The organism is [Limnothrix rosea] IAM M-220, assembly GCF_001904615.1.
Lineage (GTDB): Bacteria > Cyanobacteriota > Cyanobacteriia > Cyanobacteriales > MRBY01 > MRBY01.
In genome coordinates, this window is sequence record NZ_MRBY01000001.1 from 57,672 (window position 1) to 115,342 (window position 57,671).

Annotated in this window: 54 protein-coding genes and 1 pseudogene (1 of these 55 only partly in view); 30 read left to right on the forward strand and 25 right to left on the reverse strand. The window is 45.2% G+C overall.

Annotated elements, in window-relative coordinates; all coding sequences use genetic code 11:
• Nucleotides 1-201 precede the first annotated feature (201 nt).
• The 8 genes from NIES208_RS00765 to NIES208_RS00800 all read left to right on the forward strand — a co-directional run bounded on the left by NIES208_RS00765 (nt 202) and on the right by NIES208_RS00800 (nt 8,948).
• Entirely contained in the window at nt 202-774 is a 573-nt protein-coding gene (locus NIES208_RS00765; RefSeq protein ID WP_075888719.1) for a putative pterin-binding protein, read from the forward strand.
• Nucleotides 775-802: 28 nt separating this feature from the next.
• The gene (locus NIES208_RS00770; protein WP_075888721.1) at nt 803-2,377 is read left to right on the forward strand and encodes a sensor domain-containing diguanylate cyclase; all 1,575 of its coding nucleotides are present in this window, start codon (nt 803-805) and stop codon (nt 2,375-2,377) included.
• Between the two features lie 424 nt (nt 2,378-2,801).
• Nucleotides 2,802-3,302: a DUF2231 domain-containing protein gene (locus tag NIES208_RS00775; RefSeq protein ID WP_075888723.1), complete on the forward strand. Its 501-nt coding sequence runs from the start codon at nt 2,802-2,804 to the stop codon at nt 3,300-3,302.
• Between the two features lie 56 nt (nt 3,303-3,358).
• Nucleotides 3,359-3,958 carry a DUF2231 domain-containing protein gene (locus tag NIES208_RS00780; protein ID WP_075888725.1) on the forward strand — a complete coding sequence of 200 codons (600 nt, stop codon included), beginning with the start codon at nt 3,359-3,361 and terminating at the stop codon, nt 3,956-3,958.
• A gap of 15 nt (nt 3,959-3,973) precedes the next feature.
• Nucleotides 3,974-4,864: a cytochrome c oxidase subunit II gene (locus tag NIES208_RS00785; protein ID WP_075888727.1), complete on the forward strand. Its 891-nt coding sequence runs from the start codon at nt 3,974-3,976 to the stop codon at nt 4,862-4,864.
• A gap of 81 nt (nt 4,865-4,945) precedes the next feature.
• Nucleotides 4,946-6,601, forward strand: coding sequence for a cytochrome c oxidase subunit I (gene ctaD / locus NIES208_RS00790; protein ID WP_075888729.1), 1,656 nt, complete (start codon nt 4,946-4,948; stop codon nt 6,599-6,601).
• A gap of 212 nt (nt 6,602-6,813) precedes the next feature.
• A complete protein-coding gene (locus NIES208_RS00795) occupies nt 6,814-7,401 on the forward strand; it encodes a cytochrome c oxidase subunit 3 (RefSeq protein ID WP_075888731.1) in 588 nt (195 codons plus the stop codon).
• Nucleotides 7,402-7,454: 53 nt separating this feature from the next.
• A complete protein-coding gene (locus tag NIES208_RS00800) occupies nt 7,455-8,948 on the forward strand; it encodes a GMC oxidoreductase (protein WP_075888733.1) in 1,494 nt (497 codons plus the stop codon).
• 11 nt (nt 8,949-8,959) lie between these two features.
• Here NIES208_RS00800 and NIES208_RS00805 read toward each other — a convergent pair whose 3' ends face one another.
• The 5 genes and pseudogenes from NIES208_RS00805 to NIES208_RS00830 all read right to left on the reverse strand — a co-directional run bounded on the left by NIES208_RS00805 (nt 8,960) and on the right by NIES208_RS00830 (nt 15,845).
• On the reverse strand, nt 8,960-9,772 hold the full coding sequence (locus NIES208_RS00805) for a HEPN domain-containing protein (RefSeq protein WP_075888735.1): 813 nt from the start codon (nt 9,770-9,772) through the stop codon (nt 8,960-8,962).
• A gap of 291 nt (nt 9,773-10,063) precedes the next feature.
• A complete protein-coding gene (gene gyrB, locus NIES208_RS00815) occupies nt 10,064-11,986 on the reverse strand; it encodes a DNA topoisomerase (ATP-hydrolyzing) subunit B (RefSeq protein WP_075888739.1) in 1,923 nt (640 codons plus the stop codon).
• A gap of 235 nt (nt 11,987-12,221) precedes the next feature.
• Nucleotides 12,222-14,165, reverse strand: coding sequence for a DNA primase (dnaG, locus tag NIES208_RS00820; RefSeq protein WP_075888741.1), 1,944 nt, complete (start codon nt 14,163-14,165; stop codon nt 12,222-12,224).
• A 78-nt stretch (nt 14,166-14,243) separates the two neighbouring features.
• Nucleotides 14,244-14,819, reverse strand: a pseudogene (locus tag NIES208_RS00825) (Uma2 family endonuclease).
• Between the two features lie 57 nt (nt 14,820-14,876).
• Complete coding sequence (locus NIES208_RS00830) at nt 14,877-15,845, reverse strand: DMT family transporter (protein WP_225875217.1); 969 nt, start codon at nt 15,843-15,845, stop codon at nt 14,877-14,879.
• Between NIES208_RS00830 and NIES208_RS00835 the strand changes: the two genes are divergently transcribed.
• From NIES208_RS00835 to NIES208_RS00850, 4 genes are all read left to right on the forward strand, one after another.
• On the forward strand, nt 15,837-16,259 hold the full coding sequence (locus NIES208_RS00835; protein WP_075888742.1) for a YraN family protein: 423 nt from the start codon (nt 15,837-15,839) through the stop codon (nt 16,257-16,259). The two genes, NIES208_RS00830 and NIES208_RS00835, sit on opposite strands and share 9 nt — an antisense overlap.
• Nucleotides 16,260-16,358: 99 nt before the next feature.
• Nucleotides 16,359-17,849: a BCD family MFS transporter gene (locus NIES208_RS00840; protein ID WP_075888744.1), complete on the forward strand. Its 1,491-nt coding sequence runs from the start codon at nt 16,359-16,361 to the stop codon at nt 17,847-17,849.
• Nucleotides 17,850-17,917: 68 nt separating this feature from the next.
• Nucleotides 17,918-18,850 (forward strand): UDP-glucuronic acid decarboxylase family protein, encoded by a 933-nt coding sequence (locus NIES208_RS00845; RefSeq protein ID WP_075888745.1) that lies wholly within the window; start codon nt 17,918-17,920, stop codon nt 18,848-18,850.
• Between the two features lie 96 nt (nt 18,851-18,946).
• Nucleotides 18,947-20,299 (forward strand): UDP-glucose dehydrogenase family protein, encoded by a 1,353-nt coding sequence (locus NIES208_RS00850; protein WP_075888747.1) that lies wholly within the window; start codon nt 18,947-18,949, stop codon nt 20,297-20,299.
• Nucleotides 20,300-20,399: 100 nt separating this feature from the next.
• On the opposite strand, the gene ftsH4 is transcribed toward NIES208_RS00850, so the two are convergent.
• Nucleotides 20,400-22,280, reverse strand: a complete 1,881-nt coding sequence (gene ftsH4 / locus NIES208_RS00855) for an ATP-dependent zinc metalloprotease FtsH4 (protein ID WP_075888749.1) — start codon at nt 22,278-22,280, stop codon at nt 20,400-20,402.
• A gap of 521 nt (nt 22,281-22,801) precedes the next feature.
• Between ftsH4 and NIES208_RS00860 the strand changes: the two genes are divergently transcribed.
• Nucleotides 22,802-22,999, forward strand: coding sequence for a hypothetical protein (locus tag NIES208_RS00860; protein WP_075888751.1), 198 nt, complete (start codon nt 22,802-22,804; stop codon nt 22,997-22,999).
• A gap of 182 nt (nt 23,000-23,181) precedes the next feature.
• Here the strand turns inward: NIES208_RS00860 and trmB are convergent, their stop codons facing one another.
• Entirely contained in the window at nt 23,182-23,832 is a 651-nt protein-coding gene (gene trmB / locus NIES208_RS00865) for a tRNA (guanosine(46)-N7)-methyltransferase TrmB (protein WP_075888753.1), read from the reverse strand.
• A 140-nt stretch (nt 23,833-23,972) separates the two neighbouring features.
• Between trmB and NIES208_RS00870 the strand changes: the two genes are divergently transcribed.
• The 4 genes from NIES208_RS00870 (at nt 23,973) to NIES208_RS00885 (ending at nt 28,491) form a co-directional block, all read left to right on the forward strand.
• Nucleotides 23,973-24,404, forward strand: coding sequence for a DUF2996 domain-containing protein (locus NIES208_RS00870; protein ID WP_075888755.1), 432 nt, complete (start codon nt 23,973-23,975; stop codon nt 24,402-24,404).
• A 39-nt stretch (nt 24,405-24,443) separates the two neighbouring features.
• The gene (larB, locus tag NIES208_RS00875; RefSeq protein WP_075888757.1) at nt 24,444-25,214 is read left to right on the forward strand and encodes a nickel pincer cofactor biosynthesis protein LarB; all 771 of its coding nucleotides are present in this window, start codon (nt 24,444-24,446) and stop codon (nt 25,212-25,214) included.
• 730 nt (nt 25,215-25,944) lie between these two features.
• Entirely contained in the window at nt 25,945-26,742 is a 798-nt protein-coding gene (locus tag NIES208_RS00880) for a tetratricopeptide repeat protein (RefSeq protein WP_075888759.1), read from the forward strand.
• 141 nt (nt 26,743-26,883) lie between these two features.
• Complete coding sequence (locus NIES208_RS00885) at nt 26,884-28,491, forward strand: B12-binding domain-containing radical SAM protein (protein ID WP_075888761.1); 1,608 nt, start codon at nt 26,884-26,886, stop codon at nt 28,489-28,491.
• 222 nt (nt 28,492-28,713) lie between these two features.
• On the opposite strand, the gene trpC is transcribed toward NIES208_RS00885, so the two are convergent.
• Together trpC and NIES208_RS00895 are read right to left on the reverse strand one after the other, a co-directional pair.
• Nucleotides 28,714-29,604, reverse strand: a complete 891-nt coding sequence (trpC, locus tag NIES208_RS00890) for an indole-3-glycerol phosphate synthase TrpC (RefSeq protein WP_075888763.1) — start codon at nt 29,602-29,604, stop codon at nt 28,714-28,716.
• A 121-nt stretch (nt 29,605-29,725) separates the two neighbouring features.
• Nucleotides 29,726-29,842: a photosystem II protein Y gene (locus NIES208_RS00895; RefSeq protein ID WP_075888765.1), complete on the reverse strand. Its 117-nt coding sequence runs from the start codon at nt 29,840-29,842 to the stop codon at nt 29,726-29,728.
• Between the two features lie 207 nt (nt 29,843-30,049).
• Here NIES208_RS00895 and NIES208_RS00900 point away from each other — a divergent pair, with 207 nt between their 5' ends.
• Nucleotides 30,050-30,997 carry a permease gene (locus NIES208_RS00900; protein ID WP_075888767.1) on the forward strand — a complete coding sequence of 316 codons (948 nt, stop codon included), beginning with the start codon at nt 30,050-30,052 and terminating at the stop codon, nt 30,995-30,997.
• A 166-nt stretch (nt 30,998-31,163) separates the two neighbouring features.
• Here the strand turns inward: NIES208_RS00900 and NIES208_RS00905 are convergent, their stop codons facing one another.
• From NIES208_RS00905 to NIES208_RS00925, 5 genes are all read right to left on the reverse strand, one after another.
• Entirely contained in the window at nt 31,164-31,643 is a 480-nt protein-coding gene (locus tag NIES208_RS00905) for a Dps family protein (RefSeq protein WP_075888769.1), read from the reverse strand.
• A gap of 248 nt (nt 31,644-31,891) precedes the next feature.
• On the reverse strand, nt 31,892-32,926 hold the full coding sequence (gene csaB / locus NIES208_RS00910; RefSeq protein WP_075888771.1) for a polysaccharide pyruvyl transferase CsaB: 1,035 nt from the start codon (nt 32,924-32,926) through the stop codon (nt 31,892-31,894).
• 3 nt (nt 32,927-32,929) lie between these two features.
• Nucleotides 32,930-33,154 (reverse strand): toxin-antitoxin system HicB family antitoxin, encoded by a 225-nt coding sequence (locus NIES208_RS00915; protein ID WP_075888773.1) that lies wholly within the window; start codon nt 33,152-33,154, stop codon nt 32,930-32,932.
• Between the two features lie 213 nt (nt 33,155-33,367).
• Nucleotides 33,368-34,225, reverse strand: coding sequence for an OST-HTH/LOTUS domain-containing protein (locus NIES208_RS00920; RefSeq protein ID WP_075888775.1), 858 nt, complete (start codon nt 34,223-34,225; stop codon nt 33,368-33,370).
• A 21-nt stretch (nt 34,226-34,246) separates the two neighbouring features.
• A complete protein-coding gene (locus tag NIES208_RS00925; RefSeq protein WP_075888777.1) occupies nt 34,247-35,305 on the reverse strand; it encodes a glycerate kinase in 1,059 nt (352 codons plus the stop codon).
• Between the two features lie 174 nt (nt 35,306-35,479).
• Between NIES208_RS00925 and NIES208_RS00930 the strand changes: the two genes are divergently transcribed.
• The 3 genes from NIES208_RS00930 to NIES208_RS00940 all read left to right on the forward strand — a co-directional run bounded on the left by NIES208_RS00930 (nt 35,480) and on the right by NIES208_RS00940 (nt 37,420).
• Nucleotides 35,480-36,514: a cysteine hydrolase family protein gene (locus tag NIES208_RS00930; protein WP_075888779.1), complete on the forward strand. Its 1,035-nt coding sequence runs from the start codon at nt 35,480-35,482 to the stop codon at nt 36,512-36,514.
• 103 nt (nt 36,515-36,617) lie between these two features.
• Nucleotides 36,618-36,890 carry a photosynthetic electron transport-dependent transcriptional regulator PedR gene (gene pedR / locus NIES208_RS00935; RefSeq protein ID WP_075888781.1) on the forward strand — a complete coding sequence of 91 codons (273 nt, stop codon included), beginning with the start codon at nt 36,618-36,620 and terminating at the stop codon, nt 36,888-36,890.
• 14 nt (nt 36,891-36,904) lie between these two features.
• Nucleotides 36,905-37,420 (forward strand): TolB family protein, encoded by a 516-nt coding sequence (locus NIES208_RS00940; protein ID WP_075888783.1) that lies wholly within the window; start codon nt 36,905-36,907, stop codon nt 37,418-37,420.
• 256 nt (nt 37,421-37,676) lie between these two features.
• Here the strand turns inward: NIES208_RS00940 and NIES208_RS00945 are convergent, their stop codons facing one another.
• The 5 genes from NIES208_RS00945 to NIES208_RS00965 all read right to left on the reverse strand — a co-directional run bounded on the left by NIES208_RS00945 (nt 37,677) and on the right by NIES208_RS00965 (nt 41,981).
• A complete protein-coding gene (locus NIES208_RS00945) occupies nt 37,677-37,934 on the reverse strand; it encodes a hypothetical protein (RefSeq protein ID WP_075888785.1) in 258 nt (85 codons plus the stop codon).
• 126 nt (nt 37,935-38,060) lie between these two features.
• On the reverse strand, nt 38,061-38,360 hold the full coding sequence (locus NIES208_RS00950; protein ID WP_075888787.1) for a hypothetical protein: 300 nt from the start codon (nt 38,358-38,360) through the stop codon (nt 38,061-38,063).
• Nucleotides 38,361-38,502: 142 nt separating this feature from the next.
• Nucleotides 38,503-39,489, reverse strand: a complete 987-nt coding sequence (locus NIES208_RS00955) for a pentapeptide repeat-containing protein (protein WP_075888789.1) — start codon at nt 39,487-39,489, stop codon at nt 38,503-38,505.
• A gap of 191 nt (nt 39,490-39,680) precedes the next feature.
• Nucleotides 39,681-41,012: a TIGR03279 family radical SAM protein gene (locus NIES208_RS00960; protein ID WP_075888791.1), complete on the reverse strand. Its 1,332-nt coding sequence runs from the start codon at nt 41,010-41,012 to the stop codon at nt 39,681-39,683.
• Between the two features lie 6 nt (nt 41,013-41,018).
• Nucleotides 41,019-41,981 (reverse strand): undecaprenyl-diphosphate phosphatase, encoded by a 963-nt coding sequence (locus NIES208_RS00965; protein ID WP_075888793.1) that lies wholly within the window; start codon nt 41,979-41,981, stop codon nt 41,019-41,021.
• Nucleotides 41,982-42,484: 503 nt separating this feature from the next.
• Here NIES208_RS00965 and NIES208_RS00970 point away from each other — a divergent pair.
• Together NIES208_RS00970 and NIES208_RS00975 are read left to right on the forward strand one after the other, a co-directional pair.
• Nucleotides 42,485-43,126 (forward strand): DUF3120 domain-containing protein, encoded by a 642-nt coding sequence (locus NIES208_RS00970; RefSeq protein ID WP_315861608.1) that lies wholly within the window; start codon nt 42,485-42,487, stop codon nt 43,124-43,126.
• Nucleotides 43,127-43,341: 215 nt separating this feature from the next.
• Nucleotides 43,342-44,412: an adenylate/guanylate cyclase domain-containing protein gene (locus NIES208_RS00975; protein WP_225875219.1), complete on the forward strand. Its 1,071-nt coding sequence runs from the start codon at nt 43,342-43,344 to the stop codon at nt 44,410-44,412.
• 98 nt (nt 44,413-44,510) lie between these two features.
• Here the strand turns inward: NIES208_RS00975 and lipB are convergent, their stop codons facing one another.
• A complete protein-coding gene (lipB, locus tag NIES208_RS00980) occupies nt 44,511-45,185 on the reverse strand; it encodes a lipoyl(octanoyl) transferase LipB (protein WP_084176480.1) in 675 nt (224 codons plus the stop codon).
• Between the two features lie 541 nt (nt 45,186-45,726).
• On the opposite strand from lipB, the gene hpf reads away from it, so the two are divergent.
• The gene (gene hpf, locus NIES208_RS00985; protein ID WP_075888797.1) at nt 45,727-46,308 is read left to right on the forward strand and encodes a ribosome hibernation-promoting factor, HPF/YfiA family; all 582 of its coding nucleotides are present in this window, start codon (nt 45,727-45,729) and stop codon (nt 46,306-46,308) included.
• Between the two features lie 74 nt (nt 46,309-46,382).
• Here hpf and NIES208_RS00990 read toward each other — a convergent pair whose 3' ends face one another.
• The gene (locus tag NIES208_RS00990) at nt 46,383-47,186 is read right to left on the reverse strand and encodes an SAM hydrolase/SAM-dependent halogenase family protein (RefSeq protein ID WP_084176487.1); all 804 of its coding nucleotides are present in this window, start codon (nt 47,184-47,186) and stop codon (nt 46,383-46,385) included.
• 88 nt (nt 47,187-47,274) lie between these two features.
• On the opposite strand from NIES208_RS00990, the gene pirA reads away from it, so the two are divergent.
• Nucleotides 47,275-47,439: an arginine synthesis PII-interacting regulator PirA gene (gene pirA, locus NIES208_RS18770; RefSeq protein WP_171971682.1), complete on the forward strand. Its 165-nt coding sequence runs from the start codon at nt 47,275-47,277 to the stop codon at nt 47,437-47,439.
• A gap of 458 nt (nt 47,440-47,897) precedes the next feature.
• Here the strand turns inward: pirA and NIES208_RS00995 are convergent, their stop codons facing one another.
• Nucleotides 47,898-49,061: a GuaB3 family IMP dehydrogenase-related protein gene (locus tag NIES208_RS00995; protein ID WP_075888801.1), complete on the reverse strand. Its 1,164-nt coding sequence runs from the start codon at nt 49,059-49,061 to the stop codon at nt 47,898-47,900.
• A 397-nt stretch (nt 49,062-49,458) separates the two neighbouring features.
• Nucleotides 49,459-49,698: a replication restart DNA helicase PriA gene (locus tag NIES208_RS01000; protein WP_235641321.1), complete on the reverse strand. Its 240-nt coding sequence runs from the start codon at nt 49,696-49,698 to the stop codon at nt 49,459-49,461.
• A 280-nt stretch (nt 49,699-49,978) separates the two neighbouring features.
• On the opposite strand from NIES208_RS01000, the gene menB reads away from it, so the two are divergent.
• The 3 genes from menB (at nt 49,979) to NIES208_RS01015 (ending at nt 53,550) form a co-directional block, all read left to right on the forward strand.
• On the forward strand, nt 49,979-50,815 hold the full coding sequence (gene menB, locus NIES208_RS01005; protein WP_075888803.1) for a 1,4-dihydroxy-2-naphthoyl-CoA synthase: 837 nt from the start codon (nt 49,979-49,981) through the stop codon (nt 50,813-50,815).
• A 212-nt stretch (nt 50,816-51,027) separates the two neighbouring features.
• Entirely contained in the window at nt 51,028-51,867 is an 840-nt protein-coding gene (psbO, locus tag NIES208_RS01010) for a photosystem II manganese-stabilizing polypeptide (protein WP_075888805.1), read from the forward strand.
• A gap of 204 nt (nt 51,868-52,071) precedes the next feature.
• Nucleotides 52,072-53,550, forward strand: coding sequence for an adenylate/guanylate cyclase domain-containing protein (locus tag NIES208_RS01015; RefSeq protein WP_075888807.1), 1,479 nt, complete (start codon nt 52,072-52,074; stop codon nt 53,548-53,550).
• Nucleotides 53,551-53,634: 84 nt separating this feature from the next.
• On the opposite strand, the gene sigC is transcribed toward NIES208_RS01015, so the two are convergent.
• The gene (gene sigC / locus NIES208_RS01020; protein ID WP_075888809.1) at nt 53,635-54,825 is read right to left on the reverse strand and encodes an RNA polymerase sigma factor SigC; all 1,191 of its coding nucleotides are present in this window, start codon (nt 54,823-54,825) and stop codon (nt 53,635-53,637) included.
• A 254-nt stretch (nt 54,826-55,079) separates the two neighbouring features.
• Entirely contained in the window at nt 55,080-55,232 is a 153-nt protein-coding gene (locus NIES208_RS18775; RefSeq protein WP_171971683.1) for a hypothetical protein, read from the reverse strand.
• A 61-nt stretch (nt 55,233-55,293) separates the two neighbouring features.
• Between NIES208_RS18775 and argZ the strand changes: the two genes are divergently transcribed.
• A complete protein-coding gene (argZ, locus tag NIES208_RS01025; protein WP_075888811.1) occupies nt 55,294-57,405 on the forward strand; it encodes a bifunctional arginine dihydrolase/ornithine cyclodeaminase in 2,112 nt (703 codons plus the stop codon).
• A 121-nt stretch (nt 57,406-57,526) separates the two neighbouring features.
• Nucleotides 57,527-57,671, forward strand: the 5' end (the start) of a protein-coding gene (locus NIES208_RS01030; protein ID WP_075888813.1) for a DNA cytosine methyltransferase. It continues 1,121 nt past the right edge of the window; 145 of the gene's 1,266 nt are visible here — the first part of the coding sequence; it begins with the start codon at nt 57,527-57,529; the stop codon falls past the right edge of the window.

A 57,671-nucleotide genomic window follows, 5' to 3' on the forward strand; every position in this document is an offset into this window, starting at 1 on the left:
AGATTTTGTAAGGTCTTTGAGCTACTTAAGTTCTGTATAAAAGTCGTAGTACCCCGATTGAAAATCGACTTTTTGCTTTACAGAGACCTCACTGCTTTGTTTTCTGTCAAGCCATAAAATTTAACGTAAGTACCTATGCCATTGAAACTATATTTCAAGTTTCTATTTTGCTTGGCATTATTGGATTTAGTTTGATTTTTTATGACTCTTTCTCACAAAATTATCGCTGTGGCGATCGCCTTTTTTCTACTCATTGGTTGTACACCCCAGCCCCAAGAAAAACAGCCTATTATCACAATCCTGCGATCAGCAGAGTTGACCCTAGAAAAGCCATTACCTATTCCCAAAGAAGAGCCAATATTGACCGTAACTGGCAAGATTCAGGCCGTAAATCAAGGAGATCAGCTACAGTTTGATCGGCCAACGATTGAAAAATTGCAGCTCATTCAATACGAAATTTTTGATTTATTCGAACGAAAGAATGTTACTTTTGAAGGCGTTCTATTAAATGATTTGATGGATCTCTGGCAAATTAAACCAGATGCTACATCTTTAGAAATTACAGCCCTAAACGATTACACTATTACTGTGCCCATTCAAACAACTCGCGAAATTCCGATCTTATTTGCACTAAAGCAAAACGGTGTTTATCTCGAAAGGAACTATCGAGGCCCTGCCATGTTGATTGTGCCGCCCTTCAACGAAAAACCAGAAATAAAAATACCAAGGCAGGATTTTTGGATATGGCAGATCGAGTCAGTTTCGGTCTACTAAGGTAAATTCCTATGCTTTTGTTCTGTCCATGGCTCTCGACACACCTGTGAAAACATGGATTTTTCAAACTAAAAATATCGGCAAGGTGCTCATTGGGATCTTGGGCTTGGCGACTTCTATCTCTGCTCTAGTGCTCACCGTCCTGTTTCGGGAGATAGATAAGAATAACCCCTTTGACGATTTTGTTCTCAGTGAGACCGTGCACTCTATTGGTCAGTTGGGGCGTGAAACCTTACGACTACAAGTTTTACTGGTCTCTCTTTCTGAACAAAGTGAAGTGAGTCTGCTGCAACAACAATTTGATATCCTCGAAAGCCGTGTACGTATTGTCACTATTCAATCTGACTATTATTCCCTCTCGCCATCAGCCCGTTTAGAGCTACAAATCTATATAGACAATTTAGACTTTGTGTTGTCCCACAAACCGGACATCCTTGCTAAATCTATTACTCCCCAAAAATTAGAGTCGATTACAACACTGTTAGCGGAGATGGAAAAAACTGCTCATGGGATCTCAATTGAAAATCAAAGGTATATTCAAAGGCAGCAAAAGTCATCTGCTCTTTTAAAAAAAAGACTATTTGTTTTATTAGTTGTCACCTATTTTTCTTTGCTATTTCTTGTGATCACCTTCTTTGCTTTTATGATCAAATTTGTTAAGGAACGGCAAAAGACTTTGGCAATTTTAAATTCAAGTGAAGAGCGTTATCAAAAGATTGTTGAAAATGCGGAGGAAGGAATTTGGGTCTTAGATCCATCGAAGAATATTGTTTTTTTAAATTCAAAGCTAGCGCGTCAGTTTCAGACAAAAAATGGTGAACTTTTAAATAAAAATGCCCTTGATTTATGTGCATCTGAGGAATTTAAGGTGCTTTTTAAGGAGAAGATTTTAGAGCTTACGGTGGCTGGTGCAGTAAGTTTTGATATTTGTCTAAAAGATCGTGAAAATAATCGGTTATGGTTTTATGTCAATAATACTTTTATTGATTTTTATGGTGATGGCGAACAGTATATTTTGGGCTTGCTCACGGATATTACTAAGCGAAAAAAAATTGAAGAGGAGCTTAAAATGCTCAATAAACGATTAACTCACCAGGCCAATGTTGATGAGTTAACGCAAATTGCGAATCGTCGGTATTTTAATCTTTATGCTATTCGGATGTGGGAGCAGGCTATCCGTGAGAAAAAAGCTTTATCTTTAGCTTTGGTCGATATTGACTTTTTTAAAAAATATAATGATTACTATGGGCATTTGCAGGGAGATATTTGTTTGTTTCAAGTGGCGCAGGTGATTAGTGGGGCTGCTCAACGTGGAGATGATCTTGCTGCTCGCTATGGGGGGGAAGAGTTTGTGCTTTTATTGCCTGGGACGGATCAGCAACAGGCGATCGCCATCGTGACAGAAATGCAGGATAAATTAGCGGCTTTAAAGTTAAAGCATCAGTGGCGTGATCTTCAAGGAACTGTGACTCTGAGTATTGGTCTGGTATCGGGTATTCCACAGGAAGCGGTGTCTCTGGAGAAGGCTTTAAGTTTAGCGGATAAAGCGTTATATCAGGCGAAACATGATGGACGGAACTGCTACTCTGCTTTGCAATTTTAAAGTCTTGAAACGTAATTTTTCGATGGGTTGAAAGGTGAGTGGGGTTAGCTTGTAAAGAAAAATCTAGTGGCGATCGCCTTTGCATTTAATGGGCTATCGGTCTAATTGATTGGACTCTTGATCAACAGTAATGGGAGACTCAAGGGGCTACCAAACTCTCGTTTATCGTTCACCTTTCTTTAGGTATATTTTTGATTGTTCTAGATTCATTTCTAGGGAAATAATTGCCTTTTTTTGACAACATAAACTTGAGCTATGAGCTAGCATGTATAGAGGCTGCGATAGTGAAGGGGCAATCGTTACCCCGATCGGTTGCTAATTCTCTAAACCTTAAAAATACACTCTACAAATAGACAGCAAAGTTAAGAAAATATAAAACTAGCTGATTTAGGACATCTCTACTTTATCTATTGATATCTAATGTATGTTTGACAATCTACTGCCCCCTTTAAATGAGCATAATTTACCCTATCCCGACACCATTCATCCGATTGTGGTGCATTTTGTGATTGCGATGGTTTTATTCGCATTTTTTTGTGATGTGGTTGGTTATTTCACTGGTAACAAAAAGCTATACGAAGTGAGCTGGTGGAATATGTGTGTGGCGACGGTTTCGATCTTCATTGCTATTCTCTTCGGGCAAATTGAAGCGGGTTTGGCGATCGCCTACGATGCAGTTGCACCAATTTTAAATATCCACACTATTATTGGCTGGTCGCTATCGGGAATTATCGCAGCGATTACCGGGTGGCGATACGTGATTCGCTCCAAAACGCCGGACTCTTTACCCTCAGCATATCTCGGTATCAGCTTATTGCTCGTTTGCCTTGTCTTTTATCAAGTTATTCTTGGTGACAATTTAGTGTGGGTTTACGGCTTGCACACCACAGAAGTTGTCCAAGCAGCCAAAGATGGGCTGCTGTGATGTTTCTGGATTTTCTGCATCGCACTAATTTTGCATCGCACTAATTTACTGAAGCTATGTATTCTGACGCTATTCAACAATTAAACCTTGGAGCAAACGGTCTGCCCTACAGTTTGCCGCTCCATCCTAATCTGGTGCATCTCACCCTCGGACTGTTTATTATCGGCATTGCCTTTGATATTGTCGGTGTTTTTTATACCTTTGAACGACCTATTTTTAAGTACCTTGCGATCCCGGCAACTCGGTCAAATTTCTTTGATGTGGGTTGGTACAACATGGTGGCGGCTGCCATTATCACCTTTCCGACAGTAGCCGCTGGCTTCTATGAAATTTTGTTGGTCGATTCACCGCCGGAGATTAAAAGTGCTTGGAATCTTAGTGCGATTGACACAATGCTTTGGCATGGTGTGGGGGGGGTGTTGCTATTAACTCTAATCGTTGCCATGACGGTTTGGCGAGGCTTTCAGCGGTATGTGTGGCGTAATGACATGAGTCGTCAGGTGCAATGGTGGTATTTACTAGCGGGTCTGGTGATTATATTTATGATGTATGTCCACGGAACCTTAGGGGCACATCTTGCTGGTGAGTTTGGCGTTCACAATACGGCGGGTCATTTGCTGCGTCTTGGTGAAGATCCCAATGTGGTGTTGCGCTAGGAGGCAAGAAAGATTATGAAACCTAAAACAGTTATTTCCCTCGGTATTATGGCGATCGCCCTCGCGGTTTTGAGTTATTTCGTTGGGCAATGGTCGTATAGTTGGTTGCCGCCCCAAGCGTCAGCGGAATCGATTTTAGTCGATAAATTATTTAGTACTTTAGTGGCGATCGGGACATTTATTTTACTTGGTGTGACAGGGGTCATTACCTTTTCGATTTTGTTCCACCGGGCAGGACGCTACGATACCAGCGACGGCCCTCCCATTGAAGGCAATACCACCGTTGAAATTGTATGGACAGTAATTCCTTTTTTGACGGTGATTTATCTGGCGTATTTCAGCTATCAAACCTACCAAGCCATGAATATTCAAGCGCCGGGACATATGCACGGCGCGATTGATCCTGTGGAAAAAATGGCCGATACGAGCGCCACAACCCCCATGACCAATATCGAAGTGGAAGGGAAACAGTGGGCATGGACATTTCGTTATCCCGAAAAGAATGTCACTAGCACTGAACTGCATCTCCCAGTGGATCAACGGGCGCATTTTGTGCTGCGATCGCCGGATGTGATCCATGGCTTTTATATTCCAGCCTTTCGGGTGAAACAAGACATTATTCCCTTTGAAGATACAGATTTTGAATTTACACCGATCCGCGAAGGAAAATATCGGTTGCGGGATTCAATGTTTAGCGGCACATACTTTGCGGCAATGCAGGCCGATGTCGTGGTGGAATCCCAAGAGGAATTTCAGGATTGGTTGAACAACGCCGCTCGCCAAACCCCCACCCCTGCCCCCAACCAAGCCGCCAGTGAATATGCCCGTCGTCAACAAAAAGATGAACAGTTTGGCTGGAAAACAGTTCCGCCAGCACCAGCACCGATGGTGAATTTTCATTCGTGACCCCTTTTATTTGTAGAGGTTGACCATGGTCACCCCTACCAGATTCTCTTTTAAAAACCACTTTTATTTCGTTTCTAAACCATGACCCAAGCCTCACCTGAAGCCCTGCGAGACAGGGAATATCCCTTAACTTCCCTGCCCAACTGGCGCACATTTTTTAGCTTTAGCACCGACCACAAAGTGATTGGCATTCAGTACATCGTTACCGCTTTTTTCTTTTTTGTGGTGGCGGGAATTTTTGCCATGATCATGCGCGGCGAACTGATTACCCCAGAGCCGGATCTTGTTGACCGCACGGTTTATAACGCTCTGTTTACGATGCATGGCACGATTATGCTGTTCGGCTGGACTTTTCCAGTTTTGGCCGGCTTTGCAAATTACCTTGTGCCGCTGATGATTGGGGCGCGAGATATGGCCTTTCCTCGCCTGAATGCGGTGGCGTTTTGGATGGTTCCAGTGTTCGGCATTCTCTTTATTTTGAGTTTTCTCGCTCCCGGTGGCCCCGCTCAATCGGGTTGGTGGTCGTACCCGCCTGTGAGTGTCCAGAATCCTTCTGGGGTTTTGCTCAACGGCGAATTTCTCTGGCTGGTTGCTGTGGCTCTGTCGGGCGTGTCATCCATTATGGGAGCGGTAAATATTGTTACGACTATTGTGCGGATGCGTTGTGAGGGTATGGGCTGGTTTAAGACTCCAGCTTTCGTTTGGACGGTGATGGCGGCGCAAATTATTCAACTGTTTGGTTTGCCTGCGTTGACGGCGGGGGCGGTAATGTTGCTGTTTGACCTCAGTTTTGGCACAACATTTTTTGATCCTAGCCAAGGCGGTAGCCCAGTTCTTTATCAGCACTTTTTCTGGTTCTATTCCCACCCGGCGGTTTACGTGATGATTTTGCCCGTGTTTGGCATTTTCTCGGAAGTATTTCCGGTCTACGCCCGGAAGCCGCTCTTTGGTTATAAAGTAGTCGTCATTTCCTCGATGATTATTGTTGCCCTGAGTGCGGTGGTGTGGGTTCACCATATGTTTGCCAGTGGTACGCCGCCATGGATGCGGATGTTGTTTATGTTCTCGACGATGCTTATTTCTGTGCCGACGGGGATCAAGGTTTTTGCTTGGGTGGCAACGATTTGGGGCGGAAAGTTACGGCTGGATACGTCAATGCTCTTTGCGCTAGGCGGCTTGGTAAATTTCGTTTTTGCGGGTATTACAGGCATTATGCTCGCTTCTGTTCCCGTCGATATTCACGTGAATAATACCTATTTTGTGGTGGGGCATTTTCACTATGTGATTTATGGGGCGATCGTTTTTGGGATTTATTCTGGGGTTTATCACTGGTTCCCGAAAATGACGGGCAAGATGTATTACGAAGGTCTTGGCAAGCTACATTTTTGGCTGACGATGCTCGGTACAACCCTCAATTTTTTGCCGATGCACCCAGTGGGTTTAATGGGGATGCCCCGCCGCGTTGCATCTTATGATCCGGAGTTTGCTTTTTGGAATGTCTTAGCGAGTATTGGTGGTTTTATTTTGGGGATGTCCACGATTCCGTTTTTGCTTAATATGATTGGTTCTTGGATTAATGGTGAACAGGCTCCGGCTAATCCTTGGCGGGCGATCGGGTTGGAGTGGCTTGTACCTTCTCCGCCTGAACATGAAAACTTTGAGGAATTGCCTGTTGTCGTTGCTGAACCTTACGGCTACGGTAAATCTGAACCTCTTACAGAAAATTTGGGAGGTTAGGGAAAGATAGGGGCGATCGCCTCAATCTAAAAATTCAAGCCCTCTGGCTTCGCCATCTCCCAACAAATATTACTTGCTCCTAAAATCCTTCCTTGGGGAAAGTGCCCGAAGGGCGGAAGGGGTTTCGACAACTTACGCAATCCACGAAGAACCCTCCCCCAGTCCCTCCTAAGAGGGGAACTTTTAATTCTTAGATTCACGCAACTATTGTTATGACTGCCATTAACGAATCTCCAGTAACAACCAGCCACGAGCACGAAGAAGATAACCGCATGTTTGGGTTTATCGTCTTTTTGTTGTCGGAAAGTGTGATTTTTATTAGCTTTTTTGTCGGCTATATCGTCTACAAAACCACGGCAACAGATTGGCTTCCCGCTGGCGTGACAGGCTTAGAAATCCGCGAACCCGCCATCAATACCGTAATTTTGGTGTCTAGTAGTCTCGTGATTTACGTCGCCGAACGCTTTCTCCACAAAGAAAATCTCTGGGGATTTCGGATATTTTGGCTACTAACCATGGCGATGGGAAGTTACTTCCTATACGGTCAAGCAGTGGAGTGGCAAGGACTAGAGTTTGGTTTCACGTCAGGAGTTTACGGCGGCATTTTCTATTTGCTGACGGGCTTTCACGGATTGCACGTTTTCACTGGCGTGTTGTTGCAGGGCATTATGCTGGGGCGTTCTTTCTTGCCGAATAATTATGTTGGCGGGCAATTTGGCGTAGAGGCAACCTCTTGGTTTTGGCATTTTGTCGATGTGATTTGGATTATTTTATTTGGCCTAATTTATCTCTGGCAGTAGTTTAAAGCCGCTTTTCTTTTGCAAAAAAACTTTGAATGTGTGGTGTGTGAGTCATGATTATCGATGATCAAATTTATGACGTAATCGTTGTGGGTACTGGCGCTGGTGGCGGAACCATTGCCCGAAAACTGGCGGAGGCTGGCAAAAAGGTTTTGGTGTTAGAGCAGGGAGAATTTACGGAAAAGGAAAGCTCTGAACTGACGGAAGTTGAGGTTTTCAAAAAAGAGCAATATCACGCGCCGGAACAGTGGTACGACAAAGATGGTGAGCCATTTCATCCCCAAACTAGCTACTGCGTGGGCGGTAACACCAAGATTTATAGCGGTGTGTTGATGCGGCTACGGGAGCGGGATTTTGAAGCGGTCGAACATAAGGACGGCATTTCGCCAGCATGGGGTTTGAGCTACAACGATTTTGAACCCTATTACGCGGAAGCAGAAAAGCTCTATCAGGTTCACGGTAAAGTTGATGATGATGCAACGGAACCCAGCCACAGCAATGATTATGATTTTCCGCCCGTAGAACGGTTACCGCAATTAGATGCCATTAACCAGCGGTTTAAAGATTATGGTTTGCACCCCAATTATTTACCCATTGGCACTGGACAGGAAGGACGTACTGACTCGGAAGATACAGGGGTTAGTCCAGCGATACGGGCAGAAAACTCGAATCTCACTTTAAAAACTGGTGCAACGGTCACCTCCATCCACACGAATCCCTCTGGCAAAGTGGTAAAAGGAGTTCAGGCAGTTATCGGCGGCCAAGCTTTTTTATTTGCGGCGGATATTGTGGTGTTGGCCTGTGGTGCGATTAATTCGGCAGTGCTTCTCCTTAAATCTGCCAATGCGAAACATGAAAACGGCCTAGGCAATAGCTCTGGGTTGGTCGGTCGTAATCTGATGAAGCAATTGATGACGGTCATTGTAGAACAGGAACCGACCCTCGAAGACGGATTATTTCAGCGATCGCTCTACGTGAATGATTTTTATTGGGGCGATAAAGATTTTCCTTATCCCATGGGTCATGTGCAGGATTCGGGCGGGATTTTGCAGGATGTAATTTTCTCGGAATCACCGCCATTACTTTCTGTTGCGGCAAAGTTTTTACCAAAATTTGGACTCAAACAAATCGCGCGGCGATCGCTGGGCTGGTGGTTACAAACGGAAGATTTACCCGACAGTGATAACCGAGTCCTCATCAAAAAGGGCAAAACTCATCTCCACTACAAGGAAAATAACCTCGAAGCCCACGATCGCCTCCTGTACAAATGGCAGCAATTATTAAAGGCAGTAGATAAAGAATTTAAAGGAACCCACCCCTATGCGCGGATGCCAATTTCAGTGGTTGCGCACCAATGTGGAACCTGTCGTTTTGGCGAAGATCCGGCCAGCTCTGTCCTCGATCTCCACTGCAAAATGCACGACCTCGATAATCTTTACGTCGTTGACAGCAGCTTTTTCCCATCTAGCAGCGCCACTAGCCCAATGCTTACTGTCGTTGCCAATGCTCTCCGGGTCGGCGATCGCCTCCTTGAACGGCTGTCATAAAAATTAAATATTTAAAACTCATCAAGACCAATTTTCCTCATCAAGAGATCGGACACTAAACAATCAAGTTGAGAGGAAAGTATATTTAAGTCTGTTTTGTCACTATGACAGCCATTGTGAACCAGCTGGCTTCGTACACCATAGCAATGTGAAAGAAACTTTCGTGCTGGTATCCCTCCATACTCTTTATCGGACAGAAAGGTATCTGATAATCTTTTTAATCCTTGACCTATAGATTCTTTACGAAGCCATTTTAGAGTTCCTCGAATGGAGTTTTTTTCATGTTTGCAGATTTCTGAATCATGAACTATTTGTTGTAGCTGATCAACTAATTTTTGAACATCATCTTGCCTGTCTTTCAATTCAAGCAAACTTTCTATAGAGAGAACTAAAGTCAAGAATTTAGAGCGCATTGATTTTTCATAATGCGACGAACCATAAAGCTCGAAAGCCAACCTATCTTTTTGGTTCAAATTTGGAGACTGATTAAGTAGAGAAAGTATTTCTTCTCCAAAATCCTGACTTGTCTTCGGGTCAACTACACCTGATGCACTTATGGTCATAGCAGTAGATGGCAAGTCATCGGGAATAACACATAAACCGTGAACATTATCTACTAGTCTTAAGTTGAATTTCTCAGCCATCATCTGCTTGAGGCTATCTGCCCAAGTACCACTTGCAATATCGTGACCAACATCGATTCCTAAACGCCATTTTGCACCAAGAACTAAGAGACAATTTTTGAGAGACTGACCAAGTTCTAAAGCTTCTTGCTCGGATTCGAAGCCACCAGCAGAAAAAATAAATTCAGTAGCATTACTCATTGATTCTTCGTTTGGCGAGACCAATAGCAAAGGCCGCTGTTGTGGTAGAAAAAATTCTAATCGATGCGATTCATGTTGAATTTTGCCGGGGAAATGCGTAAAAAAACGAAGCCGAAATCTGTACATGGTTATGTAAAAAACCTATGTGAAAAGTATTTCTTCGTTGATCGTAGCGAAGCTACTACCCATCAATTCGTTGGTGTGATCGCCTCCTTGAACGACCTGAATAACATAAAAAAGGAGTGACTAAAATTCAGCCACCCCTGAGGATTGTTTTTATTGATCGTTTTTCTAGATATCGAGATCGAGCATGTTGAGCTTCGGTGCGTTGGTCTCAATAAACTCACGCCGAGGAGCCACGCGATCGCCCATCAGAACCGTAAACATGCGATCCGCTTCGGCCGCGTCTTCGATTTCCACACGCTTGAGAGTACGGCTTTCAGGGTTCATCGTAGTATCCCAGAGCTGCTGGGGCATCATCTCACCCAGACCCTTAAAACGCTGAATATTGTATTTTGCATTGCTGGGTAGCTCGTTAATTTGCTCTTGCAACTCGCGATCGCTATAGCAATAAACATGATTTTTCCCACGCTCCAACTTATACAGAGGAGGACAAGCAATATAGATGTAACCTTGATCAACAAGATCCCGCTGATAGCGATAGAAAAAAGTTAACAACAACGTCCGGATGTGTGCACCGTCAACGTCCGCGTCAGTCATGATGACAACGCGGTGATAACGTAACTTTTCCGCATCAAATTCTTCCCCTTTAATGCCTAACCCCAGCGCTGTGATCAGAGATTGAATCTCATTATTTTTATAAATTTTTGCGTCGTCAGTTTTTTCGATGTTGAGGATTTTGCCTCGCAATGGCAGAATCGCTTGGAAGGCGCGATCGCGCCCTTGTTTTGCACTACCACCCGCAGAATCACCCTCTACGAGATAAATCTCAGACTTTGCCGCATCCCGCTCACTACAATCTGCCAACTTACCCGGCAGGAGAGAAGACTCAAGGACAGACTTACGACGAACCAGTTCCCGTGCTCGACGGGCTGCCTCTGCCGCTTTAAACGCTTGAATTGCCTTTTCGAGGATACTGTCAACAACACCAAGATTAAATTCAAAATATTCGTTTAGCACCTCACCCACAAAGGAATCCACAATACCGCGCACTTCGGAGTTGCCGAGTTTAGTTTTTGTTTGACCCTCAAATTCCGGTTCCGGCACTTTTACCGAAATAACCGCCGTTAAACCTTCGCGAATATTCTCCCCCGCCAAATTCGACTCATTATCCTTAATCTTGTTGCGTTTTCGGGCAACACTATTCATGGTGCGTGTCAGGACACTCTTTAGACCTTCAAGGTGTGTACCACCATCAATGGTGCGGATATTGTTGGCAAAACCAAGCAGGTTATCACTGTAGGCATCAATACACCATTGCAAGGCCACTTCTACCTGTACCCCATTTTTCTCGCCAGAAACGTAAATGATCTCTTCGTGGAGGGCTGATTTATCACGGTTCATGAAGGCGACATATTCTTTGATACCGCCTTCATAAAAATAGGTCGTACTGAAGGGTTCTGCCGGTCGATGGTCAGTAAAAACAATTTTGACACCGGCATTTAGATAAGCCAATTCTCGCAAACGACCTGCGAGGGTGTTGTAATCAAAAACTGTCGTTTCCGTAAAAATCTGTGCGTCAGGTAAAAAGTGAACGGAAGTCCCTGTTTTGTGGCCTGTGGCGACGGCTTCTTCCAAGTCGCCCTTGGCAATACCGCGCTCATAACGTTGTTTGTACTCGGTTTCTTGTCGCCAAACGGTTACTTCTACCCATTCGGACAGGGCATTAACGACGGAGACACCGACACCGTGCAGACCACCGGATACTTTGTAGCCCCCATCGCCAAACTTACCGCCAGCGTGGAGGACGGTCATCACTGTTTCTAATGCAGACTTACCAGTGGTGGGGTGGATATCGGTAGGAATACCGCGACCATTATCGGTAACGCGGACAGAGCCATCTTCTAAAATCTCAACGTTAATCTCGTCACAAAAGCCCGCTAATGCTTCGTCAACGGAGTTGTCAACGACTTCATAGACTAGGTGATGTAAGCCTCGCGGTCCAGTGGTTCCAATATACATACCCGGACGCTTCCGGACTGGTTCTAAACCCTCAAGAACTTGAATCTGTTGGGCACCGTAATTACTGGACATGGACAAACTCCGAAATAGGGCGTGAAACTTCTTTGCCTGTTTTTCTGGCTAAATCAGACAGAAATTATAGCATGAAAGGTTTGTAGGCGAAATACTCTGCAAATGGAAGCGCTTTTAGTGCTGGGGTGCAGTTCCCTGAAATGATGTTGTGAAAAACTACATTGCTCAAATATTTCGATGTAGTACGTTTATTTTACCTTAACCTTCTGGATCTGAGCGGTTTTGTTGCGGGTTCTTAGGAGTCGTATTTAATCACTTCGAGATTGCTGAAATTACGTTTTTTGTTGGTCTCGATTAGATCTTGCTTGAGGCGGCAAAATTCTTGCATGTAATACAAATAATCGTTGTGGCTGGGGTCGAGGTTTTCGTATTTTTCGCGGCAATATTCGTAGTGCTTTTTCGTGTTGACGTATTCCATGGTGGCGATCGCCGCCCGGATTTGTAGGGGCACACGGTGGATATCGATCTCGGTTTTTTCGTTGAGATAGAGGAGGTTGCCGAGGGGCTGCATTTTTTCGGGGTGATTGGTGAGGATGTCGAGAATTCTACCGAGGAGTTGGTTGTGGGCAAGGTTTTGCTTGATTTCTGGGGGGATATGGGCGATTTCTTGCCAAAGCCAGCGATTGTGGGAAATACCAAACATTAATTCGCTTTCGCTGAGCTGGGTCTCGATCTGACGACGGAAGGCTGTGCAATGCAGATATAGCCTTAATAGGTGTTCTTCTGCCTGTACTAGTTGCATTGAGGCTGTGGCGACGGGAATATCGTCAACGGGAGTGGGTTCTTGGTGCTCTGGTTCTGGGTTTTTTTGCCGCTGGGATTTAATTAGCCGTTTAATTTGATAGTAAAAATTTTCTTGCAGCTGCTGGTAATGTTGGCGATCGCCTTTGCTGATGGATTGGGCGAAATTTGAAATATAGTGGCTACGGAGGGTTTGGTCTTTGATCTTGGCGAGGATCCGTAAACCTTGGCGACCAATTTGCTGAATTTGATCCGCTTCTCCGAGATCTTTACCGAGTAATAACTGATCGAGTTGCCAATCTATCCACAGGGGCGCATCTCGCAGTGCTTCTTTATATTGGGTAACGCCGCTGGGCATTAATAAAAATTCGTCGGCATCTTTCCCGCCGGGCAAATTTAAAACTCTTGCCTGCATTTGTCCCGAATAAATCAGTGGTTCGATTTCGGTGAGGGCGCGTTGGGTAGCTTTTACGCCTGCTTTATCTGCGTCGAAATTTAAAACAATTTGTTTCGAGTCGGTGTAGCGCAATAACTGGCGTACCTGTCCCTGAGTAAAGGCGGTTCCTAAAGAAGCCACCGCATTTTCAAAACCCGCTGTGTGCAAGGCAATGGCATCAAAATAACCTTCTACCACAATCGCTTGGTCGGCTTTGGCGATCGCCCCTTTTGCTTTATCGAGGGCAAAGAGCGTATTACTTTTATCGAATAAAGGCGTTTCGGGAGAGTTGAGATATTTGGGTTCTTCGCCTGTGAGTGTTCGACTACCAAAGCCAATGGCGCGACCTTGACTGTCATAAATCGGAATCATTAGGCGATCGCGGAACTGATCGTAATGACCATTGCCCGACTGACGTGGTTTGATTAAGCCCGCTTGTTCCACCAACGCAATCGGATAGCGTTTTTGCTCTACCAAATATCGATAAAGGGTTTCCCAACCGCCGGGCGCGTAGCCAATGCCAAAGTTTTGGATGGTCGCTTCTGATAATTTTCGTTCTTCCCGCACATATTGCAGTGCTGTTTCCCCTTGGGGCTGCTTGAGGGCGTACTGGTAGAAACTGGCGGCGATCGCCACAATTTCGTAGAGCTGTTCTTTGAGCGATAGTTGCCGTTGAATTTCTTGCCGCTGTTCTGGCTCTAGGGTTTTGAGGGGAATCTGGTACCGTCGCGTCAGATCTAGCACCACCTCCGCAAAGGAACTTTTATTAATTTCCATCAAAAATTTGATGGCATTGCCGCCTGCCCCACAACCAAAACAGTGATAAAACTGCTTCGATGGACTCACCGTAAAACTGGGCGTTTTCTCATCGTGGAACGGACAAAGACCCAGCAGATCCTTCCCCCGTTTCTTTAGCACCACATAGTCCGATACCACTTCGCTGATATCGACCCGCTGCCGGACATCTTCAATTGTGTCGGGATGAATGGCTGGGATTGCCATGGTGCTAATGCCGAGAACGAAACGTCTTTAAATTTTACTCACCCCAGAGGAGTTGTGGTGATGAAGATTGGCGATCGCCTACCAAATTTTCGAAAGATTTAATTCAAAATTCACTAAAACATCTTCACCACTTAGTTGCTCTGGAGCATCGAGAGCTTCAACATCTTGACTTGGCCTGTAAACTTCAACTTGCTTGGTTTTTCGGTTAATGAGCCAACCCAAACGAGTGCCATTTTCGATATATTCATGCAACTTTGCTTGGGTAACATCTAGCCGTTCATGAGTAGCAAGTAATTCCCTAACAAAATCCAAACTTAGTGGCGCGAATTTCTCTTGTTCAGATTGGGATAATGACCGCCATTTCTCCGTTGGAATCCATGCGGCATCTGGTGATCGAACAGCGCCATTTGGCAAGGTGAAACCTGTCGAGGAACCAAAGCCAATACCTGATTTTGTTTGGCGGTTTCAAAGAGATAATTGATACGTCAAGTTTGCGTTACGGTTACTGGTTTTTCCGTCTGCTAATGGCATGATGATGAGTTGATTGGTAGCACTGCGCTCAAACTGCCAGATTTCATTACATTGGCAAAGCTGGAAAAATTGTTTTTTACTCAAATCACAACCGTCGAGATTAAGCTCAATTGGGAAAATCATGTCTATGTGGCGATCGCCCACTGTTTGGTGTGACTACTTTTGATTATAGGAGCTTGTCTAAAGCTTCTGTGGCACTTTCAGAACGGCGATCGCCACACCGCTTAAAATTACGAATCCCCCGAAAATGATAGAAAGACTGGGGATTTCCTTAAGAATAAAAAAGCTGAGAATACTGGCAATAATCGGTTCACACAAAATACAGAGCGTAACAGTGACAGAAGGCAACCAACGCAATGCCCAATTAAAACTCGTGTGACCAATTAACTGGGCAATAATCGTCATTGCAAGAATATAAGCATAAACCTCTAGACTGTGGCCACCATAGCTTTCGCCCCACAATATTGGCATGGGTAATAGGGCGATCGCCGCGACAGTATAGGCAATAGTGGCGTAACTTTGGGTCGGTAAACCCTGTCGTTGAGCTTCCTGACCAAAGACCAAATAAAAGCTCGCAGCAATGGAACCGGATAAGGCCAAAATTGTGCCAAGAACTGGAGCAGAATTAATCGCCATCTCCGTCGGTTTACTCCAGGTGATCATAAAACTGCCGGCGATCGCCAAGAAAATTCCGATAATCGTACGCCTTGATAACGTTTTCCTTTGCCATATCCAGCCGATTAAGGCCACCCAAATCGGATTAGTAGTCACCAAACTTGTGGAAACTGCCACCGAGACAAAAGACAACGAACTAATCCACAAACTAAAATGCAAGGCCAGAGCCAGACCAGCGGCGATCCCGTAGCCCATCGAGGTTTTAGTGGGTTTGGCTTTGGTAACGTTTTGCCACGTGGGCATCAATGCAATAGAGGCAAAAATTAAGCGAGACGCAGCCAAAAATAAACTAAAAGCAATACCTTGTTTATCCGCAGCCGCCATCGCCAATCGAATAAAAATGGAGGATGTTGAAACCCCAACAGCCCCAATGATGAGTACGCTCCAAATTAAAATATTGGTCGGCGATCGCCCCAGATCTGTCATGCTTGACCCCAGTAAAGATGTTTCAAAATCATAGGCGAGATGTCTCAATCGAAACCCAAAACCACCCATAAAATCATTGGCGATCGCGGCGAAAAATTTATTTGCGATTACCTAGCACAAAACCAATGGGAAATTATCGTAACCCAATGGCATTGTCGCTATGGTGAGCTAGATATTGTGGCATTTCAGCCGAGCCAAAAAATTGTGGCTTTTGTGGAAGTAAAAACACGGCGTTCCCAAGGCCTAGATGCCCAAGGACTTTTTGCCATTACGTCAGCGAAGCAACGAAAAACCATTAAAGCGGCTCTGCAATTTCTTGCCGAATCTCCCCAATACGAAAAATATGGCTGTCGATTTGATGTGGCTCTGGTTTCATATTGCGGCAACTCATCAGACACTTATCAGTGCAAATTAGAACAATATCTCGATGCTGCCTTTGAAGCCACCGACTTTTTTGATTAAAAACCTTGGTTATTGGGACAATTTCCTGCCGACGATGACCCACAAACTTTAAAATACAAACATTTCAATACCGCTTTTATAAATCTGGCGATCGCCACTATGACAATTTCTGACCTTCCCCAATCTCTACCCGACCAATTGCCCTCTGTGGGGCCTTTGACAATGATGCGTCTGGGTCTTTTCAATATGGGTCTGGGTTTAATGGCCGTACTCACCCTTGCCGTCCTCAACCGCGTGATGATCAGTGAGCTGGATATTCCGGCGACCGTTACCGCCGGCGCACTGGCTGTACCGCAATTTATGGCACCAGCGCGGGTCTTTTTTGGGCAACTCTCTGACCGTAAAAAAATCTTTGGGCTACACCGCAGTGGCTATGTCTGGATCGGCACAATTTTATTTGGTTCAGCCGTTTTGGTAGCGGTGCAAATTGTCTGGAAATTAGCCGAACTCGTTCAGGCAAATGGCAGTTGGGTCTGGTCTGGCGAAATGACGTTTTGGGCGATCGCCTTGGGTGCTGTTTTAGGATTTTATGGCTTAGCCCTAAGTTCTAGTTCTACCCCTTTCACCGCGTTGCTCGTTGATATTTCAGAAGAGAAAACCCGTTCTAAAATTGTCGCAATAGTTTGGTCAATGCTCCTAGTGGGTGTGGTGATTGGCGGTATTAGCGGTAGTATTTTCCTCGGAAAAATTCAGCAATCCGGTATCATTCTGGGCGCTAATGTTGGGTCAATGCTCAGCCAAGGTGAAAAACTGCTCAATACCCCCATTGATAGTTTGCGTGGCCCGATCAATTCTTTATTTATCATCGCCCCGGCGATCGCCTTCGGTTTAGGCTTGCTGGGCACAATTGGTGTCGAACGCAAATATTCCCGGTTTCAGCGGCGCAACGCTGCGACAAAACGAGAAGATCAAATTACCTTTACAGAATCTTTAAAAATTGTCACCAGCAGTCGTCAAACCGCAATTTTCTTTAGCTTTTTAGTGGTTTTTACCATTAGTTTGTTCATGCAAGAAGCCGTTCTTGAACCCTATGGCGGCGAAGTCTTTGGCATGTCCATCGGCGAAAGTACCCTGCTAAATTCCTATTGGGGCATGGGAGTTTTAGTCGGTTATAGTGCCACGGGATTTCTCGTTGTCCCAAGGATCGGGAAAAAAAATACCGCGCGTTTAGGTTGTGTATTAGTGGCCGTTTGCTTTGGCCTCATGATCCTTGCAGGCGTTACTCAAAAACCGGAAATACTCAAATATGCATTGGTGCTATTCGGTGCTGCGACGGGCATTGGCACCATTGGTGCCATTAGTTTAATGCTCGACTTGACCGCCGCTGAAACTGCCGGAACTTTTATTGGTACATGGGCTTTAGCTCAGGCTATGTCCCGGGCGATCGCCACCCTTTTAGGGGGAGTTGTGCTGGATATTGGCCGGGCAATTTTTGGTGTGCCTTTACTCGCCTATGGTTCAGTTTTTGTCTTACAGGCGATCGGCATGATCTGTGCTCTCATTGTCCTAGAGCGAGTGAATGTGCGCGAATTTAAAGAAAATACAAAGCAGGCGATCGCCACCATCCTAGAAGGGGAATTAGACGGGTAGACAGAAACCGGATCCCTCGGTACTTTTAGTGAAGATCCCTTTAACGTTTTAACCCCCAAAATACTGGTATGAGAATTCTTGTTACGGGCGGAGCTGGTTTCCTTGGCTCGCACCTCATTGATCGCCTCATGGAAGCTGGCCACGAAGTTATCTGCCTCGATAACTTTTACACCGGGCGCAAACAAAATGTGTTGAAGTGGATGGGCAACCCCTACTTTGAACTGATTCGCCACGATATTACCGAGCCGATCCGCCTTGAAGTTGACCAGATTTATCACCTCGCTTGTCCCGCTTCCCCCGTCCATTACCAGTACAACGCCATTAAAACCGTTAAAACAAATGTGATGGGTACGCTCAATATGTTGGGCTTAGCCAAACGGGTTAAAGCTAGATTTTTCCTCGCGTCAACCTCGGAAGTGTATGGAGATCCCGATGTCCATCCCCAGCCTGAAACCTATTGGGGCAATGTGAATACCATTGGCATTCGTTCCTGCTATGACGAGGGCAAACGTATGGCGGAAACCCTCACCTTCGATTATCACCGTTCCAATGGCGTTGATATTCGTGTTGTGCGCATCTTTAATACCTACGGCCCCCGCATGCTACCCAATGATGGTCGTGTGGTGAGTAATTTTATTGTGCAGGCATTACAGGGTAAGCCTTTAACGGTTTATGGAGATGGCTCCCAAACCCGCAGTTTTTGTTATGTGAGCGATCTTGTTGAAGGATTTATTCGGCTAATGGAAGGAGACTTTATTGGTCCAGTTAATCTTGGCAATCCCGGTGAATATACGATTTTGCAACTGGCTGAGACGATCCAAAGAATGGTGAATCCCGATGCTGAGTTGACCTTTGAGCCTCTCCCTCAAGATGATCCAAAACAAAGACAGCCGGATATTACCAGAGCGAAAACGTATTTAAATAATTGGCAACCGACCGTACAACTGGAGGAGGGTCTAGAAAAAACCATTGCCTATTTCCGCGATCGCCTAAATGAGTAATTTAGGACGAAAGATTACATCGATGATCACCAAGTTGACCTTGTCATTGTCAACAATTTTTATTACTAAAAGTTTCTTTTCACAGTCATAATTGCCATGAAAGTTTGCGTTATCGGAACAGGATATGTTGGTCTCGTTACGGGTGTTTGTCTCTCCCATGTGGGTCATGAGGTTATTTGCATCGACAACAATGAACAAAAGGTTAAGTTGATGCAGTCTGGGCGATCGCCCATTTACGAACCGGGTTTATCGGAGTTGATGCAGTCCTCGATGGATTCTGGCCGGTTACAGTTTTCGACGGATCTGGGCATGGGAGTAAACCATGGCGAAATTATGTTTATCGCTGTGGGAACACCGGCATTACCCAATGGCGAGAGTGATACCCGCTATGTAGAAGCTGTGGCGCGGGGTATCGGTGAACATCTTCCCACGGATGTTTATAAGGTAATCGTCAACAAGTCGACTGTGCCCATTGGGTCTGGTGACTGGGTGCGGATGATCGTGCTCGATGGCGTTAAGGAAAAGGGGGGTGATCCAACCTCTGTGCAGTTTGATGTGGTCAGTAATCCTGAGTTTTTGCGGGAAGGTTCGGCCATCAAAGACACGTTTAATACAGACCGCATTGTCCTCGGCAGCAGTAACGACAAGGCGATCGCCCTGATGAAGCAGCTCTACGAACCCCTTGTGAGCGGCAAATTTAGCGACGAAGGTACGCCTACTCCCATTCCGGTTGTTGAAACAGACCTCAACTCCGCTGAAATGATTAAATATGCAGCCAATGCTTTTCTCGCCACAAAAATTAGTTTTATTAATGAAGTGGCCAATGTCTGCGATCGCGTTGGTGCTGACGTGTTACAAGTTGCCAAGGGGATTGGTTTAGATAGCCGCATTGGCAATAAATTTTTGCAAGCAGGTTTAGGCTGGGGCGGATCTTGTTTTCCGAAGGATGTTTCTGCCCTCATTCACACAGCGGAAGACTACGGCTACCACACCCAGATTTTAGAAGCAGCAGTAGAAGTCAATAAGCGTCAAAAACTGATCGTCCTTGAAAAACTACAACAGGAACTAAAAATCCTGAAAGGCAAAACCATTGGTTTATTGGGACTCACCTTTAAACCCGATACTGACGATATGCGCGATGCTCCGTCTCTTAAACTCATCGCTGAGCTAAATCGCCTTGGTGCGCGAGTAAAGGCCTATGATCCGATTGTTTCTCCCAATGGTATTAGTCATGGATTGACGGGGGTTTTGATTGAGTCTAGTCCGGAGATGCTCGCCGATGATTGTGATGCCCTTGTCCTCGTCACTGACTGGGCAGAGTTTCTTGAGCTCGACTACAGCGCATTAGGCGATCGCCTCCAAAATCGTTTAATGATTGATGGCCGCAATTTCCTTGACAAAGATAATTTGGCAGAGTGTGGCTTCCGCTACGTTGGTGTCGGTCACTAAGTTTTACTCGTTCCAACTCTCTCGTTAGAACCATAAGAAAAAGTCCGAGGCAAAGCATTAACTGCTAAACTTCGGACTCTTTTGTGTGTGAGGAAAAAATTTAGGCGATCGCCTCGACAGGCTCAACCGACGCAGGAGTTTTTACATTAGCCAACAGTTCTTGCAGCAAATCCCCTTCGATTACCTCAGTATCCAAAATCTTTTGGGAGATAGTTTCGAGTAGGTCGTGATTTTCCTTCAAAATTGCCAGCGCCTGCTGATGTGCCGACTCCACAATCTCTTTCACTTCCGCATCAATAGCCTTCGCCGTTTCATCACTGACCATACGACGGGGATTCATCATGCCCTCACCAAGGAAGTTATTTTGTTGACCCTTTTCATAGGCAAGGGGCCCAAGCACTTTACTCATGCCATAGGTCGTGACCATCCGTTCCGCAAGATCCGTTGCCCGTTGTAAATCATTAGCCGCGCCCGTGGTAATCGAACCGAAAATAATTTCCTCCGCCGATCGCCCACCCAGTAGAGTCGCAATCTGATCACGCATTTCCCGCTCATCCATCAAGAAACGATCTTCCGTCGGCATTTGCAAAGTATAACCAAGCGCCGCCATCCCACGGGGCACAATCGAAATTTTTGCCACCTTACCACCACCGGGCAGTAGCGCACCAACTAGAGCATGACCCACTTCGTGATAAGCAACAATTTTCTTCTCCTTATCCGACAGCACACGACTCTTTTTCTCAAGACCCGCCACAACCCGTTCAATCGCTTCCGCAAAATCTGCCTGAGCAACCGTCTCACGGTGGTTTCGAGCTGCAAGTAGCGCCGCTTCATTCACAAGGTTGGCCAAATCAGCACCCGCAAAACCCGGCGTTCTCGTCGCAATTTCCTTGAGATTAACCTCATCATTTAATTTAACCTTGCTCGCATAGATTTCAAGAATCTTCAGGCGACCCCCAAGATCAGGACGATCAACAAGAACCTGACGGTCAAAACGACCCGGACGTAGCAATGCTGGGTCTAAAGTTTCAGGACGGTTAGTCGCAGCGAGCACAATGACCGTCGCATCACCTGCCGCAAAACCATCCATTTCAGTCAGCAACTGATTAAGAGTTTGTTCCCGCTCATCATTGCCACCCATCACACCATTAGAAGCACGGGATTTACCAATCGCATCCAGCTCGTCAATAAAAATAATACAAGGCGCTTTCTTCTTCGCTTGCTCAAACAAGTCGCGGACACGCGCAGCACCAGCACCAACAAACAACTCCACAAATTCAGAACCGGAGATGGAGAAGAAAGGGACACCAGCTTCACCAGCAACAGCCTTAGCCATCAGAGTCTTACCCGTTCCGGGGGGGCCGACAAGCAAAACACCTTTGGGAATCTTTGCACCGATCGCCGTATAACGTTGGGGCGTTTTCAGAAAATCAACAATTTCCGTCAACTCAGTCTTTGCCTCGTCCACCCCCGCAACATCGTCAAAGGTGATTTTAGTGGAATCTTCCTCTACGTAAACCTTAGCCTTACTGCGGGTAAAGGATAAAGCGCCACCAGCACCACCGCCAGCATTACGCCCAATAAAAAATTGCCAAATGGCAACGAAAATAATCGGTGGAATGACCCAGCCAAGAATATTACCAAAGAAATTGTTACTTGGCGGAGGCGCTGCAAATTCGACACCATTTGCTTCAAGACGTTTCGGAAGATCAAGATCAAAAATTGGGGTTGTGCGGAGAATTGTCGCCTCTTGATCGACTGCTTCATTAAGCTGATAGCGAATTTCCTTATCACCGACGGAGGCTTTTACGACTTGGCCATCTTCAACTTGGCTAATAAAAAGACTATAGGGAACTTGAGGCGTGGGATTCCCGAAAAACGTTGGGAAAAAGGCATTAAATAAAAAGAATAATCCGGTTACCCAAAGGAGGATAGAACCGATTTGCCTAGCTCGTGATGGAGGCTTGTCTTTAATGCTCATGGCAGATATCCCGCAGAAAGCGTTTACAAGTTTAATTGTAAGAAAAGCTACATTTCGTAAACAACGCGGGTAACCGAACAAAGCGTTCGGCTGAGACATCCGTGTTTTTACCAGCTAGAATTTGGTGTAAAGCTTGGAGTGACAGGCTGATCAGGGTTAAGAGTCTTTATTTACGGCTTTGTTAGTTTGTAAACAAATGTTGCGGATTGTTCGGTATTTAGGCATTTAGAGGGAACCATAACTAATTTAGTTGATTACAATCTCTATAAAATGTCCTAGAATAGTCTTTAAGAAAGAAATTGTTGTCGAAAGTCTCTGGTCTCCGTTTATTCGGAGGTCAGACTTTTTTTTGATGGTATCGTAATTTGTCCTGATCTCTGTTTTGCTTCTGTGTTTAAGGAAACAGGACAGGCGATCGCCGTGGGGACACATCACAAATAGATTAAGTTTAGATCACACGACGAGACCGTCTAACAAGTCACAATTACGGCAATTCACGAATAACATTTTTTCTTAATACTATGGACTATTTTTCTGACACCACAAGCCCTTCTTCCTCCGGTTTAGGCTCTGCTGTGTCAGAAGATGCAGCACAATCGAATGGCGTTGACGTTGATACAGATGCCATAGAAAGCGACACCAAAAAATCCCAATCAAGCTATAAGTTGACCTGGAAAGTGGAAGATGGGCAGCTAGTGCGTCACTGGGTTGAAGTTTAGTTTTTCAATAAATCCAGTATTTTTAAATTTTCAATAATTTGAGTTTTCCTCTTGTGTCTGTAGTCGGCAAGATTCACTCAGAACTTAACCTGTTAACCCCTATAGCAAAAGGCTTTAAAGTCAACAGCTGCCTGAGCTCCAATGGCTTTGACGAGATAGAGTGAGAAAGGCAGATCAATCGCTCATAATGACGCTTGCTGCGATTTTTGTAAAAGTACGCGATAGACTGGTTCACCTTTGTTTTGGGTCGCCACTTCCCGCTCAGTTGGTACAGGAAAAATATTTTCGGCTAACCAAAAATCTTGGTGTGTCGTTTCAAACCAGTCATGGTCAAGAAATTTTTCGCGCATCTCAAGGGCAACTTCTTCTACATCTGATTGCAAAAAGAAAATAGTTTCTGCTGGGGTATGACGTGCCAAAATATCAACTAAATCCGGTTGGACAACGCGGCGTTTGTGATGGCGTTTCTTAAACCAAGGGTCGGGAAACTGGATCGTTACCCAGCGAAGACTGGCTGTGGGTAGCGAACCTAGTAAAGCTTGCAAAGAGGTGTTGATATTGGCAAATAGGTAATGCAAATTTGTGAGTTGTTGGCGATCGCGGATCTCATTGGCATCTTGAACTAGGGGATCACGAATCTCAATACCAAGAAAATTGCGTTCCGGATAACGCTGTGCCATTTCTAAAATGAACCGTCCGCGCCCACAGCCAATATCAAGATGAAGCGGCGCTGTGAGATCGGTGTAAATCCTTGCCCACTCAGGCATTGTAAACTCTTGTTGATACTTATCTGTTAACGGATTAACATGCTGTCTGACCCGCGATCGCCCCACTGAACAAACCCCTAAATACTCGATATAAAAATTGCTTTACTATTGTGCCACGCGCAGTAAGCCAAACTTCGATATGCTTAAATATATAGGAGCAAAATTGCTTTGCCCTTTGTGACATTCTTTTAGACTTTTGGCAGAACATGGCAGAAACTACTGATCCTAAATCCAAAGCAGCGGCGAAAAAAAAAGAAAAGCCTCCGAAGATCGAAGATAAGCCTTTCAAAGAATTTATCGAGGCGCACTTTTTACCTGAGGTTCAGACTGCCCTAAACGATAACGGCATTACAGACATGAGTCTAAAATTTGTCGAAACAAATATTCCGATTAAAGGGCTAGAATCTACCACTTGTTGGCAAATTCAAGGCAGTTGGATGAATAACCAACGGCAGTTCATTTTGTACTTTGTTGACGCGGATATTAAGGGTCAAAAAGCTTGGTCTTTTGCGACCGATGGTTCACCCCACAGTACCCTTGAGTCTTTTATGATTGATGAGCGCCGTGTCAATCTGCCCCTCCTCGTTGGTTATGTACTTCAGCGTCTTGATGCTCAGAAATGGCTAGCTTTAAATTAGTGCCTGTACATCTCCGGGACGAATAAACCCTAGTTTTTTATGAATGAGCAGGATGCCCTCCGGCATTTACTAGAGTCTGTTGCCCAAGGGCGTGTGAGTCCAGAAGCTGCTTTTACAGACCTCAAACATTTATCCTTTGAGTCTGTTGACGATTTTGCAAAAATTGATAATCATCGTGGGCTGCGTACGGGTTTTCCTGAGGTGATTTGGGGGCCGGGTAAAACACCTGAGCAGATTGCCAAGATTATGAATGCCATGGGCGATCGCCACCCCATAGTGATGGCCACACGCATTGACGTTGAGACCTACCACTACCTCCAGCCTAAAGTTAACCAACTCACCTACTACCCCGAAGCTCGTATTTGCGCTCGTATCCAGACTTTTCCAGAAGTCAAACATCGTGGTGCAATTTCCATTATCACTGCCGGAACCGCTGACCTGCCCGTTGCAGAAGAAGCTGCCATTACCGCCGAACTATCCGGTTTTGCCGTCAAGCGCTTGTGGGATGTGGGAGTCGCAGGTATTCACCGACTCCTAAGTCACCGCCATATCATTGATGAAGCCGATGTGTTGATCACCGTCGCAGGTATGGAAGGAGCCTTACCTAGTGTCGTTGCTGGACTAGCCGACTGTCCCGTCATTGCTGTACCAACCAGTATTGGCTACGGCGTTAGCTTTGGTGGCGTAGCACCCTTGCTCACAATGCTAAATTCTTGTTCTGCCGGTATTGGAGTCATGAATATCGATAATGGCTTTGGAGCGGCGATCCTTGCGGGACAAATTCTCCGCACCGCTGCGAGATTACGCTAATTAATCTAGGTTTGGGGTTAAACGGAGTCTGTCATAATGCCATGGCAAAGGGAAGATGGGCAGTGTCCCTCAACTCATAAATTTTGGTGAGGACTTGCCGAGAATAATGCCAATATGACTGCTTCCCCTTATTTTAAGGTTTCCCTTTTTCTGAAAATTTTAGATGGAATTTTTAATCAAAACTGACATTTATAAAATTAGTCAACCTAGGTCAAGATACAATTTTGCGGTGAATCTTTTTAGACCATTTGTTATCAATGGGATTTGACCAGGCTTTTTCAACTCCATACGCCATAAATTATAAACAATGACTAGATATTTATCCGTTGAAGTGGAGCTATCACTGTGTTTTTATGAATTCCGACGAATAGCGATGTAGTTGCTACTTAATGCGGATAATTTAATTTTTCTGTATAAAGTAATGGGGTTACGTGATTTCACTGGATCGCGTCCCTCAAACAAGCTATTTTTCAACTTGAATCAAACTAGTTTTCACTGGTTTTTTTTGTGCTATCCGGAAAGAAAAGTGAGTTCTTATCCAAAGCTTTATCTGGAAGATATTGAATTGAAGATTGGATGAATATTATGAGTTAGCGCTACAGAAGTTATCAAAATCAAGATACGCTTAGTAAGTGGGAGAGAACATAATATTTAGATTTCCACTGTCGTTCTGATATCTCCTTAATGGTTTGTTCAGGTGTGCATTTACAGTCTTCATTAGGGTTAAGAAATGTCGTCGTCAGTCGTTCCAACGCAACATCAGCAGATTCAGCGCAATATTAAGCTACGTGGGAAGCTTCCCCTTGGTCAGGTCTTGGTTCAAGCCGGTCTTATTTCTGAAGATCAGGTTAAATTGGCTCTACAGAATCAGTCTATTCCCGGTTATGAAACGTTTAAAATCGGGGAGATTCTTGCTTTAAGGGGATGGATTAAGCAAGAGACTTGTGATTTCTTTGCGGTTCGTTGGGAAGGTATTCTCAATAGTTTAAGTATTAAAAATAAGCAGAAGAAAATTGGCTATTACTTGTTAGAGGCTGGATTGTTAACGGAAGAACAAGTTACGGGGATTTTAAAGATTCAACAACAGCAAAAGAAGTTTTTTGGTGAGATTGCGGTGGCTGAAGGTTATCTTAAACAGCAGACGGTTGACTTTTTTGTGAGGTGTCTTTCTTCTGCTAAGGGGGCTGAGTCGGTGCAGCGGTCTGCTTTAGAACGTGCTGAAAAATATTTCAAGTTGAAAGATATCAAGGGGGCAATTCTTGAGTTGCGTGAGGTACTGCGTCATGATGCTAAAAATGGTAAAGCTCATGCTTGGTTGACTCGGATTTATTTGGAGAGTGGTCAATTGAGCTTGGCTAAGGTTCATCTCAAAAAGGCGATCGCCGCAAGTCCTAATGATGCATTGATTCGGGAAGTGAAAAAGCAATTTTTTGCATCGGTGCCGTCGACGGCAAAAGCTACTGAAAACAAGACGAAGTCTAAAAAATCAAAATCTACACCACGCGCATCTTGGCTACGTTTTGGCTAAATGACGATGATGGTGATGGCGGATAATTAATGTGCTTGTGTTGGTTGCTGCTATGTATGGAAACTGTGGTTGTTGGTCGGCAGGATAAAAACGGACTCGTTTACAATGGCAAACAGATTAGTTGTGTCCTAAGCGAAAACTTTGTTTGAACAAGAACGGTTACTTTTTGACCCTGTTACGCCTGAGCAAAACGCGATTCCGCTGGTTTTTGCGTTTCCGAATACCTACACTGTTGGCATTACAAGTTTGGGTTATCAACTGGTTTGGGCCAAGTTTAGCCAGCGGTCTGATGTGGATGTGCGGCGCTTATTTACGGATCTCCATGAGAAGTTGCCGTCGTCGCCTGAAATTGTTGGATTTTCGTTTTCGTGGGAGCTAGATTATACAAATTTATTTGACCTCCTTGAACAGCTTGATATTCCCCTGAGGGCTACTGCTCGTAAAAGTCATCACCCGATTGTTTTTGGTGGTGGTTCTGTGCTGAGTGCCAATCCTGAGCCCTATGCTGATTTTTTTGATGTTATTCTTCTTGGCGATGGTGAAACGCTTTTGGATGAGTTTATTGATGCCTATCAGGATATTCGCGGCGGCGATCGCCAAGCAAAATTACGGCGTTTAGCTCAGGTAGAAGGCATTTATGTACCCAGTTTGTATGGGATAACCTATCGCTCGCCAACGGCAGAAATTGAAAGTATTGAGCCAAGATTTCCAGATGTGCCCGCGGCGGTCTACAAGCAAACCTATCGCGGTAATGTTTTGTCCACTTCGACGGTTGTGACCGAAAAAGCTGCTTGGGAAAATATTTATATGGTGGAGGTGGTGCGGAGTTGTCCAGAAATGTGTCGCTTTTGCCTCGCCAGTTATGTGACTTTGCCATTTCGAGTCGCAAATCTGGAGGGGTCATTAATTCCGGCCATTGAACGGGGCTTAAAAGTTACTGATCGTCTGGGACTTTTGGGAGCTTCTGTGACCCAGCACCCTGAATTTGAAGCGTTGCTAGATTATTTGTCGCAGCCTAAATATAAGGATGTGCGCTTGAGTATTGCCTCGGTACGGACGAATACGGTTACAGAAAAATTAGCCCAAACTTTAGCGGCGCGGGATACTCGCTCCATTACGATCGCCGTCGAAAGTGGCTCGGAACGGTTGCGGGAAATCGTCAATAAAAAACTAACCAATGATGAAATTATTACAGCGGCAGTCAATGCAAAAGCGGGTGGTCTAAAAGCGATTAAATTCTACGGCATGGCTGGGATTCCCGGCGAGGAACAGGCAGATATTGAGGCCACTATCGAGATGATGTTAGCGGCGAAAAAGGCAGCTCCCGGCCTGCGTCTGACTTTGGGGTGCAGTACTTTTGTCCCGAAAGCCCACACGCCATTTCAATGGTTTGGGGTGAATAAAGCGGCAAAAAAGCGTCTGCAACTGCTCCAGAAAAAGTTGCGTTCCCAAGGCATTGAGTTTCGACCGGAAAGTTATAACTGGTCTGTCATTCAGGCGTTATTATCGCGGGGCGATCGCCGTCTGTCCCAGCTCCTCGAACTGACCCGTGAATATGGCGATACTTTGGGGAGCTATAAACGCGCCTTTAAAGATCTCAAGGGCAAGATTCCGCCACTAGATTTTTACGTGCACCAGCAATGGCAAACTGACCAAGTCTTACCTTGGCAACATCTCCACACAGCGATTCCGAAGGCGACGATTCAAAAACATATGGAAGAATCCGGTGCTTTGCCAGAGGTGGTTTGAGGGTGACACGGTGAAAGGGAGATAGGGTGACGCGGCGAGAGAATGAACGAGAAATAAAGACGAGTTCCCCTTTACCCGCACGGCATACAGCTCAGTCACCAAAAAACAAATGCAGTCTGAAACACCATCAGTCGTCTTTTCTCCGTGTCCCCGTGTCCCCATGTCCCCGCGTCTCCCACTCTCCTATCGTCTAAGAATTTTCAGGAAATGTCGGAGATGACCTTAAAGATCAAAAAGTTCGGCGATCGCCTGTTTTGGGTCAGGCTGTTTCACAAGAGATTCCCCAATGAGTACTGCTTTAGCGCCAGCTTCCCGTACGAATCCAAGATCAACCGCAGTATGAATACCCGATTCACTGACAACCCGGACTCCCTTTGCCTGAATTTCCGCCCGGCGGGACTCCATGAGCACGGTTGTGGTTTCAAGGTTGACCGAAAAATCTTCTAGGTTACGGTTATTAATGCCAATGAGATTGATACCGTCCACCGCTAAAACACGATCTAGCTCAGCCGCTGTATGGACTTCAACGAGGGCGGCCATTCCTAAACTGCGGGTAATTTTGACGAAATATTCAAGGTCTTGATCCGACAAAATTGCTGCGATTAGTAGAACTGCATCAGCGCCGTAGCTGCGTGCTTTAAAAATTTGGTAGGGGTAAATAATAAATTCTTTGCAGAGGAGGGGCAGGTCAACGGCTTCGCGTACTAACTTGAGGTTATCAAAGCTGCCTTGGAAAAATTTCTGGTCGGTCAGAACAGATAAACAGCTTGCGCCCCCTGCTGCGTAGGCTTTGGCGATCGCCACCGGGTCAAAATCTTCGCGGATCACCCCTTTACTGGGAGAGGCTTTTTTGACCTCAGCGATCAGAGCGGGATTTGTTTTGCCATTAACGAGGGCTGAAATAAAATCCTTCGCTGGCGGCAAGGTGGTGACGAGTTTACGCAGTTGGAGTAGGCTCACCTCCTCGCGCATTTGCTCAATTTCTAGCTCTTTGTACCAGACAATTTCTTCGAGAATATGTCGAGGTTCCGCATCCGGTAGGGCGACTTGGTACTGCAAAATGCTGACATTGATCGGTCGACTGGGGTGTTGGCGGCGGATTTGGACAGACATAATTTCTCTAATGATTAAAAAGCAACCCGGTAAGGGCTGCTAAAGTCGATAAAAATTTGTTGGCTAATTTTTTTGTGTAAGGGGTTGCCATCGGACAACAGGAAAAATTAGATGGAGCGGTTTACTCGCCGCGACGCATGTTGCTGAGTTGGTTTAGGGCAGCGGCACCGATGTTGAATAATGCCCAGGATGCTGCGACTGCTAAAGGAGCTAATACAATAACAACACGGAAGTCCATAATCTTTTCCTCTTGGTTTTTAAAAGTAATGGTTGTAAAAAGTTATCTAATTTTACATTAATAACTCATCCCGCCGTCTTTTCCAAGGATCAAAATGGTGCAGAATCTTGATCGGGGTGGCGATCGCCAATTTTTTAGGTTGATTGCACCAAGCCTTTTGGGATCATGTAGGGTAGGTGGGGAATCTTTTCGGCGTATGTAGACAGCATGGTGACATTACAGCATTGGTTTACGCTTCTAATCAGTCAATGGCTGGTGGCTTTACCGTGGTTAATCGTTGGTGTGGCTGTTTCAACGGGGTTATTTTTGTTTGCGCCCCGCCGCCGCTGGGAAACGATTTTACCAGAAAGTGTCTGGTGGCAGCCTTTGTATGGCTGTGGTTTGGGCTTATTGTTACCCATTGGGTCCTGTGGCTTATTTCCGGTGATGCGCCGCTTACTTTGGCAATCTGGTTCGTCGAGTTTGGCGATCGCCTTCTGGCTGACGGCGGTGTCTATTAATCCTATTTTGCTCCTACAACTGTGGCGAGCATTTCCCGACAATGGTGAGGTGGGCTTATTTTATGGTGGTTTAAGTTTTACTTTGCTGGTTTGTTTTAGCTGTTTGTTTGCGATGCAACGGCAAATGATTACGCGGGTGCAGGGGGATGAATCATCCTTTCGCTATCCGGCGATCGCCCATCCTAGTGCCCACCGTGTGGCGATCGCCCCCCTAGAAACAGAAGCCTTAGCCACAACAAAACTCACAATTTTGCCTGTTGATCGCAAATCACGGTTATCCATAGGTTTTTACGTATTTACCCGTGAGCTCATGGAATGGTCTCTATGGCTATTATTGGGCTGTGGGGTCGCCGCCTGTCTTCAGCTTTGGGTTCTCCCGATGGTAGTAGGGAGCCTAAATCCTTGGTCAGTTTTGCTTGCCGGTTTTGCGAGTCCGATTGGATTTGCGCAGCATTTCTTTTTGGCGAGCCATTGGTTACAACTTGGTAATGCCGGCCATAGTCTTGGCTTTTTGCTCAGTAGCACCTTTACCAGTTGTATCAGCTTTTTTTTGTTAGCAAATACCCTGCGTCCCAAAGCTTTTCTCTATCTCGTAATCTTGCTGAGCTTGACGGCGATCGCCCTAAACCTCTGGCTAAATTTCTATGTTTTTTAGTCAAAAATAAAAATCAGTGTCGTTACCAATTAAATATGTAAATATGCCGAATCCCCCTGGCCTCCCGTTGAAACAGATTCGGGATTTAGGGGGATCTAAATGCTTGAACTAAACCGCAATGACGATACATATCGCTTTTTTTTTGCGAATTATCATCTCGTTAGTTTTAGCCCAGTAAGCTACGGAGCATCCAAGCATTTTTTTCATGGACTTGCATGCGTTGTGTTAAAAGATCGGCGGTCGGTTCATCATGTGCCTTATCCACAACTTCAAACATAGAGCGTGCAGTACGGACAACCGCCTCTTGACCTTCGACAAGCTGACGAATCATATCTTCAGCTGCGGGCACACCTTCTTCTTCGTTAATGGAAGAGAGTTCAGAGAATGCTTTGTAGGTTCCGGGAGCGGGTGAACCGAGGGCACGAATACGCTCAGCAATTTCGTCACTAGCGAGGGCAAGCTCGTTGTATTGCTGTTCAAAAAGGAGGTGGAGGGTTTGGAACATCGGCCCTGTGACGTTCCAGTGGAAGTTGTGGGTTTTGAGATAGAGCGTGTAGGTGTCGGCGAGAAGGTGGCTGAGTCCATCGGCGATCGCCTTGCGATCTTCTTCTTTGATGCCGATGTTAATGGGAAATGAGGTAACCATAGAGTTTATGTGGAAAAAATATTGATCTATCAGATATCGTGACATAATCCCTTGAAATCTTCCTCATGCTCTTGGGGTAGGCGGAGGGTAGAAATTTGTCGGTTTTTCGGTACTATATCCGGAATTGTTGAGACTTTCCGGCAAGGGAAATGCTTAAGAATGATAAAAATCGCTATGCAACAGGCCGGCGCAAAATCGACCCTTACTATTGGTCGCCGTTTATTTTGATTGGGAATGGTTTGTCGGGTTTAGGACAAGAGCGCTAGTAACTGTTTGTGTTGCTGAACGTCTTTTTGAATTGCATTGATATTCAGTGAATTGCGGTTTTGACTCGCTTGGAACTGCTGAAACCAACTGTCGGCGATCGCCCCCGCATCTTTCGGCAACATTTCAAAATTAAAACCGGGAATATCGCATTGATTTTGCAGCTGCGTAACTTTCGGATCATAGCTGAGGGCAGAACAGGCACAGCCCGCCGAACTGGCAATAATCAAACTGTGCAGGCGCATCCCAATCAAAAAATCCACCTGCTGAAAGAGACTTTTAAACTGCTGTGGCTTCGAGATTTGGGCAATAGTTTTAGGCTGTTCTAGTTGCTCATAAAGTTGCGCGGCGATCGCCCCATCCTGACTTTCCTGAAAAGGCACTAAAACGATAGTTGCGTTCAACTGCCGCTGGAAAATTTTCAAAGCTTCGGTAAGTACAGCTAATTTTTCTGGGGTTAAAGTATGGTGTGAGCGCAGATTAACCGCAACACGAGGATGGGGAAAATCTAAATCTTGATCGAAGGGAATTTCTCCTAATTTCCACACCGGATCGGGCGCGAGAATATGTTCAATATGCCAAGATTTGAGCAAGTCAGAAGATGCTTGATCTCGAACACTAACTGCTTTACAGGATTTGAGACAAAACCGCGTTATCCACTGGGCGATCGCCGAATTTAGGGGGCCAATGCCCTGCCCCCAAGCAATCGTTTTCTTGCCGAGGAGCTGCGCAAATTTCATCAAACCACCATAGTAAATCGGACTCGCGAGACTACTAACATCCTGCATCAAACTGCCTCCACCCCACACAAAACCATCAGAGGCGGCGATCGCCTTGAGAGCCTCCAGAGATTTATGCTTTACCGCAGGAATGCCATAGGCAGCAGTTGTGACAGCAGGATTATGGGACAACACGATTGGTTCCACACTGGTCGGCAACATCTGTAATAGCGTCACCAACAGAGCTTCATCCCCCGCATTCCCATGACCGTAATAGCCACACAGCACAACTTTTGTCATTAATTACGACTCAGCAAAATAGTTATCCAACTTATCCAGTAACTCTAAACCAGTCTGGCGATCGCCTGTGATAGCCAAAGCTTTAAATCGAGTTTGAGCATCAAATTCTGCAAGAGCAATGTTAGAAAATTCTTCCATCAACTTGTTTAAGCTGATCCCTTTTGCCTTGGCTAACGCTTTTAAACGAGCGTGTTTTTCATCAGGTAATCGAATTGTTAAAGTTGCCATATTCACCTCTGAATCAATTCTTCAGGTTTCAAAATTTTTAAGTTGGGAAACAATAAATCAGCTCTCTCAAAATCTTTGATGTTATTAGTAACGATTACTTCTGCACTTCCGGAGATCATAACAGTGAAGCCCCATAATATCCTCAATCAAATCAATATTTGGTAGAAAACAGAAAGATGAGTCCGTTAATTGTGTGTATTTCTTAAAAAGTTGCTACTTCACGTGAACGGTATATTCTTCAAGATTTCTCTCAAATGCCCAGTTTACACAGGAGTATGTACTTTTATAAAAAAGTTGTTTCTTATTTTCAATAAAATAAAAATCGAACAATCCAGATGCCTCCAGAACGTCTTTTAATTTTGAAAGACCATATCTCCGCGGAGTAATGTTTTTATCGGACTGTCGAATGAAATTTCCTGCATGGGACAATGAAGTCCAGCCATATTGGTTTTTGAATTTCTTTTCTGCTATCAGCGTGTATTCGATAATTTTGGTCTTGTACCATGTTGTTTGCCAAGGATTAACAAAATCTATAAAAACCGTGTTTTCAGGCAAAGATTCTTTGAGTATCAAATATGTTGCGTAAGCTTTTGAATCTTCATATCCCAAAAAGCTATTTATAAGAGCATTATGTACAAAAATCATCCTAACAAGATTGCTTTTGAAAGAAAAAATATTGTCATAGTTGATATCTAACTCTTTTATTTGTACTTGATACTTTTCTTCAGAGCACGGGAGCGAGCCTGAATAATGAACTAGATTGTTACGGGCTTGAACTAGTTTTCTAAAGTCATCATAAAAAAGTTCTTTGAGGGATTCAAGAGTATTGAAATCATCGTGTCCTTCGACTTCTAAAAAATCAGCATTTGTTTCTAAATACTCAATTAATTTATTAATTAAATGCCCAAGAGTTGCTAGTTCAAATTTTGAAGGATTACTCTTTCCGCAGTTTGCGAAAGCCTCTGAAATAGGAAGTAGAACCTTCAGCAGTTTTTCTATGTATTTGTATTCCACTACATTGCGACCCACTCTTTTAAAGTAATCCTCCTGTAGCTTTTTTAAATCAGCCATACAATTTTGATTGAACGTATTTTATTCAGAAGTTTTCGGTCGATAAATCTTGCAAGGACGGTGTTCTGCATCAATTTCAATGACAAGATCTGTCCAATCGGGATTTTGCGTGAGCGGCGTAATAAATAGTTCTGGGTGGAGCGATCGCCAAAAATAATCCACAAAATCATCAATCTCCGCGTCACTCATCCCCGTTTTCCCCTTCGCAATCATATTGTGTTCCGCATCCTTGCGCCATTCTTTACTGAGGCGATAATCCTCTGGGTACAGCACAATTAGCCGATCTAGCTTTTCCCATAGCGGCAAATAGTCCTGTAGCGCTTCGTTCATCTCCTGCGCAAACTGTCGATCTTCAGATGTATTAATTGGCGCTGGAGCATTTTTAAAGACTTCTGGCTCCACTGGACGGCAACCCACAAACCACCCTTCAAACAAAATAATTTCTGCTGGGTCAACTTCCTCTGACGGTAGGCGATCGCCCTGACCATTGTGCAGTGATTTATCGAACCGAGGAACCGCAATTTTATCGTCAAGATTTGCCCGTTGAAGCTGGGTCAAAACCTCTAAACCTGTATCAACATCATGGGTTCCGGGAGGTCCTCGCCAAATAAGACGCGGCTGAGTTTCCAATAACTTTTGGCGTTCGGCGTAGGTTTTATAGAGATCGTCAATAGAAATGGCAATGCAAGGATAATTCCACGTAGCGAGAATTTCCCGTAACACTCGACTGATCGTCGTTTTTCCTGTGCCCTGCCCACCGAGAATCCCTTGAATTAAGGGCTGATCTTGCTGTTGTCTGGCTCGTCGTAACTGCATCGCTAAGGGTAACCACAACTCCCATAGGGTTCGCAAAATCGCATCTTGATCCGTAAATTTCATGGATTCACAGAGCTGAATAATCGCCGGGGCGATCGCCAAAAATTCCGTTGCCCTGACTGAAATACCGGCCACACTCAGGTCACAACCGAGACCGAGCGCCTGTTTTGGGTACTGTTTTTCTTGGGCTAAGAGTTTTTCATAATCCGTGATTTGAGGGGGATGCCCGGCCAACCACTCCCCTAAGATTTCGGCAATATCCATCGCTGTTGCTCCTCACCCGTTTTTTATGGATTCTTTCTAAATTAGATCCGTTCTTCGATTTCAGACAATGGGGCGATCGCCATAATGAAAATCATTTAGTCACCAACATTGACACTGTGTTGTCTCAACACTAAAATAGATAGTGTGACTTTAACATAAATGCTGAGGTTGTCCATGTCTGCTTCTTTACCAATTCCAAATTTCTTTAATCCCCAAACTGTCGGTGAAGTCTGGCGTGTCCCTTATCTCGAACGGGCTAACGATGCAAAGGACTGGATTGCGAAACACAACATTAAACCGGCGGCGACGGATAAAAAACGTATCTGTTTAATGGCGATCGATGTGCAAAATACCTTTTGTATTCCAGATTTTGAGCTATTTGTTGGCGGTCAGTCTGGCACTGGTGCTGTGGAAGATAATGTCCGTCTTTGCGAATTTATTTACCGTAATTTAGGCGTTTTGACAGAAATTGCCCCCACGATGGATACCCACACGGCAATGCAAATTTTCCACCCAATTTTTTGGACAAACGATGCGGGTGAACATCCCCAACCGGCTAGCACTATTAGTCATGCAGATGTGCAGCAAGGAGTCTGGAAAGTCAATCCGGCGATCGCCTACAGCATTAGCAAAGGCAATTATGTGGGTCTCCAGCAATTTGCGTTGCACTACACCAAAAAGCTGGACGACGACAGCAAATATCCCCTCACCATTTGGCCCTATCACTCCATGGTGGGCGGCATCGGTCATGCCCTCGTTTCGGCGGTGGAAGAGGCGATGTTTTTCCATAATTTGACCCGCCATAGCCAAACCAATTTTGAAATTAAAGGCGGTAATCCCCTCACGGAAAACTATTCTGTGTTGCGTCCCGAAGTCCTAAAGGATGCTAAGGATCGACCCATTGCCCAGAAAAATACCCGTTTCTTGCAAAAGCTCTTAAATTTTGATGCGGTAATTATTGCGGGTCAGGCAAAAAGTCATTGTGTCGCTTGGACGATAGACGATTTACTATCGGAGATTTTGACCCAGGATCCCAAGCTTGCTAAGAAAGTTTACCTACTGGAAGACTGCACATCTCCTGTGGTGATCCCCGGCATTGTGGACTTTACGTCCCAAGCCGATGAGGCCTTTGAACGCTTTGCTAAGGCTGGGATGCATATTGTTACATCTCAGATGGCGATCGCCGATTTTCCGGGCTTAGATTTGTAAAGAATCTGTCCTCAAACCGATGCAAAACTATAAAGAGCTAGCGAAAAAAAAATCCTTCCGTACAATAGGGATAAGTAAATGTACACAGGCGAAATACGGGTCTATGGCAACGGAGAAAACGGCATCTGAGGCGGGATTATCAGAACGGGAAATCCAAATCGTTGATTTGGTCGCTAGCGGTTTGACCAACCATGAGATCGCCTCGCAGCTAGAAATTAGTAAGCGCACTGTCGATAATCACATCAGTAATATTCTCACAAAAACATCCACTGACAATCGTGTATCCCTTGTTCGTTGGGCGCTACAGTGGGGGAAAGTTTGTTTGGATAAGGTTAATTGTTGCACTTTGCCCAACAATTCGGCGATCGCCGAATAAACGCTTCATCTGTTGTGATTCGCTACATTATTTGGCTCGGATTAATCGCGATATTAACAGCCTGCCAAAACCAAAACTATGTAACGCCAACCGCTGATCCCCTCGGCAATAATCTCAACAGTACCCACAGCGAAAAAAATCCCCGCCTCTCTGATGATGGTCGCTATCTCGTCTTTGCCAGCGATCGCCGTCAGCAGCGGCGTATTTTTCTCTACGATTTATCCCAACGAAAACTGTTGCCCTTACCGGGATTACACCAACCTAATGTGTTTTATGACCAGCCCGACATTAGCCGTAATGGTCGCTATCTAGTTTATACCTCGGAGCAGGACGGCAAAACCAATGTTTATCTTTACGACCGCACATCGTTCCAAAGCCAAAGTTTAACCAGCACATATATCGGGCAAGTGCGAAATCCGACGATTAGCGGCGATGGACGTTGGGTGGCCTTTGAGGGCGATCGCACAGGGCAATGGGATATTGAAGTGATTGATCGTGGTGTTCAAGCCGACATTCTAGAGGGCGAGTAGTTTTTTAGGGTTTAAATCAAACTAGTTTTACCTGAGTTCGGTTTAAGCATGGTCTGGAATGACGACGCGGCGAAAGGGAGAGCGAGGGATGGGGCGATTTTTTATTCAAACAATCCTAATGCGGGTGTCCGTTGATGTCCCGTGTCTCCCCGTCTCCGTATCTCCCCGTCTCCGTATCTTCCCCTCTCCGTATCTCCCTATCCCAATGTCCCCGTGTTTTCAAGGCATTCAGATAACTCCTTAACCCGAACTGACGTTAGTTTTGCCAATCTTTGAGCTGATAAAACAGTTGCTGAAGCTGAATATCGAGATAGGGAGTCGGCAGTCGAAGTCGCTGGATATAGCCTTGCATATCAAAAAAGCTTAAAACCAAATATTGAATGCGTTGCTTTGTCTCCAGACGTTCACTACAAAAGGAAATGTCAACAATTTGCTTTTTTGAAAAAACCAGAGGTTCTTTTGAAAATGACGTGATGTGCTTTTGGGCAAGGCGGATGGTCTGGCCGTCGTACAAATCGCAAAAACAGCGGATGGCAAGATGATTTTCGGTCAGTAGTAAGCCATAACGAAATTCATTGTGCTTTCTTTGATATAACGCTTCCCTGAGACTCGCCAGGGTTAACTTGAGCTGGGGGAGTCCTTACCAAAAGAGGGTGATGGCTAAACCGATGGCAAATAAAATTAAAACAGCAATCAGCAAATTTGTGGTAAAGGTCAGTGTCTGTAGCTTGCGGTAAAAATTAATGATGCTGCGGGGCTTGCGAATAGTGTATTGTCCAAGCGCGATCACTAAAGCGATTAGGGGCAAAAAACTGCCTATGAGTAAAAATGGCAAGGTAAAACAGCCCGTACTAAAATCGCAAGGAATAAATTTGCCGTTAGCTTCTTGTAGTTTGCCTCTGTAAAATAATTCGGCGATCGCCGCCTTAGTCTCTGTCATGCTGTATTAGTGACGCGAACTGTCGCTACTCGAACTATAGCGTGGCTTTTTCCGGGGAATTAAAAAGAAATGGCGATCGCCGGCAAGCTGCGGCAGCGAATAATTGTTTTGGTCAGGGAAAATTTATGATTTATTTGATTTTTTAAGCTAGAGCAAAGGCTGTCGGTAACTGCGTTTTACTGATAATGCAGGTTTTGAGTTGTTGCGGTGTAAGCTGGGCATTGGTGAGATTTGCTGCGGTTAAATTTGCGCCTTGAAGATTAGCATCGCGGAAATTAGCTTCCCGGAGATCTGCGCCATAAAAGTTTGCCTCTTGTAAATTCGCCCCGAGAAAATTAGCTTGGCATAAAACACTTTGCCCGAAATTCGTGGCGATCGCCCTGACACTTTTGAGGCTTGCCCGTTGTAACGTTCCTTCCCTAAAATCAGCGCCGCATAGATTTGCCCGATCAAAAATCGTATCTACAAATTTTGTTAAACGTAAATGGGCATTAGATAAATTGCTTCCGACCAAATGGGCGCGATTACATAGACCGCCGTTAAAAATAATATCCTGTAAATCTAATCCCTCAAGATTACGTAGACTCAGATCGAGGGCATTCATATAGGCCGCTCTAAGCCTTGCCCCATCTAGATTTGCGCCATCTAAAATAGCACCACTTAGTTTTGCCCGGCTCAGATTACTCCAACTAAGGTTGGCATTGGTTAGATCTGCGCCCCGAAAATTAATACCCTGTAAATTTGCGCCACAGAGATTTACGTCACGCATTTGCGCTTGATAAAAAGAAGCCCAATGGAGGAGGGCACCGCTTAATTGGGTTTGGTTTAAATTGCTGTGGTCGAGGCGAGCGCCCTGCAAATTAGCCTTGGTGAGATTTACTTGCTGGAGGTTGCAATGCTGTAGCTTGGCGTAGCTGAGGTTGCTACCGAAAAGTGATGCCTGTTCAAAATTAGCCTGGTGAAATTGGCAGTGGGAAAAATTAGTGCGATCAAGATAACTATGGGCAAAATCACTGTAGCTAAAATCTGCTTGTTTAAAGGCTTCACCGCTTAAATTAAAGCCTGTAACTTGAGTGTTATGTAAATGGCGATCGCCTTGACGATAGGCCGTTAGCAGTTGCTTTTTCATCTCTTCCACTCCGGTTGAGGCTTTTTCTCAAACTGACTCCGTTGCGCCTGCAGCTTCTGGCTTTGGATGTCGCCCTCAACTTATATCTGTGCCTGCTACCTCTATTACAAGGGAACTTAAGACTTTCTTAACGAATCTGGAGATGATTCTTTACGGAAGTCGGTTTTTGTTGATCCCCGGCGGCAATGGCTTTAATTGATACAGTTTTCTAGCAAATCTTCGATATTTTTAACGGGATAAATAACCGTTTCAAGGGCGATCGCCACTTCGGAAACCAGCATGTCATCAAGGAATTTTGCCTCATCATGTTTCAGCATGACAGTCGGTAATAATAGGCCATCGCCAAAGGTTTGCCCGCTGAGTTTTTTAATCAGGTCTTGACCAGTTAAAAGACCCGTGACAGTGATTGCCTGTCCCCAATAGTCGCTATTTAGTGCCGCCAAATTTATCGTTAGATTTTCCACCTGATTGAGACGTTCTACCAAAGGCTCAAAGGCTTTTTCGACAGCATTGCCGACTATCCACGTGTAGGTTTTCGGGTGGGAAATTTGTTTGGGTAAACGTTCATCGGCGATCGCCAAAAAATCCCGAATAAATTGCCGGATCGATCCCACACCATTACCAATTTGTGGATAATCTTCGTAGTGAGATTCCGGCGGTAGCTCCTCCCGTCCGATCAAAAACCATTCATCCGCCAACCACGCAAAATTTGTCCCAAACCGTTCCTGAAATTCTGCCTGTAATCGTTTTACTTGGACAATAACTTCTCTGGCCTTATCTTGGCTAACGGGACTCAGCTCATCTTCCGGGGGACGGAAGCGCGTTAAACCCACTGGTACAACAGCTGCCGAAATGACGGCCGGAATATCCCCTTGGTGAAAACTCGCTAAATCCCGCAGGGTTTGTTCTAAATGCTCACCGTCATTAATCCCCGGACAGACCACCACTTGGGCATGAATTTGCAGACGATTATCCGCAAACCACTGGAGCTGATTGAGGATTTCTCCGGCACGTTCATTCTTTAGTAACCGACGGCGAATCGGGGCTTCGGTGGCGTGCACAGAAACATATAGCGGCGATAACCGCATTTGACTAATGCGCCGCCATTCCCGCTCTGGCAAATTTGTGAGGGTGAGATAGCTGCCATAGAGAAAGCTAAGGCGATAGTCATCGTCTTTGAGATAAAGGGTTTTACGTTTGCCGGGGGGCTGCTGGTCGATAAAGCAAAAGGGGCAGGCATTATTGCACTGGATTAACCCGTCAAACAGGGCATTTTCAAACTCAAGACCCAGATCTTCGTCGTAGTCTTTTTCGATCTCGACATGGTGTTTTTTACCGCGTTTATCGAGGACTTCTAATTCTAAATATTCGTCGGCACAGAGAAACTGATAATCAATGAGATCCCGTGGTGATGTGCCATTAATGGAAACAATCGCATCACCTTTTTCAAACCCGATTTCTTCGGCAATGGACGCTGTAACGACGCTTAGAACTTTTGCGGGTTGAATAGTGGAGGCACTCATAGGGACTTAGGAAAACTGGGTCAATGCCAAAATGATCATACCAAATGCCAATCGATACCAAACGAAGATCCATGTCTTATGGTTCTGTAAAAATTTGATTAGCCAGGCGATCGCCAAATAAGAAAAAACTACAGAAGACATCAAACTAGCGGCCAAAGTGAGTAAGGAAATGGAGCCAAGATCGTTGCTCAGTAAATCTTTGAGCTCTACTAAGCCCGCAATCGTGATCGCCGGAATACCAAGCAGAAAAGAAAATCTAGCAGCTGTCGCCCGGTCAAGGTTCATAAATAAACCCGTTGTCATCGTTGAGCCAGAGCGGGAAACCCCCGGAATAATCGCTAAGGCTTGGGCGACTCCCATGAATAAGCCGTCTTTTAAGGTCAATTGGTTAAATTGACGATCATGGTTTTGGCTCTTTTCGGCGATCGCCAACAAAACAGACATCACAATCGACGCAACGGCGATCGCAGTCAGACTACGCAGCGGCGACTCATCATAGTCCGGCACAAAAACCTTAATCACCACACCCGCCACCAAGATCGGCACAGTACCCAAACAAATCCCCCAAAACAACAACCATTCCTGCTTTTCAAAATCTTTCATTTGCCAAGCCTGCCACGCACCACCAAAAACTTGCCGCAAATCCTGCCAAAAATAACCCAGCACCGCCACAACACTCCCCAGCTGAATGATAGCCGCCATGGCTACACCCGGGTCACCCCAGCCCAACATCACTGGCACCACCTTCATGTGAGCCGTACTACTAATGGGAATAAACTCCGTTAAGCCCTGCACAAACCCTAAAACAACCCCCTGAAACCACGTCAACTGAACACCTTCGAAAAGGATAATTGCTGGAGATGCATGGAGATGATGTTGCCAACAGCTCAGGATGATAAATGTGACAAAACCCAGCAAAGCTGTACTACCAAAGTCAAACCATCGACGAGATTGTTGTTTGCGGAGCATAAAAAAGAATAGTTTGTTCTCAAAAAAGTAATCGCCTAATTACGAAAATTGCTTAGCTCATTCGGTATATCGGCACAGCCTTAACGCAACATTAAAAATCGTTTTTGCCCGATTTAAGCCGTCGCGCCATAGCGGCCTAATTTTAAGCGACTACGGCAGCGTTTACATTAAAAACTTCCCTTAGAAGTGTTCACTTCAGCGAGATTATTGGAAAAATTGAATCAACTTATTTACCCCTTACCCCGTAGATTATCTTCATTCTTTGTCATAATACGTAAACATCAAAGGGTTTTGCCCCCAGCTTTTTGGGGTGAACATCTAAAGATTTCAGATTGACTTTATGAGAAAAACTGGAATCATAAGTTAAAATCCATTCATAAATATTTACAACTAATATTTGCGAGCAACCGTCTCGCCGCGACCAAATTAACCGCCGTGCTATTTTGCTAAATCATCCCCTATTTTCCATTGGAGCGATCTACGTCCTAAAGCGACAACAGGATCTGCTGCGCAATACACCTTTACTTGTCTGTCTTGCTGCCGGATTCTTGGTGTCTGTTCCTGTGTTTTTTCAGGCACCCCTAGTGCGTGCTCTACCTTGGGTCAGTTTGGCGTTAACTGCGGTGTGGGTGGCGATCGCCCATTCCTTGCGCCAAAGAAAAAACACAGAGATTTGGGGAGACCTCCTCTGGGGATTTACCTGGACATGGCTTGCTGGCTCCGTCTACTGGGGCTGGCTGCGGTACGAACCCTATTTGCATTTACCCATTGAGGCGATCGGTTTACCCTTTGCCCTATGGGGACTGTGGAAAAGTCGCGGTTTGGTTGGACACTTGTTTTACCTTGGCTCTCTCCTCGGTACGGCGATTACTGATATCTATTTCTACGTTACAGACCTGATTCCCTACTGGCGTAGCCTGATGTACGCCGAGCCAGATTTTGTAATGCCCATTTTTCAAGATGCCCTCGCCCAAATGCAAACGCCTTGGGGAGTTAGCTGGGCTGTAATACTCGTAAATCTTTTAATCGCCATTAGCTGGTGGGCCTTTAGGCAGCCCCAAGTACCCTACTGGAGTTTCGCTGGCGCTGTTGTCAGCACATTGCTCGTTGATGGTTTATTTTGGGTTGCGGCCTGTTTTGCATAGGGTCTTAAAAAATTACGGACATGGAATCTTAAGCACTGTAGGACTACGATAGTTCTTTAAGAGCGATGTCCCATATATTTCCGTAACCGAATAAACGGCAGCTTTTTTTGCTAGGCAGTATATTCATATCAATGTATTGAATCCCATAAGCACCCTGTATCTAACCCAAAAGAGACTGCAGAGTAAATTCAAGTAATATAAACATCAGCTTAACTTTGTCTGGCGTTCAAACTGTCATCGCCTATTCCAAAGTGATGACCCCACTACTCACCCCCCACCTCGTTATCAAATCTACCAATGGTTCTCGACAATATCCGTTGGTAGGTGATGTCTATTGGACAGTGGGACGGAGTAAGGGCAATAGCATTATCATTACTGACCCCTGGATGTCCCGTAGCCATGCCTTTATTCAGCGTCTAGATAATGGTGAATTTTATTTAATTGATTTAGGCAGTCGTAACGGTAGTTTTGTTAATGGTCGTCGTGTGAGTGTGCCGACAACCTTGACTCACCAAGATCAGATCATGTTTGGGCAGTCGGAAATGGTTTTTTTAAATCCCCCCCAAGAAAAACAAACGCTGCCGCAACGGGGAACGGCAGAGAAATTTTCGCCCTTTGAAAGTGATCCGATTACCGATACGCTCCACGAGCGACGGTTGATTTCGGTGATGGTGGTCGATATTCGCAATTTCACGGTATTTAGTCGTCGGGTGGATAACCATACTCTGTCTCTCACTGTCGGCACATGGTTTCGTCAGGCGGGAGAGATTATTAAAAATTCTGGCAGTTGGGTCGATAAATATATTGGCGATGCGGTGATGTCTATTTGGTTCCATGGTGAGGAGGCGGTAGATCCTGAACAGTTGATCAATGTGTTTCAGGCGGTGAGTGACCTGAATCAAATGACAACGGATTTGCAGCGTCAGCTTTCTTTGCCCTTTGATTTGAAAATTGGTGCAGGGATTAATACGGGCTATGCCATGGTGGGGAATACTGGCACGGGCGATCGCCCAGACTATACGGCTATTGGGGATACTGTTAATGCGGCATTTCGCCTAGAGTCTGCGACGAAACAACTGACTGAGGATTTGGCGGTTGGGCGGGAAACCTTTGGTCATCTCTGTAAAGTAGCCAGTATTAAAGACCATTTTGTCGAGCATCAACTTTCTTTGAAAGGCTACGATCAATTATTTACTGCGTTTTGTGCGAGTTACGAAAATCTTGACTATGTCCTGCTTGACCATTTGGTGAAGGCTTCGCAGCGTAAATATCCCGGCTTGCACTAATTGCTTGGTTGATTTTTCGTGGACTTTTTTGGGATATTGCGGTGACAAATGTTCTTTTTCTGGTCAGGTCTGTCCCTTGTGTGACAGGTTGAGTTTTCCTATAGTTCAATCATTTCTAACTGAAAGACTTCAGCAAAGATATCTGGTAAATCCTGTCGTACTTGGGCGGTTGTAATCTCCGGTAAAAACTGCGCCAAACTGCCGACCGGGCGATCGCCGATACCGCAGGGCACAATCTTGGTAAAACCCGTTAAATCAGGGCAAACATTAAGGGCAAACCCATGCATCGTAATCCAGCGCTTTACCTTAATGCCAATGGCTGCCACCTTACGACCCTCTACCCAAACCCCTGTTAGCCCTTCAAGGCGATCGCCCCGCAACCCATAAACTGCCAATAGCTGGATAATGACCTCCTCTAGCTGGCGTAAATACCAATGCAAATCCCGTTGGTGGCGCTGCAAATTTAAAATAGGGTAACCCACCAATTGATCCGGGCAATGGTAAGTCACCTCACCACCCCGTTCCGTTCGATACAAGAGATTGGTGTCCTCTGTCGGGTCAAACCTCAAAAAAGCCTCATCGGATCCAGTGCCTAAAGTGTAGACCGGGGGATGCTCCAACAAAAGCAATCGATCTGGATAGTGGAAGCATTGCAAATGATTATCTACGAGTTCCCGTTGCCACTGCCAAGCCACACCATAGGGAACCCGCGACCATTGCTTTACGAGACAAGGATTTAGTAAATGTTGCGTCTTACTACAGAGAATAGTCAAGAGATACTATCGATAATTACAAAACGTCAAAAGAGGCTCCATCTTTCCCCCAGAAATGTTAGCGTTTGGACGGCTAATTCGTAAAGGATTAAGAACTGTAAAAGCAACGATGCTTTCTTAAAGTTTCAGACTTGATAAATTGACAAGCTTCAATTGTAAAAAATATAATTAGAGCTGTAGAGGTCAAATAAAAACAACATTGATTTATCGACTTACGCCATTAAATTTGTTGTTTTCAATATCTAGAGAATAAATCAGGTAAAGATAAACTATATTAACACTATGGATAGTGTTTGCCTGAATTGAAAATGACATACTGAGCTGTATTTTCGTCCCAAGATGTGATTACTGAACTAAAGTTGTTTTTGATTTGGATATAGTATTTTGCCGCCCAATTTAGACTTAGCTATATGCTAAGTAAGAACTCTACAAGAGCATTTTGAGTTATGATTAATATAGTTCTAGATCCATGGCAACTTTTCTCTAAGATCTCTCCCGAAATGCACTTATGACAACTATTAGGATGGAGTAACCTCATATTATGAAGCTATTGATCCAAGGCAACAACATTACCGTTACAGAATCAATCCATGATTACGTTGAAAGTAAGGTGGAAAAGGCAACAAAGCATTTTCAAACCTTTGCAACGAAGGTGGATGTTCATTTATCTGTTGCGAATAATGCCCGTGTAAATTCCAAGCATAAGGCAGAAGTTACAGTCTATGCTAATGGCACGGTAATTCGGGCACAGGAAAGTAGCGAAAATCTCTATGCTAGTATCGATTTAGTTTCTGATAAAATTACACGGCAGCTTCGTAAATATAAGGAGAAAAAGATCGGTAAAAAGATCCATGCTCAGGAAAAAACTGCTGAGCTTTTACCGACTGATTCGGTGCCACAGGATCTAATTGGCGATCGCGCCCCAGAGCTGCCTAGCGAAGTGGTACGCATGAAGTATTTTGCAATGCCACCAATGGCTATTGATGAGGCTTTGGAGCAACTGCAACTGGTCGACCATGATTTTTATATGTTTCTGAATAAAGAAACTGAAGAAATCAATGTGATCTATGCACGCAACCATGGTGGATATGGTGTTATTCAACCTCGTGAAGCGAAGGAATAGTTTTGCTGAATTTTGCTGAATTATTGATTCGGTGATGACATGTTTGGTAAGTAAAGTGGGAGGAACGACCGAGTTTAGGGTTGTTCCTTTTTTTTGTGCCGATTGAGGGTAATGGATTCTCCCCTAGTGATGTTGAGTTTTTGTTGGGCGCTATTTTGGTTGGCGCTAATTTCTAGCCAGCCGTGGCTTCCTTCTAGGATGCAAAGGTGATTGATCTGAACATCGCTGTAGGTCGTGACGTGGGCAATGGGGCGATCGCCGTAAAATACCTTTGCCCCAAGGTGAGACGCAGCGTGATTTGGGATATTCGTAATTAAATTACCGAAGTGGTCGATATGTTGGATGACACCCCTTAACTGGTCTTGGGTAAGGGTATGGGGTGGTAATTTTAGCTGGACAAGGTCGGCGATCGCCACTGATGACCCCAATGCACAGATCGGTACACCTTGGGCGAGGTGGGCTGCCACAGGGGCAAAAATATCTCTACCGTGGAATGTCTGACTTGGTTTGCGGTTTTGATCACGCCAATATTTCGTGTTCTCTAATGTGACGGCGGCGATCGCCTCAAAAATATCCCATAGACCACTGGCCAAGCCATTGTCCGGGCCAACAAAAAAACCCTCTTTAAACTGAATTGCCACACCGCGACGCTGACTGCCTACCCCCGGATCGACAACACCTAAAAAAATAGTACCAACCGGAAAGTAGGGAGCGCCATTCAGTAGGCAAAAGCGTCCAGCCCAAAGATCCTGGGGCGGAATATCGTGGGTGAGGTCAATGCAATGGGCTGCTGGGGCAATGGTGGCGATCGCCGCCTTCATCATTCCGACATAGCCGTCCCTTAACCCAAAGTCAGTGAGTAAAGCAATGAATCTCATCTTGTGTTTTTGTAACATTAGATACAAGTTGCCCTCTACTTTGTTATTTTAAAAGAAGTCCGACTCCACAAGAAAAAGGCGAAAAAGAATGCTAAATATCAAACAAAATCGTAATAAGCAGGTTAAGGAAGCTCACCGTAACTATCTGCAACGTCATCTAAAACACCGCCTTGAAGCCGCCCGTAACCAAGGCAATGAATCCCTAATTCTCCAACTCCAAGACGAAGCACGTTATTTACATATCAATATTTAACGCTTTCTCTAGTCTGTCAGCGACTGAGGCGATCGCCCAACAGCAAATAACTTCTACCCATGCTGAAATTTAAAATTAACACGAAAAAAGGAGCACCCAAAGGAGGCTCCTTTTCATTTGCCAGAACCTAGCACATTGCGATAGTCATCGTTGGCAAGATTAGTAAACGCTTGACAAGTTAAACCCTGACAAAATAAGGCTTTAAGACCTGCTAGATGTCTTAACTTCGATGGCCTTCGCTATAAAGTAGACTCATTCCGAATAAATCCTCAAAAGTCTCCCACACCCTTCCTTGGAGAAGCATTTCGTATAAAGAAGGGGTTTCAGAAAGCTACCCCACTCACACTAATTTCCCCTTAGACCCTAGCGAAAAAAAGAATTCTATTTCTTATTCGAAACTACCGAATATTACGCCAACGAAAATATTGCGCCAACGAGAAGTCGGTGATGACTTTTGACTATTTACCCATGCCCAACTTTTGGGCCTTTTGGTAAACCTTCCCTTCCGTCAAAAGAGAGGGCGCAACAACAACTTCAACCCCTTGCATCTCCTTAATATTTTTTGCACCGAGAGTACCCATACTAGTTTTGAGAGCACCCAAAAGATTATGCGTGCCATCATCCAAAGTTGCCGGACCCGTCAAAATTTGCTTAATGCTGCCAGTCGTTCCGACATTAATTCTGGTACCACGGGGTAAAACTGGGCTAGGTGTCGCCATTCCCCAATGGAAACCACGACCCGGAGCCTCAGCAGAACGGGCAATGGGAGAACCAATCATGACACCATCAGCACCAGAAGCAATACATTTACAAATATCCCCCCCAGTCACGATGCCACCATCCGCAATAATTGGAACATATTTGCCAGATTCTTTTTGATAATCATCCCGTGCACCTGCACAATCCGCCACCGCTGTTGCCTGAGGAACACCCACACCCAGAACACCACGAGAAGTACAAGCCGCACCAGGACCAATGCCAACGAGAACCGCCGCTGCACCAGCACGCATTAATTCGAGGGCAACATCATAGGTGACACAATTACCGAGAACCACAGGCATCGGCATATCGTCACAGAGTTGCTTGAGATTAAGGGGCGTAATGCCTTCCGGGGAGAGGTGAGATGTCGAAACCACCGTCGCCTGAATAAATAAAATATCTGCGCCAGCTTCTGCGACCACTTTGCCATATTTGGTGGCACCGACAGGGGTAAGGCTAACGGCAGCTAAGCCCTTTTGAGATTTGATTTCTTGAATGCGCTCAGTAATTAATTCTGGCTTAACGGGTTCAGAATATAGTTCCTGCATCAGCTCGACAAACCCTGATTTGTCCACTGCTGCGATGCGATCAAGAATTGGGTTGGGGTCGCTGTAGCGAGTCTGAATACCCTCTAGATTCACGACACCTAATGCACCAAGCTCAGAAAGGAGCACGGCCATTTTGACATCTACGACACCATCCATTGCACTGGCCAGAATCGGGATGCTCAGCTCGATATCGCCGATTTTAATACTGGTATCAGCTAACTCTGGATCTAAGGTTCGACCACCCGGTACGAGGGCAATCTCATCAAATCCGTAAGCACGACGAGCTGTTTTGCCACGACCAATCTGAATATCCACTCTGACTCCTTAAATGATTGCCAAAACTAAAATGTGTCAATCTAGGATAACTGATTGTTTGCATTTTCCCGCAAAAAAACTTCTCAGATTAGTTGATCTCTCTGAGGATGAAATTTTTAAGGCGATCGCCATGGAATTAAACGATTTGAAACCTCTACAATCTTCGTGAACTACACCGCAGTGGATGTTGTAATAATCGTAAATAGATGAAAAAAATCGTTGAGATAGACTTTTCTTTTATTGAGAAGATGCAAAAAAATACGAAATGACCTACCCCTCAAAATAACATCGAGACCCATAAACTAATATTAACTGTCTCTTGCATTAAAAAAGATGACAATTTCTGTAAAAAAAGGGAAAAACGTTTATACAAGCCCAAGGCCTTGGGCTTAATATTTTAAGTCAAGTAAATTCCCGGTGCGTAGGCCTCAATAACATTACCTGTTTCTTTGCAACTAACAAGAAAATAGTCACAAGTCTGACAAGCTGTTTCCACTAGTCCAGACTGTAAAACATGTTTGCGTGTCGCACTGGAACCACAGTTTGGGCAAAGAATGTTGAGGCAGTTGCCGATATCCGTAGCCTTGATTTCATTTACAGCGGATTGTTGCTTTTGCTTTTTACGGATAGTTTTCATAAACAGTTATTGATATACAAAATATTGATCCCTCTTATATATTGCTGCATTATTTATGCTTTTATCACCGGACTTAAGGTAGATTTAACCTTCCCGATCGGTAGATTTTTTTCTTTCTTCCTCACAAAAAGTAATTTTGTCGCTTGATATTCTTCTCCCTTTTAGAATTAATTAATCGGTGAGTCATCATTATTTTCTTAATTTGTTTGTGGTGAATGGACGGAAGCGGATGGGATAAGATGACGGGCGATAAATATTTAACGAAAACTTAATTTTTTTTATGGGTAATTTCATTTGGAAAGTCGCGAAGAGTTATGAGGACATTTTCTACCACAAGGCTGCTGGCATTGCGAAGATCACGATTAACCGTCCCCATAAGCGGAATGCCTTTCGTCCACAAACGGTGTTTGAAATGTATGAGGCTTTTTGTGATGCGAGGGAAGATCAAAGCATTGGTGTGATTTTATTGACTGGTGCTGGTCCCCATACGGATGGCAAGTATGCTTTTTGTGCGGGGGGGGATCAGTCAGTGCGCGGCGAGGGAGGCTACGTTGATACTGACGGTGTACCGAGGCTGAATGTTCTGGATTTACAGAAACTTATTCGCTCAATGCCAAAGGTTGTGATTGCATTGGTGGCTGGTTATGCGGTGGGTGGTGGCCATGTGTTGCATATGTTGTGCGACCTAACGATCGCCGCCGATAATGCAATTTTTGGTCAGACGGGCCCCAAAGTGGGCAGTTTTGATGGTGGGTTTGGTGCGAGCTATATGGCAAGGATTGTGGGTCAAAAAAAGGCACGGGAAATTTGGTTCCTCTGCCGTCAGTATGATGCGCAGCAGGCGTTAGAGATGGGTCTGGTCAATACGGTTGTGCCTGTAGAGCAGCTTGAGCAGGAGGGGATTCAGTGGGCGCAGGAAGTCCTTACTAAAAGCCCCATTGCTATCCGTTGTCTCAAGGCTGCCCTCAATGCTGATTGTGATGGTCAGGCTGGTCTACAAGAGCTGGCGGGGAATGCGACGATGCTTTATTACATGACGGAAGAGGGTCGCGAAGGAAAACAGGCTTTTCTGGAGAAGCGATCGCCTGATTTCCAGCAATACCCTTGGCTACCGTAGGAGCCCATGAAATGTGATCTCCAAGCCAAAGGAAATGCAGCGGCGATCGCCCCTACCGTAAAGAATCGTTACCTATAAACGATGCCAATTTGGTAAAGTAGGTTCTGATATAAAACTGGATAGCTTGTCCTTATTAGATCCCAGACTTTTTAAAACACCAGTGGACCGGACAAGAGGTCCCGCCCTGAGATTGACAAAAAACGAGGTTAGTCATGAAGTTACGTTCGTTATTAGCAGCCTTTTTGGCTCTATGTATCGGCGTTCTGACGGCAGCATGTAGCGAAACTCCTGACGCTGCGTCCGTAGACGTCCAAAAATTAACATATGACCAAATTTTGAACACAGGTTTAGCCAATTCCTGCCCCCAAATTGCTGAGTTTACCCGTGGTTCTATTCCCATTGAACCGGGGCAAACAATCGAATTTTCTGACCTCTGTTTAGAGCCTCAGACTTATTTCGTTAAGGAAGAGCCGCTCAATAAGCGTCGTGATGCAGAATTTGTCGAAGGCAAAATGCTGACTCGTTACACGTCTTCCCTTGAGCAAATGACTGGTGAAATTCTTGTCGACGAAGATGGCATTATGACATTCAAGGAATTGGATGGCATCGACTTCCAGCCAGTGACGGTGCAGCTGCCCGGTGGTAAGCAAGTGCCTTTCCTCTTTACCATTAAGAACCTAGTGGCGAAGACCCTCACGCCTTCTGATTCCATCAATACTTCCACTGATTTTGTGGGAGAGTTTAGAGTGCCTCCTTATCGTGGAGCCGTTTTTCTTGATCCCAAGGCTCGTGGTGCTGCTAGTGGCTATGACAATGCTGTTGCTCTCCCTGCCCAGGCAGATGTTGATGATTTAACTCGTGCCAATATTAAGCAGTACGATACTCGTACTGGAGAAATTTCTCTACAAATTGCCAAGATTGATGAGAAAACGGGTGAAATTGCTGGCACTTTTGAAAGTGAGCAAACTTCATCGACTGATATGGGGGCCGAGGATCCTGAGGAAGTTCGTATTCGTGGTATTTTCTATGCCCGTCTCCAACCGGCTGCTTAGTGCATAGGTGATTTTTTTAGACAATTTAGTTTAATCGAGGGGCGATCGCCCCTTTTTTTTTTGCTAATTTGCAGGAAATTCTCAGGGAGGCTCCATGATTTTTGTACGGCTGCTCGCTAGGATAGACGAAGAAAGAGATATATAAATAAAGGGATTGCAGTACTACCATTCGCCACTCCACGATATCTGGGCTCAGCAATTGCCATGGGATCAAGACGACATTTTTTTGTGCAATTAGTGAGTCGACGTATTTCGCGACGGGTGGCATTTTGGATTTTTGTGAGCATTGTTGTGATCGAAGCCATTATTCTCGTGCCATCAGCGCAACGTCGGGAGCGGGAATTATTACGGGAATTAGAAGATCGCACATCGATTAAAGTGACATGGCTAGTGGCCAACTCCCGAAAGTCCCAAGCAAGATCAACACCCCCAACGCCACAGCAAGCAGAATTATTACTAGAACAGCTAAGGGAAGCGAATCATGACAATTTGATGTTGTCTTTACGGGGGGCTGTAATTTACGACGAACAGGGTCAAGTTCTCGCTAGTTTTGGCGATCGCCCAGCCTTGACTTGGCAGGCATTGCAAACCGGAAAAACAAACTATAAAAACTGGTCCGAAAGTCTCTACGACAGTAGTTGGTCAGAATTTGAGCAAGTTAACTATATGTTTGTTCTGCGCCACGACATTAGCGGCATCCAAACCGAGTTAGTTCAGTACAAACTGCGCATTGGAATCCTTGTGATCATTATTTCCGTTTTTGTCACGGCTTCAACATTGATTGTGATGCAAATTTTAGTCATTGCACCGATTCTGAAATTGCGTGAAGACCTGAGGGCTGCTGGAGAACTCGTGATCTCAAATCCAGAAAAAATTCATACTGCTGAGCTTCATTCTCTACATCACAACCGTAATGATGAACTGGGCGATGTCATGGATGAATTTCGATCCATGTTGACCCGTATCACCACCGAAATTCAGCAGCGTATCATCGCAGAGCAAAATGTCCGCCGCGAACAAGAAAAATCCGAAGAACTATTACTCAATATTCTGCCAGCCTCCGTTGCTCGTGAGCTAAAAGAAAACCGTCGCTATATTGCCGAGGGCTTTCCCCATGTCTCGGTTTTATTCGCAGATATTGTGGGGTTTACAACACTTTCAGCTAATAAAAAACCTGCCGAAATTGTGACGCTCTTAAATGATATTTTTTCCTCGTTTGATCGTCTGTCAGAAATTTATAGTTTGGAAAAAATTAAAACAATTGGGGATGCTTACATGGTGGCTGGTGGTTTACCAATGCCGCAACCCCATCATCCGGAATGTATGGCTGATATGGCGCTGGAAATGCTCAGTGAAATTGAGCGTTTAAATCAAATAAATGGCTATGCTTTACAGCTACGGATTGGGATCCACTGTGGTTCGGTGGTGGCGGGGGTGATTGGCACTCGTAAATTTATTTATGATCTGTGGGGTGATTCGGTAAATGTGGCTAGCCGCATGGAATCTCAAGGGTTGCCCAATAGTATTCAAGTGACTGAAACTTTTCGTGAAAAATTAGGCGATCGCTACTTTTTTCAGCAACGTGAGGCCATACATGTGAAAGGAAAAGGGTTAATGCAAACCTATTTCTTGCTGGGTAAAAAAGACCCATTATCTCGGCTATGTCAACAAGCGCATTCATGACTAATGTTGATATTGTAATTGCCCTTTTTCCATAAAAAAAGACATCCGAAAGAATGTCCAAAAAAGTATTTTATTCCCTGAGATTTAAGACAAGGTATCGAGATAATCTCGCATCAAATTACGACGCTTAGGCTGACGTAACTTTTGTAATGCTTTCGCTTCAATTTGGCGGACTCGCTCCCGCGACAGCTCTAGGACACGCCCAATCTCTGCGAGGGAATAGGTTTTGCCATCGTCTAGGCCATAGCGCAACTGAATCACTTCCTGTTCGCGGTCTGTAAGTTCTGCTAAAAGATTGCGTAAATCCCGTTGCAGAGACTCCCGTACAAGATTTTCTTCGGGGGACGCATCACTGGTTTCGAGCAAATCGCCTAGTTCTGTGTCACGGTCTTTGCCGACGCGAATCTCTAGGGAAACGGAGCGGGGCACTTTTTGTAATACTTCTCGAACCTGCGCTGCGGTCATGTCGAGGACTTTCGCAACGTCTTCTAGGGTCGGTGTGCAACCTTGGGTTTGGGAAATTTGTCGTTGGGCTTTTTTGATTTTGTTGAGTTTTTCTGTGACGTGAACTGGGAGACGAATGGTGCGGCTTTGGGTGGCGATCGCCCTTGTGATCCCTTGGCGAATCCACCAGTAGGCATAGGTAGAAAATCGATAGCCCTTAGTGGGGTCAAACTTATCAACAGCCCGTTCTAGACCTAATGTGCCCTCTTGAATGAGATCAAGCAGCTCTAAACCGCGATTTTGATATTTTTTAGCGACGGAGACCACCAAGCGTAGATTTGCTTGGATCATGTGTTCTTTGGCCTGTGTTCCAGCCTTGAGGACGGATTCTAATTCTTTTACGTTTAAACCGACACATTCAGCCCAACGTTCCTTGCCCGCACGAATTTTTTGCCGTAAATTTTCTCGCTCTAAACCGACCTCTGTCGCCCAACGGCCCATGGCCGGACGACAACCTAGCTCAATGGCTAAACGATCATGGACTGCAATGAGCTTGAGGAATTCGACGAGGATTTCATCTCCTTGCTCTGCTACCTCTTGCCGTTTTTCTAAAAGCTGTATATAATTTTGAACCTTGCGAGCTTCGGTTAATTCCTCATCCCTTTCCAGAAGTGGAACCCGTCCAATGTCTTGCAGATAAAGGCGAACCAAGTCTGTGGTGTGACCATTGCGGTTACTGGTTGCGGTCTGATCGAAAAATGCAAACTCATCTGTCGATGCAGTGGCAGTCCCAGTGGTAGACGATTTGTCGGACTGGTTCGTAGGGGTCATTGTAGTGACTCTCCTTAAATCTGTTTAGGATCGATTAACCTTAAACTTCCCTGTTCGAAACCCCATTTCAACATTTTGTTACAAAACGTTACGTCTTTTCGGGGGTTTGAAGTAGCGATCGCGTTAAAGATTGTTACTAGCATAACGTTTCTAATGCCTGCATTTTGTTCAGTAAGTTATATATTTGTGCCAATTTTCTCTGATGGAGCTTGTTGCTTGGTCGTTCATGATCGCCGCAGTTTCGCGCAATATTGTTAGGGTTTGCCAATAAAGAATCGCTGGGTCGCCCAGAAAGCAGGCGATCGCCCCGAAAAAAGTTTTATTAAAGGGGACATCCCGATAAAATGAGCAATCGGCTTAACAGGCACTAAACTGTCGCACTCAATTTCGTGGGGGGCGATCGCCATCAAGAAGCTAGCCCAACCCCAGAGAAATAGCGACGCAACCTATTCGTAACTTTTATTTATTATGACCGACCAGACCCGTATTTTGATGTGCTCTCCCGACCACTATGACGTGGACTATGTCATTAACCCTTGGATGGAGGGTAACGTCCACAAATCTTCCCAGGCAAAAGCAGTGGAGCAGTGGCAGGCACTACACCACATTATTAAAGACCATGCCACCGTTGAGCTTGTGCCCCCCGCTAAAGGCTGGCCAGATATGGTGTTTACCGCTAATGCTGGTTTGGTGCTCGGCAAAAAAGCAATTTTGAGTCGTTTTTATCACCCAGAGCGCCAAGGGGAAGAGCCTTACTTTAAAGCATGGTTTGCGGAGCATGGCTTTCAGGTTTATGAGCTGCCCCAAGATTTGCCCTTCGAAGGCGCTGGTGATGCTTTATTTGACCGTGGTACTGGTGCGTTATGGGCGGGTTATGGTTTCCGTTCCGAGCTAGATTCCCATGCTTATATTGCCCAGTGGCTGGATATTGAAGTTTTGTCATTGCGCCTTATTGATCCCCGTTTTTACCACCTTGATACTTGCTTCTGTCCCCTCGACGGTGGCTATGTTTTATATTATCCACCTGCTTTTGATACCTATTCCAATGCATTAATCGAGAAGCGTATTCCTGAAGAAAAGCGCATTGTTGTGCCTGAGCCAGACGCTGTGAATTTCGCCTGTAACGCGGTGAATGTTGGCGATGTGATCATCATGAATAAGATCAGCGCTGAATTAGAAAAAATGATCCACGCAAAGGGCTTTAAAACTCGCCAAACGTCCCTAACAGAATTTCTCAAGGCCGGCGGTGCTGCGAAGTGTCTTACTTTAAAAACCACTGAACCGATCCAAGGGGAACCCCATGCCAACCAGCCTGTGGATAGCCGCATTATTCACCTTGAGGGTCATTTGCTGGATGCGGGCATTTTAAATGCTGCTTTGGATCTCATTGCAGAGCAAGGGGGGAGTGCGAAGGTGCTCAACTTTAACCTTGGTTTAGAGCGTAAAAATACATCTTCTGCCAATGTGCGTGTGTCTGCTCCTTCGACCTTGGTCATGGAAGATATCATGTCTCAACTCATTGAGCTTGGTGCTGTAAATACCTCTGATGAAGATGTGACGGATGCGGAGCTGGAGGTGGTTCGTTACGTTGGTGTTGCGCCGGATGATTTTTATGTCACGAATATTTATCCCACTGAGGTGCGGGTGCGTGGTCAGTGGATCAAGGTTTCTCACCAGCGCATGGATGGGGCGATCGCCATTACAGAGAATAATGGTCAAATTTCTGCCCGCTGCCGTTTGTTAAGAGATTTGCAGGTGGGTGAAAAAGTGGTCGTCGGTGTCGATGGGATTCGCACAAACCACAAGAGTAATGCCCGTCCGACCCAAGAGAAAAAAGAGTTTAGCTTTATGGGCGCAGGTGTCTCCAGTGAGCGTCGCGTTGAGCTAGTGGTCGAGCAGATCGCGTGGGAGCTACAAAAAATCCGTGAGCAAGGCGGTAAAGTGGTCGTTACGGCTGGCCCGGTTGTCATTCACACCGGTGGTGGACAGCATTTGTCTAGCCTCATTCGTCAAGGTTATGTTCATACGCTGCTCGGTGGTAATGCGATCGCCGTCCATGACATGGAGCAATCTGTCCTAGGCACTTCCCTCGGCGTTGATATGAACAAAGGTGTTCCCGTGCGCGGTGGTCACCGTCATCACCTGAAAGTCATTAACACTGTGCGTCGTTATGGCAGCATTGCGAATGCCGTAGAACAGGGCTTCATTACCAAAGGTGTGATGTATGAATGCGTTAAGAAAAACGTGCCTTTCTGTTTAGCCGGATCAATTCGTGATGATGGTCCTTTACCCGATACAGAGATGGATTTGATTAAGGCTCAGACCGAGTATTCTCGACTACTCGAAGGCACAAATATGGTGCTCATGCTCTCGACCATGCTCCATTCCATCGGTGTCGGTAATATGACTCCCGCTGGTGTGAAGATGGTTTGTGTCGATATTAATCCTGCCGTTGTCACAAAGCTCAGCGATCGCGGTTCTGTCGAGTCTACCGGTGTGGTCACTGATGTCGGCCTATTCCTCAGCCTATTGACTCAACAGTTAGATCGTCTGAATAAAGAGGCTGCCGTCACTGTTTAGGTAATGTCTCTCGTTAAATAGTCGATTAATCTACGAAAAGAGGTGGTTTTTCGCTGCCTCCTTTTCGTCTTATCTCATCCGCTATAATTTCAATACAAAATAACTAAAACTAATAAAATTTGTGGGACGACCATTAGCAATTGACTTATTTTCAGGATGTGGCGGCTTATCTCTAGGTTTAGAGGCTGCTGGATTTGACGTTGCTGGAGCAGTCGAAGTTGATCCGGTTCATGCTTTGGTTCACCACTTCAATTTTTCCTATGGTG

What these genes read in the sequence shown, in the direction of transcription:
- gyrB (WP_075888739.1), bottom strand. Translation starts at nt 11,986, where the DNA reads ATGTCCAGTAATTACGGTGCCCAACAGATTCAAGTTCTTGAGGGTTTA.
- NIES208_RS00950 (WP_075888787.1), bottom strand. Translation starts at nt 38,360, where the DNA reads ATGACAGAGACTAAGGCGGCGATCGCCGAATTATTTTACAGAGGCAAA.
- argZ (WP_075888811.1), top strand. Translation starts at nt 55,294, where the DNA reads ATGACCGACCAGACCCGTATTTTGATGTGCTCTCCCGACCACTATGAC.
- NIES208_RS00840 (WP_075888744.1), top strand. Translation starts at nt 16,359, where the DNA reads ATGACAATTTCTGACCTTCCCCAATCTCTACCCGACCAATTGCCCTCT.
- dnaG (WP_075888741.1), bottom strand. Translation starts at nt 14,165, where the DNA reads ATGGCAATCCCAGCCATTCATCCCGACACAATTGAAGATGTCCGGCAG.
- menB (WP_075888803.1), top strand. Translation starts at nt 49,979, where the DNA reads ATGGGTAATTTCATTTGGAAAGTCGCGAAGAGTTATGAGGACATTTTC.
- NIES208_RS00870 (WP_075888755.1), top strand. Translation starts at nt 23,973, where the DNA reads ATGGCAGAAACTACTGATCCTAAATCCAAAGCAGCGGCGAAAAAAAAA.
- pedR (WP_075888781.1), top strand. Translation starts at nt 36,618, where the DNA reads ATGGCAACGGAGAAAACGGCATCTGAGGCGGGATTATCAGAACGGGAA.
- NIES208_RS00955 (WP_075888789.1), bottom strand. Translation starts at nt 39,489, where the DNA reads ATGAAAAAGCAACTGCTAACGGCCTATCGTCAAGGCGATCGCCATTTA.
- NIES208_RS01000 (WP_235641321.1), bottom strand. Translation starts at nt 49,698, where the DNA reads ATGAAAACTATCCGTAAAAAGCAAAAGCAACAATCCGCTGTAAATGAA.
- NIES208_RS00900 (WP_075888767.1), top strand. Translation starts at nt 30,050, where the DNA reads ATGGTGACATTACAGCATTGGTTTACGCTTCTAATCAGTCAATGGCTG.
- NIES208_RS00775 (WP_075888723.1), top strand. Translation starts at nt 2,802, where the DNA reads ATGTTTGACAATCTACTGCCCCCTTTAAATGAGCATAATTTACCCTAT.
- NIES208_RS00880 (WP_075888759.1), top strand. Translation starts at nt 25,945, where the DNA reads ATGTCGTCGTCAGTCGTTCCAACGCAACATCAGCAGATTCAGCGCAAT.
- NIES208_RS00965 (WP_075888793.1), bottom strand. Translation starts at nt 41,981, where the DNA reads ATGCTCCGCAAACAACAATCTCGTCGATGGTTTGACTTTGGTAGTACA.
- ftsH4 (WP_075888749.1), bottom strand. Translation starts at nt 22,280, where the DNA reads ATGAGCATTAAAGACAAGCCTCCATCACGAGCTAGGCAAATCGGTTCT.
- NIES208_RS00915 (WP_075888773.1), bottom strand. Translation starts at nt 33,154, where the DNA reads ATGGCAACTTTAACAATTCGATTACCTGATGAAAAACACGCTCGTTTA.
- NIES208_RS00960 (WP_075888791.1), bottom strand. Translation starts at nt 41,012, where the DNA reads ATGAGTGCCTCCACTATTCAACCCGCAAAAGTTCTAAGCGTCGTTACA.
- ctaD (WP_075888729.1), top strand. Translation starts at nt 4,946, where the DNA reads ATGACCCAAGCCTCACCTGAAGCCCTGCGAGACAGGGAATATCCCTTA.
- trpC (WP_075888763.1), bottom strand. Translation starts at nt 29,604, where the DNA reads ATGTCTGTCCAAATCCGCCGCCAACACCCCAGTCGACCGATCAATGTC.
- NIES208_RS00920 (WP_075888775.1), bottom strand. Translation starts at nt 34,225, where the DNA reads ATGGCTGATTTAAAAAAGCTACAGGAGGATTACTTTAAAAGAGTGGGT.
- pirA (WP_171971682.1), top strand. Translation starts at nt 47,275, where the DNA reads ATGCTAAATATCAAACAAAATCGTAATAAGCAGGTTAAGGAAGCTCAC.
- NIES208_RS00925 (WP_075888777.1), bottom strand. Translation starts at nt 35,305, where the DNA reads ATGGATATTGCCGAAATCTTAGGGGAGTGGTTGGCCGGGCATCCCCCT.
- sigC (WP_075888809.1), bottom strand. Translation starts at nt 54,825, where the DNA reads ATGACCCCTACGAACCAGTCCGACAAATCGTCTACCACTGGGACTGCC.
- NIES208_RS00835 (WP_075888742.1), top strand. Translation starts at nt 15,837, where the DNA reads ATGTCTCAATCGAAACCCAAAACCACCCATAAAATCATTGGCGATCGC.
- NIES208_RS00850 (WP_075888747.1), top strand. Translation starts at nt 18,947, where the DNA reads ATGAAAGTTTGCGTTATCGGAACAGGATATGTTGGTCTCGTTACGGGT.
- hpf (WP_075888797.1), top strand. Translation starts at nt 45,727, where the DNA reads ATGAAGCTATTGATCCAAGGCAACAACATTACCGTTACAGAATCAATC.
- NIES208_RS18775 (WP_171971683.1), bottom strand. Translation starts at nt 55,232, where the DNA reads ATGGCGATCGCCCCCCACGAAATTGAGTGCGACAGTTTAGTGCCTGTT.
- NIES208_RS00805 (WP_075888735.1), bottom strand. Translation starts at nt 9,772, where the DNA reads ATGAGTAATGCTACTGAATTTATTTTTTCTGCTGGTGGCTTCGAATCC.
- NIES208_RS00990 (WP_084176487.1), bottom strand. Translation starts at nt 47,186, where the DNA reads ATGAGATTCATTGCTTTACTCACTGACTTTGGGTTAAGGGACGGCTAT.
- NIES208_RS01015 (WP_075888807.1), top strand. Translation starts at nt 52,072, where the DNA reads ATGGGATCAAGACGACATTTTTTTGTGCAATTAGTGAGTCGACGTATT.
- csaB (WP_075888771.1), bottom strand. Translation starts at nt 32,926, where the DNA reads ATGACAAAAGTTGTGCTGTGTGGCTATTACGGTCATGGGAATGCGGGG.
- NIES208_RS00765 (WP_075888719.1), top strand. Translation starts at nt 202, where the DNA reads ATGACTCTTTCTCACAAAATTATCGCTGTGGCGATCGCCTTTTTTCTA.
- NIES208_RS00770 (WP_075888721.1), top strand. Translation starts at nt 803, where the DNA reads ATGGCTCTCGACACACCTGTGAAAACATGGATTTTTCAAACTAAAAAT.
- NIES208_RS00780 (WP_075888725.1), top strand. Translation starts at nt 3,359, where the DNA reads ATGTATTCTGACGCTATTCAACAATTAAACCTTGGAGCAAACGGTCTG.
- NIES208_RS00795 (WP_075888731.1), top strand. Translation starts at nt 6,814, where the DNA reads ATGACTGCCATTAACGAATCTCCAGTAACAACCAGCCACGAGCACGAA.
- NIES208_RS00800 (WP_075888733.1), top strand. Translation starts at nt 7,455, where the DNA reads ATGATTATCGATGATCAAATTTATGACGTAATCGTTGTGGGTACTGGC.
- psbO (WP_075888805.1), top strand. Translation starts at nt 51,028, where the DNA reads ATGAAGTTACGTTCGTTATTAGCAGCCTTTTTGGCTCTATGTATCGGC.
- NIES208_RS00895 (WP_075888765.1), bottom strand. Translation starts at nt 29,842, where the DNA reads ATGGACTTCCGTGTTGTTATTGTATTAGCTCCTTTAGCAGTCGCAGCA.
- NIES208_RS00930 (WP_075888779.1), top strand. Translation starts at nt 35,480, where the DNA reads ATGTCTGCTTCTTTACCAATTCCAAATTTCTTTAATCCCCAAACTGTC.
- larB (WP_075888757.1), top strand. Translation starts at nt 24,444, where the DNA reads ATGAATGAGCAGGATGCCCTCCGGCATTTACTAGAGTCTGTTGCCCAA.
- NIES208_RS00905 (WP_075888769.1), bottom strand. Translation starts at nt 31,643, where the DNA reads ATGGTTACCTCATTTCCCATTAACATCGGCATCAAAGAAGAAGATCGC.
- NIES208_RS00785 (WP_075888727.1), top strand. Translation starts at nt 3,974, where the DNA reads ATGAAACCTAAAACAGTTATTTCCCTCGGTATTATGGCGATCGCCCTC.
- NIES208_RS00845 (WP_075888745.1), top strand. Translation starts at nt 17,918, where the DNA reads ATGAGAATTCTTGTTACGGGCGGAGCTGGTTTCCTTGGCTCGCACCTC.
- NIES208_RS00860 (WP_075888751.1), top strand. Translation starts at nt 22,802, where the DNA reads ATGGACTATTTTTCTGACACCACAAGCCCTTCTTCCTCCGGTTTAGGC.